The following is a 55,419-nucleotide window of genomic DNA, read 5'->3' as shown; positions in this document are numbered from 1 at the left end:
GCCCACTTGCGTAATGACATTATAAGCAGCATGGGCTCGTCTTGACACACATGGGACGCCGATAAGCAACAAAAAAAGGCCGTTCGCCGCGAATCCGCCAGGATCCGCTTTAAACCGCCTTGCTCTATCCAACCGTATGATTCCCCTCGTTACCCGATTCGGTAGCTGCACTTGCCTCCGCCCTTGGCCAGGCATTCCGTCCGTTCGACGGGCGCCTCGAGCAATGCCTTGAACAAGGACAGCTCGCATCTGCAAGCTTGCTGATACTCGCCCGCTACTTGCGCGATCGGGCAATTATATTCATGGAGCATGTAGCAGCCGCCCTGCTCTTCCGTCTCGACCATATAGCCGCCCGCGTTCTGGATGGCCGCGAGCTCCTCGACCCGCTGCCCCAGGCTTTTGTCGGCCATGCGCGGTCCGTACCGGTCAAGCAGCTTTTTCTTGCGGCCTTCGAATACCCGGTCGACCAGCGATGCCGTCTCGGGATCGCCCGCCAGCTCGCTCAGCAAATCGAGCGCAAGCAAATGATAATTTTTCGGAAACAGCTCATCCGCTTCGGCCGTCAGCTCGTAGGCGTGAAGCGGCCTGCCCATTGCCTGGCGTACGGCCACGGTCGTCACGCTTCCTTCGCTCTGCAGCGCGTACATATGCCGCCGAATCGCCATTTCCGTCAACCCGAGCTGTCTGGACAAATCGCCGGCGCTCATTCTGCCGTTCGTCTTCAGCAGCAGCAATATCCGCTCGCGCGTCGAGCCGTCTCCGCGCGAATCCGCCGCCGAACCCGCGGCGCGCATCATTCCGTTCCGCTTCAACCCTTCACCACCTCTGAGGCTTGATAGCGTCATTGTAACGTATTTTGACGGTTTCGTAAATCAAGCGCATTCCGCCGTTCTACAGCTCGCGCGCCAAGTAGTCTTCGGCCGCCCGCTTGAAAGCCGGCAGCGCCTCGATCAGCTTCGGCGTCATCGGATGCAGCTCGCCTCTCGGCCACGAATAATAGTCCTGCACGAGCGGCTTGCGAAGCTTCACCAGCTCCGTCAGCGTCTCCAGCAGATGCGCCGGAAACACGCCCTCCTCGCCCGTTATTTCGATAATATCCTCGTAGCTGCTGGCGTCCCTCATAATAAAGCCGTCAATGAAGAAGCTGCCCACGTCGGTAATCGTCTCGATCGCCAGATGCAGCGCCCTCTCCTGGGCCAATCCTTCCAGCACGCTTCCTTGCCAATTGTCGGCCAGCGACCGCAGCGCGGACGCGATGCCCGGCAGCGTCTCCAGCCTTACGGCAATTTGTTCGCGATTCACATAATACATCGTCCGTCGCCCGCCTTCAGCCTTGCTTCTTTTTTCTTGCCTTCCGCTTCAACCATGCCACCATGACGATGCTGCTGATGATGATCACCAGCAAATAAGTCATGATTTCGTACACGTCTCTCATTTCGCCCAACCGCCCTTAGCTTTCGAAATCGACGGCGACGGATGCTTCGCGGACCTGCGCCATATGCTCGATGACCTTCTTATGTACCGGATGTACCTGATAAGCCTCGAGCGCCTCGAGCGATTCGAATTTCGTAATGAGCGCGATGTCGTAGGAACGGTCCGAATGCAGCACGTCGGTGCCGACCTCGATCGACTTCAGCTCCCCGATCTTCCCTTCCATGTCCCTTAGCACCTGCGCGGTGCGCGCCACGCTCTTGGCGCTGCGGTCCTTCAGCTTGAAGCAAACGATATGGGTAATCATTCGTGGTTCCTCCCCTTAATTAAGCGAATCGGGTGAATCGCATGAGTTTCGTCCTTTTGTCACATAATAACCCAAGCAGTCGCATTACGGCAATCTTTAAACGTGAAGGAGAACGGTACGTCATGCGCTATCCCGTTACCATTGCAGCGACGATCATCGGAGCTGCTGTCTGCTTGTACAATTACACCGGCTACGACCCGCACAACCTCGTATTCTTCATGCTCAGCGTTCCCGCCTGGATCGTCGACATGTTCGTCGACGTGCACGAAGTCAGCGTCCTGCTCATGTACGTGCTTACGATCGCGACTTGGGCGCTGCTAGGCTATATCGCCGACTTGCTCATCGCGCGTGGGCGGGAGCGCGACCGTCGCCGCGAGCCGCTTTGATTTCAACAAAAAGGAGCCTTTCGGCTCCTTTCGCATGTTTACGGTCATTGCGGAAGCGGCTTACGCCGCTTCTATGACGAGCTTGGACTCCATCGTCGTATGTCCTTGACCGCACGGTATGGAACAATAAATGCGATATTCGCCCGGCTCCGTGAATTCCAGATCCGTCTCCGGATGGTCGTTGTCCAGCGCCACGTTCAGCTCATCGATGTGAATGCCGTGAATACCGCTTTTATTGGAAAGCTTCAGTCTCACTTTGTCGCCGACCTTAGCCGTGTATACCGGTTGGTCAAATACGAAATCGTTGGATGCAACGACCTTCATCAGCACCATGCCTTCAGGAAGCGAGGCGGACTCGTCGACCGGCTTGGCAGGAAGGGCGAATGTGAGCAAATAAACGCCCAGCAACGACGCCGCTGTAAACAAAATAAACATAATCCACTTGTGCATTGCTACGTGTCCCCTTTGCGATCATAATGTCTACCACTTATATTACATAAGATCGTCCGAAGTTCTCAACCTTAAACTGCGGAAAGGGGAAAAGTTTTTTCGTCTTTTTGACAAAACCATGAACAATTCGTCACTAACCGGACAAATATTGCTTCAGCACGCGCTCGGACTCGGCCTTCACGAACCCCCACAGCATGAAAAAACGGTGATGGTAGCCCCGGCATACGTATCCGGCGTGCAGGCCGTCCGATTCCCGCTTCTCCTCGTACACCTTGATGCCGCCCGCGCGGAATTCCCTCCGGATCGCGGCCAGATCGAGCAGAACCCGGTCCTGCATGCCGCGCAGCATCGATTCGTAGAACCTCGGCAGCTTGATCGCCGATGTTCCGATCACGCGGATGTCGTGGTCCAATATGCGCATCACGATGCCCAGCAGCACGAATCGCTTCACCAACTCGAGCTCATCCTCGGTCTGCACCGGCGGATGCGAAGCCGTCTTCGCCGCGCCGCGCACTTCTTCCTCTTTAGCGGCCATATGCCACCCCTCCAAACAAGAACGTATGTTCTTATTATAGCGAGATCCGGCGGTTTCATGCAAGCCTAATTCCGGCAGGCGCCCTTTCCTATCCTTTGTCCTTCAGCACCTCGATCATTTTTCGAAGCCGATCCGGCATCGGCAGCCCGATCCGCCCGTAATTTTCGGTAATGGAAATAAGCTCATTCGCAATATAAAAGTAAATAGCGGCACCCATCGTCACGTTGCTCGTCTCCAGCAAAATATCGATGCGGTGGGCCAGCAGGACGACGAGCAGCGACAATCCTTTGCGCGCCAATCCCCAAGCGCCGAACATGCTGCTCAGCCCTTTCTTTTCTTTAATAGAAGCGGCGACGCCCGTAATATAATCGATGCCCATGGCGACCAGCAGCAAAGTAAGTGATTCCATCCAACTTCCGAAAGCAAAGGTAATGACCGATCCGACCAGACCGCTGACTGAGCACAGCCAAACCAATGCCATTATTCGCCACCATCCCTTCGCTCAAGATAGGATAGTATATGCGCCGGCGGCGGTGGTTGTCCCTCGGGCTGTCCGACATACGGCCGTCCGTCTAGCCATTCGCCTACTCTTTGCTACTATTTTCCTATTGGAAAATGCTAGTATAGTCTGTAAGGTGTATATGAAAGCATTCCAATCGAGGTGACCGCGATGCCGCTATTTTTGAAGCTGACGTTCAAGCTTCTTCGGCTCAACCATTCTTTGATCGTGCTGCTCACGCTGCTGCTCGTGCTCGTAAGCTCGACGCTGGCCTTCCTGCTGGAGCCGGATACGTTCGGCAGCTGGTTTAACGCGCTGTGGTGGGTCATGACGACGGTCGCGACGGTCGGATACGGCGATTATTACCCCGCGACGGTGCCCGGCAAAGTGCTCGCCATGCTGCTGTACGTATTCGGGATCGGCCTGCTCAGCCTATTGATCGGCAAGATCATCGATTCCTTGGCGGAGCTGCAGCGGAGAAGGGAAGGTGGCAAATTGAAATTTCAGGGCGCAGGGCATGTCATCGTCATCAATTGGAGCAAAAAAGCGCAGCTGGCCGTCGAGGAGCTGCTCGCGTCGGAAGCGGCGCTGGCCGTCGTCGTTGTCGATGACGGCGCCAAGCATCCCTTCGACCACCCCAGGGTGCATTTCGTAAGCGGCGATCCGTCGTCCGCCGAAGCGCTGGAGCAGGCCGGCATCCATCATGCCCGATCGGCCATTATTTTCGCCGATCCGCGGATCGACGATTCCTCGCTCGTCGACGGCAAGTCGCTGCTGATCGCCTCCAGCATCGAGCGGGCGGCGCCGGCCGTCCATACGACGGTCGAAATCGTGCTCGAGAAGCATATTCTCAATTTCCGCCACGTACAAGTAAATGATTTTATTTTGTCGCATGACGCGGTATCCAGGCTGGCGGTGCGCTCCGCGCTGAAGGAGGGCAGCGCCGACTTGTTCACCCAGCTGCTGAGCCGGACGTACGGCGAGGACGTGTTCGAGGTACCCGCCGATCCGGCATGGGTCACCTACGGCGACGCCTTCCGGTCGCTGCTCGGCATGGGCGCCACGCTTATCGCGGATCGGACCGACATGGGCATCAACCGCAAGCTGGAATCGCCGATTCCTTCGGACGCCCGCTTATTCGTCATTACCGATGGCGAGACCATTACGAAGATACGATCAGAAAGGCGGTAGTTTACGGTGGATTTCCCGCTGGCTTATTACGAATGGTCCGAACCGGACCAGCGCGTCGTGCGGACGATCGTGGAGACCCGCGTCGCGCACGACGATGTTTTTGTCCGCAAGCTGGTGAACGCGACCGCGTTCCGCAACGGCTTATACGAGCATACGGCGAACGAGTGCGAGGACGGCTTGCGCCATTCCGTTTACGTCAAACCCTTCGGCGAATGCGACGATGCCGTATACGGGCGGGCCATATTGGCGGCCCTTCACGAATATTGCTCCGTCTCCCCCTATATGGAGGCGGAATTTTTGCTGTGGAACGGCTCCCGCTTCAACCCTTGCATGCTCGGACAGCGGCCTCCCGCGGGTCCGCTGGAATTCGCGCGGCTTCTCCTCGATCATTACATCGTCAGCGAGGAACGCTCTTATGAAACGATCTATACGATTTACGACCTGGACCGCAGCAAAATCGTCGTTTTCTTGAAAGGGGTGAATCCGTAAAATGCAGGACGAACACAACAAACGGCAGGCAAGGGAAAGCAAGGCGCAGCCTTCCGGGACCGCTGTCCCGAAATGGCGCAGGAACGGGCAGAAAGCGCTTGCCTTCGCGCTGATGCTGACCGTGCCGGCCGCGCTCGGCGGCTGCAACACGGGCGCGCTGGGCAACGAATGCGACGATTACGACAGCGACGGGTACTGCGACGACGACGGCTCCAGCACGTACGTTTCGGGCGGCAAAACGTACAAAAAGTCGTCGAGCTACAAATCCGGTTCCAGCTCCAAAGGCTTCGGCAGCTCCGGAATAATCGGCAGCGGGGGCTAAGCGGATGCAGCGCGTTATCCCGCTTCCGATCCCGCACGACGAGCTGTTCCAAGGCGAGCTTGCGCGCCGCATTCCTTATCACCGGATGTACGGCAAACAGTACTGCCTTCCTTCGGTCGCGCGGTACTCGGGAGCCGAATACGAGGAGCTCCGGTCCGCCTCGGAGCAGATCGACCGCATTTACCGGAAGGCGCTCCGGTTCGCCCAGCGGCATTTGCCCGATGCCTTCCTGACCGGCCAATTGGGCGTCCACCCTTCCCTGCTGCCGGCCGCGCGCGCCGAAATCCCGCATCACGGCATATCCCGGCAGGACTGGATCGTAACGGAGCGCGGGCTGAAGTGCATCGAGAACAATACCGACACCCCGACCGGCATACCCGAGACGGCATTCCTCGGCAACGAGGTCGTGGGCCGGCATACCGCTCTCCGCTCCGCGTCCGAAGGGATGCGGCCGGCGATGAAGCAGGCGTTCGGCGAGCTGATCGCCCATTACCGGAGCGCCGGCCTGACCGGAACGATCGGCTGCGCCTGCTACGATTGGCATTCGGAGGATCAATGCAACACCGAATACGTGCTGGACGTCATCCGGGAGCTCGGCTATCCGGCCGTCTTCGTCCCGCTCGACCGGCTCGAGATCGTGAAGGGCGTAGGGCTGTTCGGCGGGGGCGAGCGCATCGACATTCTGTACCGGCTTTATCCGCTCGAATATTTGATCCACGACGAAGACCCGGGGACGGGCTTCCCCGTCGGCGAAGCGCTGATGGAGCTCGCCCTGCTCGGCAAGGTGGGGCTCATCAATCCGGCGCAGAGCGTCATTACGCAAAGCAAAGGCTTCATGGCGCTGATCTGGGCGCTGTTCGAGCGCAACGACCTGTCCGCGGACGTGCTCGGCCATCCTCTCTTCAGCGACGACGAGCTGGCGGCCATTCGAACGTATCTGCTGCCCACCTATTACGAGAATACCGTATTCGCCGGAGAGGGCATTCCTTACGTCGCCAAGAGCTATTGGGGGCGGGAAGGCAAGGGCACGACGCTCTACGGAGCGGACGGCGAAGCGGAAGGCGAGGAATGGGGCCGGCCGGAGGACAAGGACGCGGACGAGATCAAGCGCTATTACGGCAGCCAGCCTAGAATCTACCAGCAGCGCATCGCGATGGAGGAAACGGACGTACATACGGAGGACGGTCCGTACCGCGGCTGCCTGTTGACGGGAGCCTACGTCATCGGCGGCCGCTTCGCCGGGCTTCTGCCCCGCGTCGGCGGCAAAATTACCGGCGATTTGGCCTACTTCTGCCCGGCAGCCGTAACCGAATAGATCTTATCCAATTAGGAGGAACACCGAATGAATGAATATGTTCAAAACGCGGTGAACGTGGCCGTCGGCCTCGTCATTCTGCTCGTCGTCCTGTGCGTGGGCGCGTTCGTATTCGGCAAGCTGACGCGTTACAACGACTCGGAGCAAATCAATAAAGGCAACCAGGCGGCCGGCATGTACATGGGCAGCAAGCTGCTCGGCCTATGCATCATCGTCGCCATGGTGTCCTACAGCTCGCAGGACTGGATTTCCATGCTCGTATGGTCCGCGATCGGCATCGTTATTTTGTGCCTCGTCTACCTGATCTTCGATTTCCTGACGCCGCGCTTTAAAGTATGTGAGCAAATCGAGCAGGGCAACATGGCGGTCGCCCAGCTGCTGCGCTCCGTCATCATCGGCGTATCGATCGTAATCGGCACGTTTTTGATGTAGCGGCCAAGCGCAGCTGCAGGCAGCGCGGTTCGCGCAAAAAAACCAGTCTGAACGCGGATTGACGCGCAGGACTGGTTTTTTTTGCTTTTTAAACGAACGGGATTTCCTTGCCCTCGACCAATGCCTTCAAATTGGCCAGCGACATTTCAAAGCCCTCCGTGTTCGCCGTAACGCCGACTCCGCCGCTCTCCTTGGCCAGGACGAAGGAAACGAGCATATCGGCCGACTCGACACGGAAGGCGAATTCCTTGTTCGGCACGGCTTTCACGATCGTAAGCGCCATCGGGAGCTTCTCGGTCAGATGATTATGGGCGCTTGGCATTAACGTAAACGTTGCTTTCTCCCCCTCCGCCAGCTTGGGGATTTCCCAAGGCGAGCCCGGCGCGTACCATTGCGCGAGCTTGTCCGGATCGGTCAACGCCTCCCATACCGCCTCCGGCTCGCCATTGATTAAGACGGTTAACCCCATCATTGCTCCTCCTTTCGTTACACTGCCTTCATTCGCTCGTCCAGCTGCTCGAGCGCGAGAAACCGCCCGTAGTGGAGGTGACGCTGCACTTCGATTTGTCATGTTCGTTCCGCTCCTCCCTTTAGGCAGCGGTGCCTGCTCCGCGGCCCGTATAAACGCAAAAGGAATCATCGCTCTCATAGGCGTGATTCCTTCGGTGCTTGTTATGCAGCTTCGTCTGCTTCTCCATCAGCGTCGGCGTCTTCTTCGTGACGGGATTGACGCCCTGCCAGCCGACCCTGAGCCGATCCGCCGCAAGCTTTCCTTGCCGCGCCAGCTTCCGTCTTGCCTTGCCCGATTTGCTCGTGGACATCTTCGTATTCCTCCCTTAACCACTCTTGTTCCACTCCGTTACTATAGCATAAATTCTTCTTTCCCGCATCGGCCGGACAAGCCTGCCAAAAAAAATGCCGCGAAGCCCGCCTAAGGCTGAAACATTCGGAAGCCGCGGCGCGTTATGAGGCTACAAACGCATTCATACCCATTAGAGGAGACCTCTGCCATTCCCAAAAAAACGAGGAGGAATTCATGATGAAAAGGCTGCTTATGCTGCTGCTGGCCGCGGCTTTGCTGCTTGCGTCGGCGCCTGTCGCAGCCGTCCGCGCCGACGGTCTCGACACCGAGGAGAAGTACGATTTTCTGGTGAAGCAAGGCATTTTTACCGGATTCGACGACGGAAGCGCCCGGCTCGGCAGCCCGATGACCCGCGAGCAGTTCGCGGCGGTGCTGTTCCGGCTTTGGGAGCTCAGGGAAGAAAACACGAGACCCTTCTACAACGACGTGCTCAAGACGAGATGGTCGTTCGGCGAAATCCAGGCCGTCACCCAGGCCGGGCTTTTGAAGGGGATGGGAAGCGGCAAGTTCGCCCCGGCCGCCGACGTCACGATCGAGCAGCTGGCCGTCGTGCTGGTAAGGGCGCACGGCGCTTCGGGCTCGTCCTCGGCGCCGGTATACGGCAGCGTATCCGCGTGGGCCAAGAAAGACGTCGGCATCGCGCTCGGCAAGGGATGGCTTCCCGAGCAGGCGAGCTATAAGGCGAATGCGATCCGGGCGCTGCTCGTGCAAGCCTCCTATTCGATCTTCGTCGACATGTATCCGGAGAAGGATCCGGAGCGGAAGAAGCTCGACGTCGCAGCCGTGCAAGCGATCTCGAATCATGTCGTGCAGGTCGATCTCCGCTCCGCGGTAAGCTCCGTCTCGGCCGATCAGTTCGCCTTGACGACGGATGGCGGCCGGGCGGTCGGCATCCAGCGCGTGTCGCTCAGCGCGGACGGCAGGCGAGTGCTCCTGACGACGGATTGGCAGTACGACGGCGACACCTACAGGCTGAAGGTGGAAGGCACCGCCTGGGTGTACCGGGTATCGCTGCGCGACACGACGAAGCCGTATATCGTTTCGAGCGCCATTACTTCGGATGCCCGAATCGAGCTGGTATTCAGCGAAGCGCTCAATCGAAGCACCGCGGAGAACGAGTCCAACTACAGCTTCAACAAGAACCTGGCCGTCAAGAGCGCCACGCTGGCCGCGGATAACCGGAAGGTAACGCTTACGACAGGCGCGCAAGCCGCAGCCACCGTCTACACGCTCACCGTCAAAAACGTGAAAGACCTGGCCGGCAATACGATGGCTACGCGAAACGATCTCCATTTCGGCTCGGTAGTCGACCGGACGGCGCCTGTCGTCTCCCGGATCACGCTCGCGGAGAATAAAATCGTGCTTGCGTTCAGCGAGGCGCTGGACGCCGGATCGGCTGAGCGGAAAGAAAACTACGCGCTGGACGGCGGGCTCGGCCATCCGTGGAGGGCCGATTACAACGAAGGCGACAGGACGGTCACGCTGTCGACGACCGATCAGACGAGCGGCAAGGTTTACACGCTGTCCTTGAGCGGAATCAAGGATAAAGCCGGCAACGCCGTCGCTGCGGGCGCGAAGCTGACCTTTGCGGGCGTCGGCAAAAACGCAATCCCGCAGCTGGCGTTCATCCGCGCCGAAGCGGTGAACGAAAATATGGTCGACGTCTATTTCAACCGTTCGCTCGCCGATCTGCCTCTCTCGCAGCTGAAGCTGGAGATCGTCTCGGACAACGGAGCCTCCGTCTCCATGTCCGGCTGGCAAACGAGCCATTCGCCGAAGCAGGGCGACGATCGGGCGCTGCGCTTCCAGCTCCGGACATCGGCTGACGCGAATCCGGACCTGTTCCGGGAAGGCCATGTCTACGTGGCGAGAATAACCGGCATTCCGGGCTTGAAGACGGCGGACAACGCGAATCTCGCCTATTTCGCCGGCATTGGAGAGCCGAACCGCCAGCCCGAAATCGCGAAGGCGGAAGCGGTCGACAAGACGTCGGTTACCGTTTACTTCAGCGAACCCGTCAAGAACGTCGCCGCCGCTTCCTTCCGGCTAGCGGACGAAGAAGGCGCGCCGCTTAAGATCGCGGGCGATCAGCTGAACGACAGGAACAAAGTCGTCACCCGGGTCACGCTCAATTTGGAATTCGCGCTGGAAGCCGGCAAGACGTACCGGCTGAGCGGCGGGGACGGCGTTACCGATGCCCCGGGCTGGAACGGACTTCTGACGGTCAAGGACGGGAAGCCGCATGCCGTTTCCTTCAAAGGCTCCTCGGAGGACAATGCCGCGCCGCGGATCCAATCGGTAACCGCGTCCGACAAGCACACGCTCGAAATCGAATTTACCGAGTCCGTTGCGGGCGCCGATCAGGACGTATACGCGCTGTACGACGAAACGGACCGGAAGGAAATCGGCCTGACCGGAGGGAAAGCCGGCTTCGCAGCCGCGGAGGACGGCCGGAAAGTAATCGTCCGCCTCTACGAGGGAGCGGCCGGGCCGCTGGACGCCGGCCACTCGTATAAGCTGACGTATCTTGACGCCAGCCGGCGCATTGCCGACCTGCAGGGCAAGCTGCTCGACGCCGCGGACGGCCGCGGCGAAGCGCGGTTCAGAGGATCGGACCGCGACAACGCCCGGCCGCAAATCACGGCCGTCGAGGCTCGAAGCGGCGTCGTCCTCGTCACGCTGAGCGAGCCGGTGACCGGCAATCCGCAGCAGGCTTTCGAGCTGACGGCAAGCGGAAGCAAGCTCGCGGCGACCGCGTCGCTCCACGGCCGCACGGTTCTGCTTCTCGCCCCGGCGCTGCAAGCCGAAGCCGCCGCTTACGTCCGGCTGACGCCGCAAGGGGAGGATGCGCTGCTCGATCCGAACCGGCGGAAGGCCGTCCAGCAGACGGTTCATTTTAAAGCGCAAGAGTAAGACCGCGACAGTGGGAACAAGCTCCTTCGGCACGAAAAAAAGCAGCCCCGGCCATCGACGGATGGACGGGGCTGCTCGGCGTTCGGCGAATTAAGCCGATTCGCCGTTCAAATAACGGAAAAACGGTTGATCCGCCCAAATGGCGTAAGGATGGATCGCGGCGTCGGGATCGATGGCCTTCAGCCCCTCAACGACTTTAGCGGAATCTTCGTTCAAGGAAAACGTATTTACGGTATAAGGACTGTTCGGATCGACAATGAAATTGTTCGTAATCTCTTCGTAGTCGGTCAAGGCCGTCGTCGTGAAATAGAGCGGCTGCCACCACGAACCGTAGATCAGACCGGCTTGGTTCTCTTCGTTCTTCTTCGCATAAGCGAGGACGATCCGGTCGAAGGCCGCCTTGTCCTTCGCGCTCGCGAATTCGAAGGAAATATCGTATTCCTTGTCATAATTAATGTAGTTGCCGTTCTCGATTTGCACGACGTTCGGGCCCGGCTCGCCCCACTCCGCCAGGAAAATAAACGCGGACGTCTTCGGCTCGAACTGTACCTTGGCGTCGATGCCTTCGCTGCGCAGCAGGCCGATCAGCTGGATCGCGTGCTTCAGGTCGGAATGCCCGTACGTGAGCGACAACGAATCGATGAACCGCGGATCGAAGCGCGAATCCTTCAAGCTGTAGCCCGTAACCAGCTCCTGCTTCAGCGCCGTATTCACGAGCTCCTGCAGCTTAGGCGCCTCGATGATGTCCGACGCTTCGTAGGCCGCGCTCAGCTTCGAATAGATGTCGGCGTCGCTGACATAGCCGAGATATTTCTTGTACAGGCCTTTCGTGACGAGCACCTTGCCGAGCAGCGTATGAATCAGCTCGTCGCCGGCCGCGCCGTTCGGCTTGAAGCCCGCGTACAGTTCGGCTGGAATGAGGCCCGCGTCCACGGCTGCCGCGACCTCCTGCGCGCCCTTCGCGCCTAGCGCCGCGCTCGATACCTTGAGCTTGGCAAGCGCTTTATCCACTTTGGACGCCGGGTACGTATAGGCGAGCTCCTTCAAATCCGCGGCCCGGACGGCGATCAGAACCGCTACCGACGCCGTCAGCACCTGATCGCCCGATACGGCGGGTCCGGACAAAATGCCCTTCTCGTACAAAGCCGCAGCAGCATTGTACAACGGGTCGTCCGATTGAAGATCCGTGAACGCGACCTCCTCGCCAGACGGCTCGTAGCCAAGCGCGTCCGCCACCGCTTCGATGAAATCGCCCTTCGTGACCGTCCCGGAAAGCTCGACGCTCAGCTCCTCTTTCAAATACTGCTTGTACTGCGCCGCTCCGTCCGCAGCGGCCGTCGCCGTCGCCGGCGATGCCGCGAACGCGGCCGATTGCGAGAAGAGAATGGATGACGATAGTAGTAATGCCGCTGCCCATTTGACTGGTGAAGCTTGAAACGTTCTCAACCTCGATCCCTCCAATAAATTAATTCCGATTAATTTAATCGGGTTATGTAATGTTCCATAGTATACCAATTTCATTTTGCAGGTGTCAATGCGTCGTTTTTACTTAAAAAACCGTCCGGGAGAGACGCGAAGTCTGCCAGGACGGTTCCAAAGCCCAAGCGATCGTCAGGACAAATTTTCCCAACTCGTCCACAGCTCCCGCGGGTTCAGCATATAGACGTCGTTTTCCCGGAACATGAGCTGGTGCATGATGAATTCCCTGCGGATCGTGGCGAAATCGTCGTGATATCGTTTGATGAACTCGTTGATTTCCTTTTCCGTATACGGCTTCCCCTTCGCAAGCTGTTCCGCGAGATGCTGGAGCACGATTAATTTTTTCTTCAGCTGCACCGGCACGTGCTTCAGCCGGCCGTCTGCCGTGAAGAAATTCCGGATGACCGATTCCTTCAGCCGCTTGTTGTTCTCCTCCATGTTATCCTCCTCTCCTTCCGCCGCGCGCTCGCGGTAAATCAGATCGGCGGCCGCGGCCGCGCCGTTCTTGATGAAATAATGGTTCAGCGTAAAATAAATCGTGTTCTTGTCCCTGCGCTCGTTAATCAAGCTCGCTTCGCGCAGCTTGGCCGCATGGTGCGTGACCGTCGCGGGCGTGACGCCGAGCTTATCCGCAAGCTCTCCGCCGCTCCGCTCCCCGCCGGCCAGCAGGATGAGCAGTTTGATTCTCGTCGCGTCCGCCAGCGCCTTATGGTAGGCGACGACTTTATCCAGCTGCATGGATCCGTACCCCTTTCCACCAACAAATTTAACAGTAATCTAATTAGATAGTCATTAAAATAGATGATAACGGAACGGCTGCCTTCTGTCAACGGCAAAGCAAAAAAATAGACGGCGCAAGCGCCGTCCCCTTTCGCGGTTCAATCGAAATTCGATTCGTCCGCAATGCTTTGTATGTCCTCCGAGCTGATGCCGATATATTCGTATCCTTCCGCCTGCTGCTTTTTGAGCGCCTTCTCCTTCATATATTTCGGACTTCCTTCGCCCGCGTCCTCGTCGTAGACGAGCAGGATGCCGTCCGTCTTCCGCAGCAGCAGCTCGTCCCTCGCCGCGAACTGCCAAGGCCCGCTGTAGGGCTGCTTGCTGACAGCCGCGTAATAATCGACGCCCTTCAGCACCTGCTCGTAGTAGGCCTTCTTGTCGTCCTTCCAGTTCTCCTCCGGATTGGCGAAGGCCGTCAGAATCGACAGCTTCAGGTGCGGATACGTTTCTTTCAGCGAGATGACGACCTCGCAGGCCCACAGGTCCACCCCGTACTGTCCGGGGGTAATGACCCACTCCAGCCCCTCCTCGACAAGCGGCACCAGCTTTCTCGCGATCGCTTCCTTAATATAAACGATGCCCTCGTGCTTCTGGCTGAATATGTTCAGCTCATGCGCGCGATAGCCGGTAACGAGCATATTTTTCATTGCGTTCCTCGCCTTTTTTTCGGATAAATGCGGTTTACATCTTCCCAGTGTATGCTATAGTAGAAAAAAAACAAAGCGAATAGCAAACCTACATTCACTAGGGGAGTCTGACGGCTGAGACGGAGCGCGCGCTCCGGACCCTTGGAACCTGATCTGGATCATTCCAGCGGAGGGAAGTGGAGCAGGCGCCGAACTTCAGGCATGCGCGGGTACGCGCGGCCGAACGTTCGCTCCCGCCCGTTTCCTTCCGGAGACGGGCGGTTTTACGTTCGCGAAAGGTTACTTCACGGAGGAGGCAAAGGCATGACAACGAAGGTATACAAAGCGTTATCGATCGCGGGCTCGGACAGCGGCGGCGGCGCGGGCATTCAAGCCGATCTGAAGACGTTCCAGGAGCTCGGCGCGTACGGCATGACCGTCATTACGGCCATAACCGCGCAGAACACGCTGGGTGTGCACGGCGTCTATCCCGTCGATATCGACGCCGTCGGCAGGCAGCTCGACGCAATCGGCGAGGATTTGCCGCCGGACGCGGTGAAGACGGGCATGCTGTTCAGCTCGGACGTCATCCGGCTCGTCGCGGCCAAGACCGGGCAATACGGCTGGAGGAACCTGGTCATCGACCCGGTGATGGTCGCCAAGGGCGGATCGGCGCTGCTCAGGCAGGATGCCATCCGGACGCTCGTGAAGGAGCTGATCCCGCTCGCGCTCGTCACGACACCTAATATTCCGGAAGCGGAGCTCCTGACGGGCATGGCGATCCGGAGCATGAGCGACCGGGAAGAAGCGGCGAAGCGGATCGTCGGGATGGGGTCCCGCTATGCCGTCATCAAAGGCGGGCACGACGCCGAGAACGGCGACCGCGTCATCGACCTCGTCTATGACGGAAGCCGGTTCGACTACATGGAGAGCGATCGGATCGACACGAGGCATACGCACGGTACCGGTTGCACCTATTCGGCTGCGCTTGCCGCGGAGCTCGCCGCCGGGAAGACGGCTCCCGAAGCGATCGCGACCGCCAAGCGGTTCATCCACGCCGCGATCGGGCATGCGCTCGGCATTGGCGGCGGCCACGGGCCGACGAACCATTTTGCCTATCGGCGCCAAAGGCTCGCCGGCGGAACGGAAGTCGCGTTCGCCCCTGCCGCCGAATAAGCCAAGCGTATACGGTTGACGCCGTCCTATAGCGGCATAAGCTCGTTTCGTAATGAAATAGATTTGCAGGAGAAGCCCACCGAACCCGACTCAAAAACCCGGCTTGCCGACCTCTCCCCAATAGATCTCGGTTTCGTATTCGACGGCCACCTTGCCGCCGCGCTCATTCCGGTCGAACACGCGGCGCAGCTCCTCCATCATCGGCGCATAGTCCGGATGCCCGCTTGCCGGCGCGTAGGAGGACGACTGCAGCCTTCCGGCAAGCTCCTCGAATCCGAAAACTTGGCGGTTGGCGAAGCGCGCTTCCTGCAAGCCGCCCCGTTTGAAGAAAGAAACCAAGGATGCTGTCGTGATGTTCTTATGGTTCACTTTATCGTAATCGGTGCCGTACGTGCGAAGCAGCCGGTCGTATTGTTCCAGGAACGGCGTTCCGTGCGTCAGACGCGAATTCCATACGAGCACGGCTTTGCCGCTTGCCTTCAATATGCGTCCGAACTCGGCTTGCGCCGCGCCGCGGTCGAACCAATGGAACGCCTGCGCGCAGACGATGTAATCGACCGACGCGCCCGGCAAGCCCGTATGCTCGGCAGACCCCCGCAAGGAACGGAAGCCGCGCATCCCGCCAAGCTGCCGCTCCGCCGCATCGCGCATCGCGTCATTCGGCTCCACCGCGATCACCCCGCTCCCCCTCTCCAGCAGCAGCTTCGAAAAAATGCCCGTTCCCGCGCCGATATCCGCTATCTCGGATTCCTTTCCCAAGCCGACCGTGCCGTACAAATAATCGATCGCTTCCTTCGGGTAGCTCGGCCGATACTTCACGTACGTTTCGACCCGGTTCGAAAATCGCTCCTTGCTGTCCATCTTTCTCCGCCTCCTTGTGCATGACCGCTCATGCGTCAACCAAGATTTAATAGTTTCATCATACGAAACATAGTTTCGTTTTCCAAATAGATTTTACACAAAAGCGACCGCAAAATCCAGTTGTTTCTTGCTTGCTCCTTGGCAAAAAAACGGGGCTGCCCCCAAGGTCGTGATCGACCTTTCGGAATAGCCCCTTTCCTTATTGCGGCAGCGTCAATTGCTTATTCGCCAGCCGATCCGACCACGGAAGATCCGGTCTTCGCAATCGTATACTTAACGGTTTTGCCGCTCCAGAAGTGGAACGTGAGGATGACCTCGCCGTCGTTCACTTCATTGAAGAAATTCGGCGTGAGCGCGATCTCGTTCGTCTCGTACGACGGCGAGAAGGCGTACCCGAATTCCTTGAACGGCGTCCAGTTCTGCGGACCCGCGTTGCCGCCCGCGGCGTAGACGGCTTCCATCGTGGCGAGCCTGTCGCCGTTGAAGGAGGCCGGAATCGCGAAGTCGTCCGTCGTTCCGGCAACGCTCTGCAGCACCGGCACGTCGTAGACGATGACGTCGAACGTCCAGTCCTGGCCTTTGTTGAAATCGGCGACGAGCTCCGCGTTCTCGCCGTAGTCGCCCGACGCCGTCAGCTTCGCGAGCAAGCCGGCCTTCACCGTCAGGACGTCGCCGGCGACCGTATAGTCGGCGCCTTTGCGCAGCTTCTTGCCGCCGTGCCGAAGCTCCGTCAGCTTATTGCCGTTCGGCTCGAGCCGGATCGAGACGTCCTGCGCGGCCGCGCCTTTGGCCAAATAAATCAAATCGGTTTCCGCGACCGCGGAGCGCCCCTTCCAGCTCGCCTTCATCATGCCGAACAGCTGCGGATCGTTCCACTTCAGCGCCCGGCGGTCGAGATGCTGGCCATTGTCCCATACCATATGGGTGATGCCTCTCTCCTGCACGTAATGAAGCAAATACTCAAAAAATTTCAGCTTCTCGCCCTGTTCGATCGTGCCCGTATTTTTGTCGAAGCCGAGCAAGCCGTATTCGCCGAGAATGACGGGGATCCCTTGGGCGACCAGCGATTCGTAAACCCGGTCGAACGTTTGGACGATATCGTTCTTCGTTTCCTCGTTGAAGCGGGTAAAGCCAGCGATGTTGACGCTGAACGGCCAAAACCCGTAATAGTGGACGGTGGCGATCAGGTTCGGATCGTCAAGCGCGCCGACCGTGTCGACCAGCGCGTCAAGCCGGTCTTGGCTCGCGTTCGTCTCCAGCGTCGGCAGCACGAGCGGGCGCTCGGCGTTGCGGCCGCCGGAGGAGCGCACGATCGCATGGAATGCCGCGTTCAGTTCATGGAGCATCGCGAAGTGGGCTTCGCCGCTCTCGCCCCAGCCGTCCGAGAAGCGCGGCTCGTTAATGCTTTCGAACGACAGCTTCTTCGAATGGTTTTTGAACCGGTCGGCGATCTGCGTCCATGCCGCTTCGTAACGGGCGAGCACGGCATCCTGCTCGGCGCCCATCCGGTTCACCCACAGCCAGGAGTCGTGATGCAGGTTGATCATGACGTACAAGCCGGCGTCAAGCGACCAGTCCACGACCTCTTCCACGCGGTCCAGAAACGGCGGATCGATCGCATAGCCCGGCGCCGCGCCTAACCGTTGATCCCATGTGATCGGGATGCGGATGCTGTTATAGCCTTGCGAGGCGATATGCTTAATGAGCTGCTTCGTCACGCGCGGGTTGCCCCAGGACGTCTCGTCCTCCCCGGTCGCGTCGAACGTGTTGCCGAGATTCCAGCCCGGCTGCATCGCCTCGACGTACGATTGCATGTTGCTCTTCGGTACGGGAAGCGCGGATTTCTTCGGCGAATCCGCGCCGGCGGAAGGAACGAACAGCGCGAGCATGAGCGATGCCGCAAGGATCAAGCCAATAAGCCTACGGGATGAATGCATAAAGTCGGAAACCTCCTTCGAAAATGGTTAAAGCTATTTTGCAAGGCTTTGCCAAGCGAGTACTTAACCGCGCCCTCCTTTCGTGAAAGCGTTATCATCAATCCGTAACAGGGATGATTGTAACATGGCCTTATTTTTGGAAACACCCTAATAATTAGAGTAATAATCAGACGAAAATTGGAAATCGGCAGCTCTGCCGCGGGAAGCTGCACGGAAAAAACAAAAATGGATTGCCAACCTACCTGTGCTGTGCTATATTGATAACGATTATCAATATCACTTACATAGGAGCGGAATGATTTTGAACAAATCGATTAGACCTTATGCATTGCTTGTGTTTCTATTGGCCATAACGCTGCTGCTCGGAGCGTGCGGCCAGGCGCCTGCGAACGGCGGGCAAACGTCCGACGAGCCGACGAACGCCGCTTCGCCTACCCCCGCCTCAAACTCGAACGACGAAGGAGCGGCCAGGGATGCGGAAACCGTCACGTTCAAGGCCGGCAACGGGGATGTCCGGGTGCCGAAAAATCCGAAGCGAATCGTCGATACGACCACCTTTTACACCGGCTATTTTCTGGCGCTGGGCGCGAAGCCGGTCGGTATCGGGGAAGGCGCCATGGCCAACCCGTATTTTGAAGGGTTGCTGGACGGCGTCGAAAGCCTCGGCAACACCGCATCGCCCGAACGGATTCTTGAGCTCGATCCCGACCTGATCATCGTATTTACCGGCACGGAAGGCATTGAAGAGCTGGAGCAGATTGCGCCGGTCGTCGCGATCGAGTACGGCAAGCTGAACTATAAAGACCAAATGCTCGAATTCGGCAAGCTGACCGGCAAAGAAGCCGAAGCGAAAGCATGGGTCGAGCAGTGGGATCAAAAAATCGGCGAGCTGAAGCCGCAGATCCAAGCGGCCGTCGGCGACAAAACGGTATCGATTTTGAATCCCTATTCGAAAGGATTGTACGTGTTCGGCCACAATTACGGCCGCGGCGGCGAAATCATTTACGGCGAATTCGGCTTGAAGGCGCCGGCAGGCGCGCAGAAAGAAGCGATCGACAGCGGAACGGGCTGGGCGTCCATCTCCCTCGAGATGCTCCCCGAATACGCCGGCGACATTATTTTCACGTGCCCGTGGTCCGGCGATACGAGCGATCCGAAAATCGTATACGACAACCCGCTGTGGAACGGACTCCCCGCGGTGAAGGCCGGCCATGTGTTCCAACTGAATCCGAAGGCCGATACGTACAACGACCCGATATCGCTGGAAGCGCAGCTGGACTTCATTACCGAAAGCCTGCTGTCGGTGAAATAAAACAAGGAAGAAGCTCCCGCCAGCCGCAGGCCGGCGGAGCTTCTTCTTTGTTTAATAACAATATTTCGGGCGCCTAAGAGCGGAAAAGCTTGCACATGACGTAACGTCATGTTTTATAGTATAGCTACCGGTTCGAGGAACAGGCTTTAGAACGAAGCCGACCTGTCGAGCTTGCGGTAACCTGCTATAACATACAGAGGAGGAACGGACATGACGGAAAACGATGCGGCAAATAACGAAAACAGCGCAACGGATAAATTTGAATTCGTATCGACGCGGGTGTTGAATGCATCCCCCGCTCTCGTTTACGAAGCCTGGACTAATCCCGAGCATTTGGCGCAGTGGTGGGGGCCGGACGGATTTACGAACACTTTCCGCGAATTTGATTTACGCCCGGGAGGGATATGGGAGTTCGTGATGCACGGACCGAACGGAGCCGATTATGCCAACAAAAGCGAATTTGTCGAAATCGGACCTGAACGGATCGTGCTGCGTCATCTTTCCGCGCCCCATTTTCAGCTCACGGCCATCTTCGAGGATGACGGCGGCAAAACCAGGCTGACTTGGCGCCAGCTTTTCGAAGAAGCTGCCGTATTCAACGCCATCAAGAAAATCGCGGCGCCGGCCAACGAGCAAAATCTTGACCGGCTTGAAGCGCAATTGCGGAAGATGGCCGTCTAAGAAAAAGCCGCCGCCGTCAGGTTCCGCAGAAGGTGCGGTAAGGGCGGCCGGACGGCTCGGACGGCTTGGCGTATTCGGCCTGCTCCGGCGAATGCGCGAACGGATCCGCAAGCGCGGCGAGAAGACGCTCCATGACGCCGAGGTCGCCGTTCTGCGCCGCCTCGAGCGCCTCCTCCACCCGGTGGTTGCGGGGGATGACCGCGGGGTTACTGGCTTGCATCATCGCGCGCGACGCCGTCTCCGTCTCCGGCTGACCGCCTCGTCTGCCCCGCCACCGCTCCAGCCAATCGGCGAACGACTTGTCGCAGGACAGGCCCGTATCCTCCGGCCTGTCGAAGGTCAAGGCAACGAACGTATTCGTATAGTCCGCCCGGTTCTCCCGCATCATGCGAAGCAGCTCCTTCACGAGGGCTTCGTCCTGCTCGTCTTCGTGAAAGAGGCCGAGCTTGGCCCGCATGCCCGCAAGCCAGTTCCGGTGGTAGAGTTCGGCGAACGCCGATAGCGCCTCCTCGGCGAGCTTGACGGCCTCGTCCTCGTCTTCATGCAGCAGCGGCAGCAGCGCTTCGGCGAATCGCGCGAGGTTCCATGCGCCGATCGGAGGCTGGTTGGCGTAAGCGTACCGGCCGTTCGCGTCGATGGAGCTGAATACCGTCGCCGGGTCGAAGGCGTCCATGAACGCGCATGGGCCGTAATCGATCGTTTCTCCGCTTATGGCCATGTTGTCGGTATTCATCACCCCGTGAACGAAGCCGACGAGCTGCCACTTCGCGATGAGCGAAGCCTGGCGCTTGACCACTTCCCGGAGAAGGGAGAGATAACGGCTCCCGTCCGCGGCGACGAATGGATAATGCCTTTCGATCGCGTAATCGGCCAGCGCCCGGAGATCCTCCTCGGAGCCCCGGCTCGCGGCGAATTGAAACGTGCCGACGCGGAGATGGCTGGCCGCCACGCGGGTCAGCACCGCGCCCGGCAGACCGGTCTCGCGCATGACGGTTTCGCCGGTCGATGCCACCGCCAGGCTGCGCGTCGTCGGAATGCCGAGCGCGTGCATCGCCTCGCTGATGATGTACTCGCGCAGCATCGGACCGAGCGCCGCCCTGCCGTCCCCTCCGCGGGAATACGGCGTCCGGCCCGAGCCTTTGAGCTGAATATCGAAGCGATCGCCGGCGGGCGTCATCTGCTCGCCGAGCAGCAGCGCGCGGCCGTCCCCGAGCATCGTAAAGTGGCCGAATTGATGGCCGGCATAAGCCTGGGCAAGCGGCAGCGCGCCTTCGGGAGCCCGGTTGCCGGCCAGCACGGCCGCGCCTTCCTCGCTCCCCAGCGCTTCGGCGCTGAGTCCGAGGGACGCCGCCAGCGGGCCGTTGACGACGATCAGCTTCGGCGAGCGCACCGGATTCAGGTCCTGCTTCGTGAATAACGTCTCCGGCAGCCGGGCGTAACTGTTGTCGAAGTTCCAGCCCGCTTCCGTTTTGACTTGATTGTCGCTCATTGGATCTCCTTCTCTCATGCGGCTATTCATGTATGGTCGTTCATTGGTAATCCGTAACGTGCAGATGCAACCATTTTAGTGTTTTTCTGCCTCAACGTTATTATACACTTTATAAGCGCGGATCGCGCGAATGTCGTTAGTGCCGCGAATGGCGCAGATGACGCGGATGCCACGAGTGGCGCGGTGTCGCGAATGGAGCGGATGTGTCAGATGTGTCGGATGTGTCGAATGGCACACGGATAGCGCGGCTTACACGCACGCCCTTCCCGATATTAGCGTGAAGCTAACGGACCGGGATGCGCTTATTTCGACGTGACGGACGGCCGCAGGAAAATAACGGACCGTAATGACGCTATTGGCACAAAAACTCGGAGGTCATGCCCCAATTCGCGCGAATAAGGCCGTTCATGTCCGTTACAGCCTCGAACCGCCCTATTTCGTTCGAATAACGGCCCCTGAGTCCGTTAACCGCGAAAATAAAAGAACACCTCGAAAGGTGTTCATAATTGCCGTACCAAATTTTTACCGGTTATCGACCTTCTCCGGATACATATCGTGATTCATGAGACGGTGCTCCGCCATCGCCTCGTATTTGGTGCCCGGCTTTCCGTAGTTGCAGTAGGGATCGATCGAAATGCCGCCGCGCGGCGTAAATTTGCCCCATACCTCGATATACTTCGGATCCATGAGCGCGATCAGGTCGTTCATGATGATGTTTACGCAGTCCTCGTGGAAATCGCCGTGATTGCGGAAGCTGAACAAATACAGCTTGAGCGACTTGCTCTCGACCATTTTGACGGCCGGAATGTAGGAAATATAGATCGTCGCAAAATCCGGCTGGCCCGTCATCGGGCACAGGCTCGTAAATTCCGGGCAATTGAACTTGACGAAGTAGTCCCGGTTCGGATGCTTGTTATCGAACGCCTCCAATATTTCCGGCGAATAGTTGAATAAATAATTCGTACCCTGATTGCCGAGCAGCGTAACGCCGTCCAGCTCCTCCTTGCTTCTTCCTCCCATGATCGAACCCCTTCTTTCCTTCTCAAATCGGATCAAACGCCTTTCTTGTTGCCCCAAACCCACGTATGGAGCTGCGGCAGCACGCGAACCCGCTTCAGCTCCTCGCTGCGCATCGCCTTATCGATCAGCCATTCGTAGCGTTCCAGCAAATACGGCAGCATGCGCGCCGGCTCCGTCTCCTGCAGCCGGCCGTTGCCCGCCTGCAAATAGAACGGCACGTCCGGGTAGCGCGAGTGGACGGAGGCCGCATATGCGAGATCGGCGTCGTCGAACACGACGACTTTGAGGCTGAAATCGGCTGCCCGCTCGCGGAGCCTGTCGATGATATCGCCGAGTACCGACCAGTCGGTCTTCATCCCGGAGCTCGGCGGCTTGGGCGAGAGCGTCAGCTCGTCCACCGCCGGGAACCAATCCTGCCAGCGGCTGCCCTGCGTCTCGAGCGCCACCTGCATGCCTTCTTCGTGCAGCAGCCCGATCAGCTCACCGAGCTGCGGCAGCAGCGCCGGATTGCCGCCCGACAGCGTCACGTGATCGAAGCCGGCCCCGCCGGTTTCTTTCAGTTGTTCCACGATTTCGGAAGCCGTCAGCATGCGGATGTCGTCCTTGCCGCTGCCGTCCCAGGTGAAGGCGGAGTCGCACCACGAGCAGCTGTAGTCGCAGCCCGCCGTGCGGACGAACATCGTTTTGCGGCCGATGACCATCCCTTCGCCCTGCACGGTCGGCCCGAATATTTCCATGACGGGAATGCGCTTTGAAGCGGCCATCAATATCCCGCCTTCCGCTTCGGCCTGTAGATGCAGTAGCTGGTCGGCGTCTCGCGCAGAAACACCTGCACGCAGCGCGGACGGTTCGACGTGCCGTCAAGATAGGCTTGCACGAGTTCATAAATCGTGCGGGCGACGACCTCCGTCGTCGGAAACCGATCGGGCTCCGTATCGCTGAAGAGCTCCCGATCGTCGTTCAGCAGCGTATGATCGAACCGGTCATGGATAAGCTGCTTGATGATCGCGAAATTCACGAGAAAGCCGGTCCGATCCAGCTCGTCGCCGGCGACCGTCACGTTCGCGTAATAGGTATGGCCGTGCATCCGCCGGCATTTGCCCGCTTCCTCCGAAGGCACATAGTGGGCGGCCGCGAATTGAAAATCTTTGTTCAGCTCGTATTCGTACGGATGGTCCGGTTGCGGGTAAATTTGCTGAAGCATCAGCCGTTCGCCTCCCGTCCGCGGACCGCCAAGTAATCGTCGAGTCCTTTTTGGCGGAGACGGCAAGCCGGGCACTCGCCGCAGCCGTCCGCCATAACGCCGTTATAGCAAGTGAGCGTCCTCTCCCTGACGAAATCGAAAGCGCCGAGCCGGTCGGCCAGCTCCCACGTTTCGGCTTTATTCAGCCACATCAGCGGCGTGTCGATCACGAACGGATAGTCCATCGACAGGTTAAGCGTTACATTAAGCGACTTGATGAAGACGTCCCGGCAATCCGGATACCCGCTGAAGTCCGTCTCGCAGACGCCGGTAACGATATGCTTCGCGCCGATCTGCTTTGCCAGCACGGCCGCGAAGGTCAGGAACAGCAGGTTTCTGCCGTCCACGAACGTGGAGGGCAGCTGCCCCTCCTTCTGCTCGATGGCGATATCGTCCCGGGTGAGCGCGTTCGGCGCCAATTGGTTCAGGAGCGACATATCGAGAATATGATGCTTCACGTTCAGCTCCCGCGCGATGTCCGCCGCGCAATCCAGCTCCAGCTTATGCCGCTGTCCGTAATTAAACGTAACGGCCTCCACCTCGGCGAACCGCTCCAGCGCCCAGAACAGGCAGGTCGTGCTATCTTGGCCGCCGCTGAACACGACGATTGCTTTTTGTTGTTTCATTGCCGCATCTCCCTCTCTTGTGAGAAGACAGAGATCGCCCGAATTCCTTCGTCCTTGCCAAAAAAACCAAAGAAACGGCGCGAAGCGGTGAACCCGCCTCGCGCCGAACGCAAAAACGACGATGCCGCCTGGACGGGGCCATCGTTATGCATAGTTTTTTATAGAGGGAGTTCGCGAACCTCTCCCGGCAACCCGCCCATCATGCACGCAGCTCCGGCGTTTCTTCTTCAGTTGTAGTTTCTCAAGTACTATAACACAGCTTCCGCCGATTGACTACCCCCGGCATCTTCCCGGCGGTCGTCCGCTATTCCGGCATCCGGGCCCATGCGGCAAACGTCCGGAGCTCCTTCAACGTTTGAAGCATATGCCGCGCCAGCTCCGGAATGTCCTCCATTTGCTCCTCGTTGATTTGCCGGTTAAAATCGAGCTCGATCCGATTCGTATGGACGATCGGCTCCTGCCCGTAAACGCGGCTGATCGTCTGCTTAGGCGTTAATTCGGGCTGCCAGATCCGCCGCAAAGCCTCCTCGATCAGCCCGCATTGCGCATCCGGCTCGCTCACTTGCAAATGGAAGCGCAGCTGCAGCGAGCAGCCCGGAGACGCGCCCTCCGTCTCGAGAATTTCTGCCGCAAGATCCGCGAGCGTCGCGCGGAGCCGCAGCTCCGCGGTAACGTCCGTCCGGCCGGCAAGGCGGAATTGCAGCGCGAATTCCCGCGCCATGACGGCCATGTCCAGCCGGTCGGTCCGATTCGCGATATCGATGGCCCTGTCCAAATTATCCAGGTCGTAAAGCTCGTTTTCAAAGGCTACCTTCAAGTTTTCAAAGACGGTCGGGTCAAACAAACCGCACCCCTCGCTTGCCGATTAAAGTAATTGTCCTATTGACAGCTTACATGCTTAAAGCGGATTATGGCAAGCCGCGCGGCAGCAAGGGCCTAAGCTTACAGCCCCTTCAAATACAAATGAAGCGGCGATAACGCCAGCTCCCGCACGCCCTCCGCCACCAGGCGCGCGATCTGGATGGCGCCGAGCTCCTGGAAGTGGGTATCGTCCTGCGCGCCCTCCGGAAAATGGATGAACTCCCCCGGATACGCCCACATGAACAACGCCTTCGACGGCTCGTCCCCCAGCCGCTCGTACATCGCCTTGCTCTTCGCCGCCAAATCGATCAGCGGCACGTCAAGCTCCGCCGCCAGCTGCTTCATGCCAAGCAAGTAATCGCCGTGCGTGTCGACGATCCGGCCTTCCGCGTCGAACTTGCGCCGGTGCACCGGCGTAATGAGCACCGGAATCGCGCCTCTTGCGCGGGCTTCCTCCACGTAGACGGCCAGCATTTCCTTGTAGCTCCCGAACGGCTCCGTCGCTCTCTCCGCGTCTGGCTTCTGATCGTTGTGCCCGAATTGGATCCACAAATAGTCGTTCGGCTTGATTTGCTCCAATATCGCCGCCAGCCGGCCTTCGTTCATGAAGCTGCGCGAGCTTCTGCCCGACTTCGCGCGGTTGTCGACCGCCGCGTCCGCCTTCAAGTACAGCGGCAGCATTTGGCCCCATCCCGCGTAAGGGAACGTCTCCTGATCGGTCACGGTCGAATCGCCAGCCAAATAAATCGTCGTCGCCTGCTTCGCTTCCGCGATCTCCAAAGCGTTGATTCACGGCGCGACGCCGGAGAACGCCAGCCGCAGCCGGCCGTCGGTTACTTTGACCGTGAAGCTGTGAACCGCGTATTGGCCCGCCGATGTTGCGGCTTTGTGCGCGACGACGCGTCCCGGACCGTATTTGATCGATGTCGAAGTCGGCGCGATCGCGTCGCCGATCGTCGCCGTTACGGTGTAGCAGCCGTCCGGCAGGTCTACAATGAACGCGGCTTCGAGCGGAATGCAGAACGCGCCCCTCAGCCTGTCCGCCTCCTCGCGGTTCCGCGAACCGATCCGCCCGTTCGGCTCGAAGCCGTAGCCTGAACCCTCGTCGTACAACGTATCCGGCAGCACTTGAATATAGGGGGATTCCGGCGCCGGCCCGATGCCGAAATCAAATTTGAACGATACCGTCATGCGAACACCATCCCATTCGTATAAGTTCTATCGTTAGCATAACAAAAAAAGGCGGGATGGGAAGGCGTTTTGCCGATTAAAACGTATAAAATTCCGACCTGTCCGGCAGCGCCGCCAAAGTTTGCGTTACCCGCGGAATTCCGTATACTTATAGATAGGAATAATAGAGGATCTACTTACTAATCGAGGTGACACAATTGGACGAATTGAAACAGGCTTATGAGACGATGGGCCTGCCGGAGTTGGCGGCGAAGGAAGAAGTGGAGAAGCGGTATACGACGCTCATGCGCCAAGCCCGCTCCCGCTCGAAGCAGAATCCGGAGGCGGCGGAGGACGAGGATGCTTTTGCCAAAGTAACGCAGGCCTACCGGCTCATCCTGGCGTACGAGGACCGCAAGGAGACCGACGCCTTCAACGAACAGGAATACGGGAAGTACAAGAAAATGGCGGGTCAAGCGCAGAAAGTCGACCACTTCTGGCGCTACTACAAGTTTCATACGATCGGCGCCATTGCCGCGGTCGTACTCATTATTTACGGAATTATGAGCTATATGGACCACCGGGCCGAGAAAGAGCGGCTCGCGAACCTGCCGCCGGCCGACCTGAACATATCGTTCATGGGCAACTACATGCTGACGGAGGACGCGCCCAAGGAGGAGCCGATCGAGAACGCTTTATTGGCGGCGTTTCCCGAATGGCAGCGCTTCACCTCGATGGTGACGTACGTTCCGGCCGACGAGGCGAATCAATACGCGTACATGCAGAAGGCCGTGCTGATTTTGGCGACGGAGCATCCGGACGTCTATATTATGGACAAGAACATTTTCGAATGGGTCGGCAGGCAAGGCATCCTCATGAATCTCGACGGCGACGTCGAAGGCGGCTTCAAGCCGCTCATGAAGGACGGCGTCGCCATGAAGCTGAAGACGGACGAAGACACCGAGGAGCATGTGTACGGCATCGACCTGACGAATACCGATCTTCCCGGCGACGTGCCGCTCTATAAGGAGAACATGATCATCGGCATCCGCGTCGACAGCCAGAACCCGGACAAGGCGAAGGCCTTCATTAGTAAATATTTGGCTACGCTCCAATAGAAAGAAGCCCCGATATCGGCAGGTCCGCGACCGCCGCTGCCGGGGCTTCTTTGCTGTATGGTTACCGGCTGCCTTCCCCCAAATGCTTCGTCACGATCGCCCCGATATGGCGCAAATGCCGCTTCATCCGTTCGGCCGCAAGCGCCGCGTCCCGAAGCGAGATCGCCTCGCAAATCGCGGAGTGGTCGTTATACAGCCGCTCCGCTACCTCCTCATTCGCGTAAAGCTCCACCCTCCGTATATCGTGGATGGCCGTTTCGATATGGCTCATGATCGATTCGAACAACCGCACCATGATCGAATTGCGGGTAGCCTTGGCGAGAGCGAGATGAAACGCCAGGTCCAGCCGCTCCCCTTCCGCTTCGTCGCCGGCGGAACGCCGCATTTCGGCCACGATGCCGCGCAGCGCGGACAGATCGTCGTCCGTCCGCTTCGCCGCCGCGATCGCCGCGTTCGATACTTCCAGCGACTCCCGCGCCTCGAGCAGCTCGAGCACCGTCTCCCGGTTCAGGCGGAGCGAGCGCAGCTCCGGCAGCTCCACCTCAGCGGGAGAGCTGCTAATGACGCGGCAGCCGCCTCCTTGGCGGATTTCGATCAAGCCCATCGCCTTGAGCGCGCTAAGCGCTTCGCGCGTCGTCGAGCGGCCGACGCCGAACTGCTCCGACATTTGCTTCGTGGAGGGCAGCTTGTCTCCGACCTTCAGCCTGCCTTCCACGATCAGCCGCTTGACCTGCTCGGTAATTTCCTCGTAATGATTGCGCTTCGACAGCTTCTCCACCTCTAGCGGCGGCATGCCGTTTCACCTCCCGTACGCATATTTTCTTCTAACCGACTAGCAGGGCGTAGACGATTCCCGGCCCGTGAACGCCGATCGTCAGGTCGTTCTCGATATCCGAGGAGCGGCTCGGCCCCGAAATAAAATGAATGCCCGCCGGAAGCTTGTCGCGGCCCGCTTCGTCGAACGTCGCGAGCACCTCGCCGAGCCTCGTTTGCAACCGCTCGATCGGGATGACGATCATGAGCACGGTCGGCAGAAGGCTGACGGAACGGCCCTTGTTCTCCGCGGACAGGACGGTAACCGATCCGGTGTACGCGACGGCATGGTCCGCGATGACGACGCCGAAATCCGCCTCCGCCGCGCGGGCGCGCCAATGCTGCTCCGGATCGGTATTCCAGACCGATACCCGCGAAGCCGGCATCGCGCCCTCGAGATCAAGCGCGTCCAGCTCGGGCTCGTTTTGCCGGATCACGTATTTCGCGCCCATTTCCTCCGCCTTCTCCGCGATGAACCGCTTCGCCTCGTCCATCGTCTCAAGCCGCGCGACATGGCCGCCTACCGACAGGAAGTTGCTCGTGAACTGCCCGATGCGCTCTTCCAACGGCCATTCGAACGCCTTCCAGAAGTCCGGCGCTCCGCGGAACGGATGCTGCGGCTTCGCCGTCATTCTCGGATGCCCGAGTCTGGCGGAAATATTGTTCATGAATTGCTCCTGCTTCGCGCGGGACTCCGACTCCAGCTTCTCCAGCCACTCTTTGTGCGCGTCAGCCATGCCCGTGTCCTCCTCTTCCTTCCTTCTGCTCCCGCTCGCGCTGCTTGACGAGCTCCTCCATCCGCTGCCGCATCGCCGGGTCCATCGGTCTTAGCCCCTGCTTCAACTCCTGGTCAAGCGTCTGCCAGCGGTCCCGGAACGATTCCTTCGGCAGGCTGGGCGTTACTCGATAAGTGTTCCAGCCCTTAAGCGGCCCGAGCTTCGTCTTGATGACGCCGCTGCGTACGACCAGCTTCTGGCCAAGCTTCCCGAGCCGGAGCACGCCCCCGAGACGAGAGGAATTGCCCATGACGGTCGCGAAGCCCTGCATGCCGAGCGATTCGAGCTTGTTGCCGTTGCCGCTCTCGACCTTCCGCCTGCGCAGGTAGACGAGCATGTCGTGCAGCGGGATTTTGACCGGGCACGCCTCGTAGCAGGCGCCGCACAGGCTCGACGCACCTGCGATATCGTCCCATTCCGCGATGTTTTTGTTCAGCGACGGGGTAAGCACCGCGCCGATCGGCCCGCTGTACGTGCTGCCGTAAGCATGGCCGCCGATGTGGCGGTAGACCGGGCAGGCGTTCAGACAGGCGCCGCAGCGGATGCAGTTCAGCAGCTCTTGAAACTCCGGGTCTCCGAGCTGCAGCGAGCGTCCGTTGTCAACGATGATGATATGCATCTCGTCCGGACCGTCTCCGTCCTTCTCGCGGCGGGGACCGGTGATGCCCGACATGTACATCGTCAGCTTCTGGCCGGTCGCGGAGCGCGGCAGCAGCGTCGCCATCACCTCGAGATCTTCCCAGGACGGAATAATCCGCTCCATCCCCATAAGCGTAATTTGCGTTTTCGGAACGGTCGTGACCATCCGGGCATTGCCTTCGTTCTCGAACAGCACCATGGAGCCCGTCTCCGCGATCGCGAAATTGCAGCCGGTCATGCCGATCTCGGCGTCCAGAAATTTCTCCCGCAGCTTCTTGCGGACGAAGCCGGCAAGCGCCGTCGTATCCGGCGGCAGCGTATAGCCCGCTTCCTTCGACAGCAGCTCCGCGATCTGGTAACGGTTTTTATGGATGGCGGGAATGACGATATGGGACGGCATCTCGCCGGCGAGCTGAATGATGTATTCGCCGAGGTCGGTCTCGACCGCTTCCACGCCGATCGATTCCAGCGCATGGTTCAAATGCAGCTCTTCCGACACCATCGACTTCGACTTGACGACCGATTTCGCCGACGCGTGCCGCGCGATATCGAGCGACAACTGGACCGCTTCCTCGCCCGTATTTGCGAAATGGACGTGAACTCCGTTCGCGCGGGCGTTGTTCACGAACAGATTCAAATAATAATCGAGATGCGCGATCGTATGCAGGCGGATTTGCCGCCCGCGCTCCCGCCATTCCTCCCAGTTGCCGTGCTCCTCGGACGCTTTTTTCTTGCCGTTCCTCAGCCTCTCCGTCGTGAAGCGAACCGCCTTGCGCAAAAATTCGTCGTTCAGCGCGAGCTCGGCTCTCGCTTTGACCGTCTTCTCCGTCTTCGTTCCGGATGCCACGCTACTTCACCCCCTCGTATAATAGCTCGGCCAGATGCATAACGCGGACCGGCTCGTTCCGGTACCGCAGGTTGCCGGCGATGTTCAGCAGGCAGGCCATATCGAGGCCGACGAGCACTTCCGCTTCCGTCTCCAGCACATGATCGGCCTTCTCCGTCACCATCGCGCCGGAAATATCGGCCATCTTCACCGCGAACGTGCCGCCGAAGCCGCAGCAGTCCTCCGCGAACGGCAGCGGCACGAGCTCGAGCCCCTTCACGTTTTTCATGAGCGCCAGCGGCTCGTCCTTTACCCCCAGTATGCGGCTGCCGTGACAGGAGGGATGGTAGGTAACCTTGTGCGGAAATGCCGCGCCGACGTCCGTTACGCCCAGCACCTGCACGAGAAACTGCGTAAACTCGTACGCCTTGCTCTGCAGGCGGTTCGCCCGCTCCAGCATGACGGGATCGTCCTCGAACAGCTTCGGATAATGATGAATCATGCCCGTGCAGGAACCGGACGGCGAAATGACGAAGTCGCTGTCTTCGAAAGCGTCCAATATCGTCTTCGCGGAATCCCGCGCTTCCTTCCAGTAGCCGCTGTTGAAGGCGGGCTGCCCGCAGCAGGTTTGCACCTCCGGGAATTGCAGCGACACGCCGTATCTCGCCAATACGCGCACCATCGCTTCGCCGACGCGCGGATACAGCGCATCGCTCAAGCAGGTTATAAATAAGGAGACCTTCATTTCCGCACCCCTCTGCATTCGATTAGTTCCATTATATCAGGTTGTCAGACAAGTTGAGGAGAAAATAAAGCAGCAGCCGCTGCTTTATTGGCGCGATTCGGCGCCTTAATCTTGCAACGGTCGGCGGCCGGCGCAGCCAAGCGCGTCTGCGCAAGCTTCCGTGCTTATGCCGGCGCCCGCTATACCGTCGTGACGTCGATTTGCATCTCCCGCAGCTGCGCAAGCAGCTCGCCGGGCAAGCGCCCGTCCGTGACGATCGCGTCGACGTCGCTCAGGTCGGCGACATGCGTAAACGCCTGAACGCCGAATTTGCTCGAATCGGCCAGCAAGATCACCTGATCGGCCATGCCGACCATTTTGTGCTTGATGCGTGCCTGCAGCTCGTTCGACTCGCTGATGCCGCGCTCGAGATGGACGCCCTTGCACGAGAAGAACGCTTTGTCGACGTGGTAGGCGTCAAGGGAACGTTCGGCCAGCGGACCGACATACGACAACGAGCGCGAGGCGAGGATGCCGCCGGTCGAAATGACCTCGATCTTCTCCTTGCCGCTAAGCTCCATCGCCACCTTGATCGAATTGGTAAGCACCGTGAGCGGGATATCCGGCATACTGGCCGCCATATACCAAGCCGTCGAACTGGCGTCGAGCAGAATCCGGTCCTTCGGCCGAATCAGCTTGACCGCCTCCTCGGCGATCCGCTTCTTCTCTTCCGCCCGCGTCACCTCCCGCTCGAAGTAAGGGATTTCCGGCTGCTGATCCTTGACGCTGACCGCACCGCCATGGGATCGGCGTAATCGTCCGGCCTGCTCCAAGCGGTCCAGGTCGCGCCGGATCGTTTCCTCGGTCACCTGGCACAGCTCGCTTAGCTCCGTAACCCTGATGCTGCCTCTCTCATTGACTAGCTGTACAATTTTGTCATATCGTTCCGCAACCAGCATGGCGTCCCTCTTCCTTACCTTTATTTAGGTTTTATTCCCGTCTCTAATCTTCGGCAAGATTGGTCGTGCTCCGAAAAATCCGGTAAGCCTCCGCCCACTCCTCATGCCCCTCAGGCTCGTAAGTCTCGACCGGGAACGACTCGCGAATCGCTTTGCGCGCCTCCCAGATGTCCGCCAGCTCGCCGCTCGCGATCCACTGCACGGCCATGTTGCCGATGGCGCTTCCCTCGACGGGCCCCGCCCATACCGGCTTGCCGATCGCGTTCGCGGTCCATTGGCACAGCAGTATGTTTTGAATGCCGCCGCCGACCATGTGCAGCCCGCTGAACGTCTGTCCGGACAACCGCTCCGTCAGCTCGAGCACGTACCGGTATTTGAGCGCCAGGCTTTCCAAAACGCAGCGGACGACCGCTCCCGCCCCGGCCGGCGCTTCCTGTCCGGTACGTTCGCAGTATTCCGTGATTCGGGCCGGCATATCGCCGGGATGCAGGAAGACCGGGTCGTCGGGATCGATGAATGCCGCGAATGGCTTCGCTTCGCCGGCAAGCTTTACTAATTCGGGGAAGTCGTACGAATTTCCTGCCCGTTCCCACGAACGCCTGCACTCCTGCAGGATCCACAAGCCCATTATATTTTTGAGCAGTCGATACGTTCCGTAAACGCCGCCCTCGTTCGTAAAATTCAGCTCCTGCGCCAGCTCGTTAATGACCGGCTCGCCGACTTCCGTCCCCATCAGCGACCACGTGCCGCAGCTAAGGTAAGCGAACGAGCGCTCCAGCGCCGGCACGGCCGCTACGGCCGAGCCCGTATCGTGCTCCGCGGCGGCGTACACGTCGACCGGCTCGATGCCCAGCTCCTCGCACAGCGACGGCCGCAGCTTCCCGACGCGGGCGCCGGGCTGCACGATTTCGCCGAACAACTCCCGCGGAACGCCGATCGCGCGAAGGAGTTCCTCGTCCCAATCCCCTTCGACCGGGTTGAACAGCTGCGTCGTCGTCGCATTGGAGAATTCGTTGTACATGTCGCCGGTAAGGAAGTATCGGAGCAGGTCCGGTATCATTAGAAAATGCTTCGCCTCCCGCAGCAGCGGCGAATCCGCGCGCTTCAGCGCGGCAAGCTGATAAATCGTGTTGAACGGCAAAAACTGAATGCCCGACCTCGCGAATATTTCGGTTGCGGACAGCTCCTCGATCAGCTGCTCCATCACGCCGTCCGTATGGCGGTCGCGGTAATGATAAGGATTGCCGAGCAATTCGCCGTTTGCGCCGATGAAGCCGAAGTCGACCGCCCAGGAATCGATGGCGATGCTGCTCGGCTTAATGCCGCGGTGCTTCGCCTTCAGCAGCGCCTGCTTCAGCTCGTGCAGCAGCCGCAATATATCCCAGTGAAGACGATCGCCGGCCTGAACCGGATCGTTCGGGAACCGGTGCAGCTCCTCGACTTCGATTTTGCCGCCGTTCAGTCGGCCGAGCAGCGCCCTGCCGCTGCTCGCCCCCAGATCGTAAGCGAGAATGGTCACCAGCTGGCACCGCCCTTGCCTCTCGCCAGAATGTCCTTGCCGTAGCTGCTGTTCAAATATGCCTTCATCGGTTCGATCGGCAGTCCCTGCTCTTCGCGAACCGCGTGCAGAAGCGGAGTCACGTCGAACTCGAACGCGCGCCGCACGGCGTCTTCCGCGCCCAGCACGTCGCCCGTCTCCGCCGCCGCGCTTACTTCCGCGTGGTTGATGAGCAGCGCTTTGGCGAACTGCGTCTGGACGTTGAGCACGGAACGGAGCATGGCCGGAATTTTTTGCTCGATGTTATGCGATTGGTCGATCATGTACGCGATGTTCGCGACGTTCCGGCGAACGGCCGGATCCGCGTCGCCCGCGGCGTTCAAAATTTGATAAAAAATAAGGAACAGCTCGTACGGGTTGATCGATCCGACGATCAGATCGTCGTCCGCGTATTTGCGGCTGTTGAAATGGAAGCCGCCGAGGCGCTTCTCGTCCAGCAAGTACGCCACGATATGCTCGATGTTCGCGCCCGGCAGGTGATGGCCCGTATCGACGAGCACCTCCGCCTGAGGTCCGAGCTTCAACGCCATATTGTACGCCATGCCCCAGTCGGCCAGATCGGTATGGTAGAACGCCGGCTCGAAGCATTTGTATTCGATCAGCATCCGCATGTCCGGCGTCATCGCCTTGTACATTTCGGTCAACGCTTCGAACATCCAGCCCTTGCGCCTCCGGATATCGCCTTGGCCGGGATAGTTCGTGCCGTCGGCGAACCATAGGCTAAGATCGCGGGAACCCGTCTCCTTCGCGATGTCGACGCATTCCAACAGGTGATCCGTCGCCTTGCGGCGGATCGCGGCGCTTGCGTTCGTCACGCTGCCGAGCATGTAATCCTCGTCCTGGAACAGGTTCGGGTTCACCGCGCCGATGGAGAGGCCGAGGCTTTCCGCATGGCTTCTCAGCTTGCCGTAATCGTCCACTTTGTCCCACGGGATATGGATCGCGACGGACGGGGCAAGGCCGGTCAAGCCGTGCACCTGCGCGGCGTCCTCGAATTTCTCGAACGGGTCGCGCGGCACGCCTTCCTTCTGGAACACTTTGAACCGTGTGCCGGAATCGCCGTAGCCCCACGACGGCGTTTCGATTTTTAGCGCTTTCAAACTTGCTTTCACTTCGTCCAAATGAATGCCTCTGGCCTTCTGTTGTTCTTCGAATAACGCGTAAGCGCGATCGGACATATCGAACACCCTTTCAGATGCTGTATTTTTATTTTAACGGATAAGCCATCGTCGACATGAGCGTGTTCTCCGCCTGCGTCGAATCCAGCCTGCTGTACTGCACGATGATCGGAATGTCGCTGAACAGCTCGATGGCGTAAGGAACGCCGACCGGGATCGGCGCTCCGTCCTTCATCAAAGAGCTGGTGCGAATATGCTTCGTGCGGCGGCCCTGAACGACGACGAGAATGTCCTCCATCGGCTCGCGGTCCTCGAAAAATATCGTAAAACGGATAAGGGCTTCCTCCGTCGAGCAGTTCAGCACGCACACCGACTCGTGGCTGGTGAGCGCGCCCGTGCTGTCCGGCGGGATATAACCGTCGGGTATAAACCAATGTTTCTCGCCTCGCGCTTGGTACATCCGTCAGCTCTCCTTTTCTATTAACGCGTGAACGCGGCCGGCACGCCGCCGTCGATCGTCAGCATGCAGCCCGTCGTTTTGTCCGATTTGGACGAAGCGAAGAATGCGATGCCTTCGGCGATGTCGCGCGGATAAATGTTAACGAGCAGCGTCGTGCGCTTGCGGTAGTATTCTTCCAATTGATCCGGCTCGATGCCGTAAGCGGCCGCGCGCTCGTTGCGCCAGCTGCCGTTCCAAATCGTCGAGCCCTGCAAAATCGCGTCCGGCAAAATCGTGTTGACGCGGATGCCGAACTCGCCGCCCTCGGCCGCGATGCAGCGCGCCAGATGCGCTTCGAGCGCTTTGGCCGCGCTGTAGGCCGTTGCGTTTTTGCCGGCGTAGACGGAGTTTTTGGAGCCGATGAACACCATGTTGCCGCCGATGTTCTGCTGCTTCATCAATTTGAACGCTTCGCGGGCGACGAGGAAATAGCCCGTGCCGAGCACGTTCATGTTCAGGTTCCATTCCTTCAGCGACGTTTCGTCGAACGGGCTGGAGGTCGCAAGGCCCGCGTTGTTGACGATGATGTCCACGCCGCCGTAGGCAAGCGAAGTTTCCTCGTAAGCCGCAATGACCTGCTCTTCGGAGGTAACGTCCATTTTTACCGCGGCCGCGCGGTTCTCGCCGTATTTTTCGTTAATTTCGGCCGCTACCTTCTGCGCGCCTTCCAGGTTGAGGTCAGCCAGCACGACGTGGGCGCCTTCCGATACGAGACGGCGGGCCGTTTCGCTGCCGATGCCGCCGGCGCCGCCGGTAATGAACGCCACCTTGCGCGAAAATTCGGCTTCGGCCGGAGCGAGCGACAGCTTATAGAGCTCGAGCGGCCAGTATTCCACATTGTACGACTCGTTCTCGCTCAGCGATACGAAATCGCCCAGCGCCGTCGCGCCGCGCATGACCGCGATCGCCCGGTGGTAAAGCGCTCCGCTTACCTGCGACATCGCCCAGCTTTTGCCCGTGTTGATCATGCCGATGCCCGGAATGAGAATGACGCGCGGAGCGGCCTCGAACATGACGTCGCCTTCGTTTTTGTTCCGTTCGAAATAGGCTTTGTATTGTTCTTTATACGAGGCGATTCCTTCCGCCAGCTTCGCCTTCAGACCTTCGGCGTCCCCGGCGTTCGGCGTCCAGTCGATGAACAGCGGCACGACCTTCGTATGGACGAGATGGTCCGGGCAGGCCGCGCCGACCTGGGACAGCTTGGCCGAATCGTGTCCGCCGACGAACGCGAGCACGTCGTCCTGATCGTCGAAGGAGAGAATCATTTTCTTCTCGTCGCTCACCGCGCCGCGAATCGTCGGCATCACCTGCGCGGCCAAGCTTCTGCGGACTTCGGCCGGGAGCACCTCGTGCTTCGCGCCGCCGAACAGCTTCGCCTCGTTCACGCGCGCTTCGATGAACGCTTCGGCTTCGTTGATGATTTTGATCGTCTGTGCGTAGCTGGCCTCGGCCGTGTCGCCCCAGGTGACGAGACCGTGCTTCTCCATGATGACGAGCTCCGCGTTCGGATTCGCGAGCACGCCTTCGGCGATCATTTTGGAAAGCGTGAAGCCGGGACGCACGTAAGGCACCCATACGAACCGGTTGCCGAAAATCTCCTCCGCCAGGTGGCGTCCGTTATCCGCGCAAGCGAGGCTGATGATCGCGTCCGGATGCGTATGGTCGACATGCTTGAACGGCAGGAACGCGTGCAGCAGCGTCTCGATGGAAGCGCGCGGATGCTTGGCGTCGATCATGCAGTTCGCGAGGTAGGCGACCATGTCCTCGTCGGACATTTCGGAGCGCTCGAACAACGGACGAATGTCGTCCATGCGAAGGCCGGTGAAATTGCCCGCCTTCATCGTCGCGAGGTCGGAACCGCTTCCTTTCACGTACATCACTTCGACGTCGCGGCCGCGGAAGTCCTTCACGATCGTCTTGCTCGACGTGTTGCCGCCGCCGTAGTTGCAGACGCGGCGGTCGGCGCCGATGATGTTGGAACGGTATACGAGCTCGGCCAAGCCGCCTTCCAGCTCTGCCGCTTTCGCCTTATCCCATAGACTTTGTACCATGAATATACCTCCGATTGGTTGTTTTGTTTTTGTTTGAATCGATCATATCATATTTGTTTATTTTTGAATATATAAATTTCAAACAGAAACAGAAATCGCGAATGTCCGTGCTTACGCCCGACTTTTGCGTCTACTTTGCGGCGTTTGGGCCGCTCGTTCGCCGCCGAGACGGTCCCTGCGCCAGATTCGACGGCTTTGGGCGGCTCGGCGCGGCTGGTCCCTCTCTCACGCTCCGGCGACGAACGAACGATTCAGCACGAATGAGGGAACTTCACTAAATATTGAGCCTAAGCTCACTAATACCGGAGGTTATGAGTTACTTTTACGAATTAGTGAGGCTGCCTTCATTATTGATGAAGACAGCCTCATGGCAAGCGAGGTTTCCCTCACTATTCCTGTATAGCGCTATATACGTCACACAAATAATGTGGCCAGCTTCATTATTTAGTGAGTTTCCCTCACTGCTGCACGCTAAGCGCACACTACTACCTTCTCCTCCCCCCCAGTCCCGAAACCAAACAAAAAGCAGCCAACCGGAAATTTCCGGTTGGCTGCCAATAAGCTATTCGCACCGAAGCGTCACTTCGATGTCCTGGTTGTAGTTGCCGAAGCCTTTGCCGAACAGCGTGACGCCGCCGCAGTTTTTGGCCGCCGGGCTGCAGGAAATGCGGAACAAAATTTCTTTGTCGTAAGCCAGCTTGAGCCGGTCGATCGTAATGCCGGACACTTGAATGCCGTCGATGAACGAGCCCTGGCCGTTGATGCGGATCGTTTTGATCAAGCCGTGCTGGATGTTTTTGTGCCACCAATCCGGCGTGTAGATCCCGCGCGTGCTGCCGAAGTCGCCCGGATAGGTCCATGTCCCGATGCCGACGCCGTTCAGCGCGAACGCGATGTCCGAAGGCAGATGATTGACGGCGCACGGCGTCTCCGAGCAAATTTCGAGCGAGATTTCCAGCGATACGGGCGTTTCGTTGTTCACCATATAGTTCGGAATGCGGTACTCGACGTAACCGGACCCGAACCACAGCACCCGCGCCTTCACGTGCTCCGGATCGGCAAAATAACGCGGATCGTCGCACATGCCGATCATCTGCGCTTCGGACGCCAGTCCGCAAGTAGGCTTGATCTCGCAGGACGAATAATGGCCTACCGGCAGCGAGACCGTATACTTCTTCGCCATGTCGGCCGCCGGCGTCCCTCCGAACAGCAGCATCGCATGCGTCAGCTGCAAATGGCATACCTTCTGCATGCCGCGTTTGCCGGCCAAGCTCTCGCAGCGGACGATCCCCGCTTCCTCCAGCATATGGATATGCCGCGTGACAATGGGAGACTTTATATCTAGCGCTTCGGACAAGCTTTTTATATTCATCGGCCGAGCGTTCAGCAATTCGATTATTCTGACCCTAGTTTGGGACGAAAAGCACTCCAGAAACTTCATGTTCCGGCTGCTTACTTCGATTTCCATGTCGGCTGCCCCTTTTTTTCCATTCTGTCTCCCATTAAGATACGACTTCCATTATATAACCAAAAAGTTAACGTATCAATCGATAAATTTGACTATAAATTTGTCTACCTTGACATCATTAACCGTATTCACTAAAATAAACGGCGTGTACATAACCATAACCGAAATGCTATTTAGTTACCTCGCAAGTTATCTTAATTGAAACGCAGGAGGCACAAGATGAACGCATTTCAATTCGTAAATCCGACCCGCATCGTCTTCGGAGAAGGAGAGGCCGACAAGATCGGCCAATTCATCGCGGAATACGGCGGCCGGACGATCCTTCTCGTCTACGGCTCGGGCAGCATCAAAAAAACGGGGCTGTACGACAGGACGTTGAAGCATTTGCAAGACGCGGGCGTCACCGTTCACGAGCTTCCGAACATCGAGCCTAACCCCCGCCTGACGACGGTGAAGAAAGGCATCGAGACTTGCCGTGCGAACGGCGTCGATTTTATTTTGGCCGTAGGCGGGGGCAGCGTCATCGACGGCGCCAAAGCGATCGCCGCGGGCGTGCCTTACGAGGGCGACGTCTGGGATTTCTTCACGAACAAGGCGACGATCAAGGAAGCTTTGCCGATCGGCACGATTTTGACGCTTGCCGCAACCGGCTCGGAGATGAACGGCTCCTCCGTCGTGACGAATTGGGAGGAGAACCTGAAGCGCGCTTTCGGCAGCTCCTATACGTATCCGAAATTTTCGATCCTCGATCCGACGCTGACCTATACCGTTCCGCGCAACCATACGGTCTACGGCTCCGTCGACATCATGTCGCATGTGTTCGAGCAATATTTCAGCCTGACGAAGAACACGCCGCTGCAGGAGCGGCTTTGCGAATCGATCCTGCAGACGGTCATCGAGAACGTCGGGATCGCGCTCGAGAACCCGAGCGACGCGGCCGCGCGCGCCAACCTGATGTGGTGCGGCACGATGGCGCTGAACGGCGGATTGATCAGCGTCGGGATGCAGAACGACTGGGCTTCGCACGGCATCGAGCACGAGGTCAGCGCGATCTACGATATTCCGCACGGCGCGGGGCTGGCCGTCATTTTCCCGAATTGGATGAAATACGTCCACGAGGAGAGGATCGACCGCTTCGTGCAGTATGCCGTTCGGGTATGGGGCGTTGATCCCGAGGGCAAATCGGATAAGGAAGTGGCGCTTGCCGGCATTCAGGCAACGAGAGACTTCTTCTCGCGGATCGGCGCGGAATCCCGATTGGCCGATTTCGGCATCGGCGGCGAGAAGCTTGACCGGATGGCCGAGGAAGCGGTCCGTTACGGCGCCATCGGTTCCTTCAAGCGTCTGGAGAAGCAGGACGTCTACGCTATTTTGGAAATGTCATTATAATTGGGAGGTTGAATCGCAATGGTGAATTCGCTAAAAGATACGACGACGTTAAGCAACGGAGTCAAAATGCCCTGGCTCGGTCTCGGCGTGTGGAAGCTGAAGGATGACGGCGAGACGGAAAGAACCGTCCTCTCCGCGATCGAAGCGGGCTACCGGAGTATCGATACGGCAGCCGTGTACGCCAACGAAGAAGGGGTAGGCGCCGCCATCCGCAACAGCGGCATCGCGCGCGACGATCTGTTCATCACGACGAAGGTTTGGAACTCCGAGCAGGGCTACGAATCTTCCCTTGCCGCTTTCGAGACAAGCCGGAAGAAGCTCGGCATCGACGTGGTCGACCTGCTTCTCATCCATTGGCCGGTGAAGGGCAAATATACCGAAACGTGGCGCGCGCTCGAGAAGCTTTACCGGGACGGCTACGTTCGGGCGATCGGCGTGAGCAATTTCCATATCCATCATCTGAACGACGTATTCGTGTCGGGCGAAATCAAGCCGATGGTCAACCAAGTGGAATACCACCCGCTTCTGTCCCAGCAGGAGCTTCGCCAGTTCTGCCAGACGAACGGCATTCAGCTTGAAGCTTGGAGCCCGCTTATGCAGGGCAACCTGGACCAGCCTTCTCTCGCCGAAATCGGCGCCAAATACGGCAAATCGCCGGCTCAAGTCGTCCTTCGCTGGGATCTTCAGAACGGCGTCGTCACGATTCCGAAATCGACCAAGCCCGGCCGCTTGAAGGAAAACGCCGATATCTTCGACTTTGCCTTGACGCAGGAAGACATGGAGCAAATTAACGCGCTCAACCGCAATCAGCGCTTCGGCGCGGATCCGGACAACTTTAACTTCTGACTCGAACGTACGAAAAAAGAGGCGCGAATGCGCCTCTTTTTTCTGCGTGCCGGAAGGATCGTTTCCGCAAGTCCGCACTGCTCGCTCCGTTAATTATGGTGCAAAAAAGCACCATAACCCACATTCGCCGCCTTATCTTCCGAGCTGCTTCGTATTATACGCACGAAGCAGCGTATAACGGTTCGGCCTCACGCGATGCGCCTCGCGCAGGCTGCGCGCGAGCAGCTCCGCGTCAACGCCGAGCTCCTCCGTCGTCGACGGACCGCCGACGGCGCGAAGCCAGCAGCGGATCGTCCGCTCGTCCGGCAGCGCCGCGATCGCCTCGCGGACTTTGGCCGGGTCCGCGGTGAAGGAGAGCCCCGCTTCCTCGGCGGCAAGCCGGTGATACAGCTTCGAAATTTCCGCGCAGGCGACGCCGACCTTGGCGCCGTGCAGCAGCTGCCTCCTGCCGAGACGGATATACTCCATCTCCCAGTAGTGGGACAGATGATGCTCGGAACCCGACGCCGAATGCGACTGACCGAACAGGAGCATCGCCAGACCGGATTCGATCAGCGCCTCGATCAGAATCCGCACCCCTTCCTGATCGCGGCGGGCGATCGCGTCCGCGTGATCCACGCATTTGGCCAGCGCCAGTCTCGTAATCTCGGCAACCGGCTCGGCGTACGACTCGCCGCCTTCGGCGGCGCCGAAGCGCCAATCGAACAGCGACGTATATTTGCCGAGCATGTCGCCGAAGCCCGCCGCGACCATCGCCGCCGGAGCGGCGGCGAGAATGGCCAAATCCGCGAAAATCGCGTCCGGCCCGATCGCCGCGATCGTCTTCTTCTCTCCCCGGATGATGATCGGCGCGCCTTTGGAATTGAAGCCGTCTACGGACGGAGCCGTCGGAACGGACACGAACGGGATGCCCGCCGTGTAGGCGGCGTATCTGGAAATATCGTGTATCGTACCCGAACCGGCCGCCACGACGACCTGCGCTTCATGGTGCTGGATATCGAGCAGCAGCTGAATGATCGAAGCTTCGTCCGCGATGACGTCGCCCTGCTTATCCGGCTTGATAATCGTAATCGCGACCGAAATGCCGAGCGCCGCCGCTTCCTCTTCGATCGTTCGGCCGGCGATTTCGCAGGTCACGCCATCGGCCGCCACGACGACGCGGGCATACCCCTGCTCCTTCAAATACGGCGCGACTCCGCGAATGGCTCCCGCTTCAATGACCAGCGGCTCGATCTCGATCGACTTGAGCGTCCGTTCGTCGAAGCCGGCGGCCAGCTTTTGAACCGATTGTACCAATGATGACATAAGCTTCGCCTACTTTCTCCTATGTATATGCTTCATTGTGCTCTTGTTGGCCGAAGCTTGTCAACCGCGCCGGGGAAGCACGATCGGTGACAGTCCCGGCTAATCCTAAAGAGCAAGGCGAGGACAATCGTCATTCCTAGGCAAAAGAAAGCGACGGCCATTCAAGGCCGCCGCGTCATTCAATTGCCTGAAGCTTCCCGTATAAAATCGGCGATCATGACCTTGCGCCCCGTCTTGGCGCTCTCGAGCGCGGCAAGCACCATCGCCATGCTGTAAAGGTTGTCGCCGCAATCCGTTTCCGGCTTGCGCCCTTCCGCCAGCGAAGCGAACATGTCATCGAGGCAGCCTCGATGGAACGTGTTGCGCATCTCGACGAGCTCGCCGTCGATTCGCCTGTATTCTCGGATGAACTTGCCGGTCTGATCGACGCCCGCCACGACTTCCGCAAACGGCGCGCCATGCCCGTCCCAAATCGCGGTGCCGTGCTCGCCGGTTACGCGCCACGAAGCTTCCCAGGACGTCGGCGCCCCTTCCGCGCACCAGGAACCGCGGTAATTAAAGACGGAGCCGTCCGACATTTCGTAAATGCATATCGCCATCGCATTCCCTTCGTACCAGGAGCCCGGCGGGTTGAATTCGTGACAGTATACGGATACCGGGTCGACGCCCGCGATGAACCTCGCCTGGTCGAACGTATGGATCGCCATGTCGAGCAGCAGCGGGCTCTCCATCGCGTCGCGAAAGCCGCCGAAATGCGCCCCGATAAAGAAATCGGCGCCGATAAAGCCGGGCTTGCCGATCGTGCCGCCGGCAACGAGATTGCGGAAAGCCCGGATGCGCGGATCGAAGCGGCGGTTTTGCATCACCGCGTGCGTCTTGCCCGTGCTTTCGGACAAGCGCACGATGCCGGCGCATTCGCCCATCGTTTCCGCCAGAGGCTTCTCGCCGAATACGTGGCAGCCAAGCTCCATCGCCGTCGTGCCGATCGTATAGTGGCTCGCCGGGATCGTCACGTCGAACACGAGATTGGCTCCGGTCGCCCTGATCGCCTCCGCGATATCGGTAAACGTCGGACAAGCGAGCGCCTTCCGCTCGGCCATCGCCTTCGCGAACTCCTCCTTAATGTCGACCAGGCCGACGATTTCCGTATCCTCCCTGTCTTTCGCGTAATCGACCCATGTATTCGCCATGCCGCCGCAGCCCGCGACGACGACCCGATGCTTGATCGTCATTTGGTTCATGCCTCCCTATCGCTTTCCCTAGATTGGATTCGGTACGAAATCGCCGCCGCGGCAGCGCTTCAAATAATTCAGCGCGTGCACCTGGCCGGTCATTTCCAGCTCGCCCTTGTAGACCGGATCGTGCCACCCTTCGATATCGATCGTTCCTTTGTAATCGTTCTGGCGCAAAATCGTAATGATGTCGCTCCAATTGCTGTCGCCGAACCCCGGCGTGCGGTGCCACACGAACGGCTTCGGCCCGTGTATGCCGTATTCCTTCACGACGTCCCACGCGATCGTCGCGTCCTTGCCGTGCACGTGGAACACCTTGCCCGCCCACTTGCGCAGCTGCGGGATCGGATCGATCAGGCTGACCATCTGGTGGCACGGCTCCCACTCGAGGCCGATGTTGTCATCCGGCACGGCGTCGAACATCATTTCCCAAGCGGTCGGATTATGCGCGATATTCCAGTCTCCGGTCGCCCATGTTCCGCCCATGTCGCAGTTCTCGAAAGCGATCCGGACGCCCCGGTCGGCCGCGCGCCTGGCCAGCTCGCCGAACACTTCCTTGAATTTCGGGATCGACTCGTCGATCGGCCGGCCGGTCAGCCTTCCCGTGAAACCGGATACAATATCGGCCCCAAAAAGATGCGCGCTGTCGATCAGGCGCTCCCAGCTCGCCAGCGTATCCGCGTTGTCCCCGGCACCGGTAAGCGGATTGCCGAATACGCTGACGGCCGGCACGATGAAACCGTGCTCATCCGCGAGCGCCCGAACCCGCCTCGCCGTTTCTGCCAAGTCCGTATTGCCGGTCGTTTGCCAGAACGTTAAATTAAACGATTCGAACCCATGCCCCACGATTTGCGGAATGACTTTATCCGCGCTGCCTCCGCTTACAAGCGTTCCGATGCGCAATTGGTTATCCATCCTTGTTACCACTCCAATTTTGGCATATAGTTAACGTAACACCTTCATTATAGCGGGGCCATTTTCAGATTACTCTAAACAATCTTGCGTATTACTAGTCTAATCTTGTGGTGGTGAAATCGACATGACGTACCCGAAGGAGCTATGGGAGAATACCCGGCTCGAGCATAAAACGTATCCGGTCAGGCTGTTCCGAAATGCCCGGCCCGATGCGAAGCCGAACGACTGCGTCCTCTATCTGCATTGGCATGAGCATTTTGAAATCATCATCATGCGCGAAGGAAGCGCCGTGTTCCATATCGACAGCCGTCCGTACGTCGCGGACACGGGAGACGTCATCCTCATTCCCGGCGGCGGACTTCATGTCGGCTATGCGCTGAAGGAAGAGAACGTCCGTTACGACTGCATCGTCCTGAACGCCTCGTTGTTCAACGACTGGGTGCATGATCCCGTGCACGCCCAATTCGTAGCTCCTTACCTGGAGGGACGCCTCCGATTTCCCGTCAAGCCGGCCGAGCAGGACAATGCGGTGCTGCGCTACTATTCGCTGCTCGAGGAGGCGGTTGCCGAGCTGACCGAGAAGCCGCCCGCGTACCAGCTGGTCGTAAAGTCGAAGCTGCACGCGCTGTTCACCTTGCTGTCCCGCACGTTCCTGGAACGGCAGTCCGGCGGCAAGACTAGCGAGCCTTATTTCGCGAACCGGGAGCGCTTCAAGCAGCTGATCGGATGGATCGAAACCTGTTTCGCCGAGAAAATGTCCGTTGAGCAAGCCGCGAAGCAGGTCAGCTTGAATCCGTACCACTTCTGCAAGCTGTTCAAAAAGCTGACCGGGCGGACGTTCGTCGAATACGTCAACGTATGCCGAATGAACGAGGCGGAGCGGCTGCTCCACGAGAGCAGCGATTCGATAGCCGAGATCGCTTCCAGGGTCGGCTGCGAGAACGCGAATTATTTCACGAAGCTGTACAAGCAGTATAAAGGGATGACCCCGTCGCAGGCACGGATTAGGTAAGTGCAATAGAAGAAGGCCGACCGGCCCGGTCCAAGCCCGGCAAGTCAGCCCCTCTCGAAAGGTTACGATCTTTTCATTCGATTAACCGTCGCGCGCTCGCCGATGAGCGGGAATTCGCCGACGCGCAGCCTCGCGCTGCCGTACGGCACAAGCTCGAGCTCGGTCTCCGGCTGCCCTTCGACGTTCGGCCGGAGCGGCGGCGCATCGGCGCTGTTGCCCGCCATCCTCCAATCGCGCACGAGCTTGCCGCGGGTCTTCAGCCGGATCGGCGCGACGGACGCGTCGAACGGCTGATACGGAATCGGGTCCGCGCTTACCTCCACGTCGAATCCGGCATCGGCCAGCAGGCCGTATTTCCACGGCGAAGCCGGATAGATTTCCCAGTCGTGGAACAGCTCGCGCTGCTTCACGAGCTGCCAGTTCTCTTCGATCGGCAGCACGTAGACGAGCGGCCCGCGCTCCACGTTGACGGCGAACAGATTGCGCGATACGGCGCGCGCCTCCATCGGCAGCTTGAGCAGCAGCTTATCGCCGGGTTGCCATTCCCTCTCGACGCGGGCATAGCCGTTCACGGCATCAAACTGGACGGGCTCCCCGTTCACGGTCAGGCTCGCGCCGGCGCACCAGGCCGGAATCCGCAGCGAAATCCCGAACGAGGCGCCGCGTTCGAGCGACAGCTCCATCGTCACTTCGTCGCGGAACGGATAGTCGCCGCTCACGCGAACCTGGGCCTTCACGCCGCCCGCGACCGATGCGTTCACGGCGCAAGGCGCGTAGGACACGGCCGCCAGGCCGCCTTGGCCGTCGCTCATCCACAGATGCGAGGCCAGCTTCGGCCAGCCTTGATGCATATTCGCCGTGCAGCAGCCGAAATTCGGCTCCAAGCCGAAAATATTCGCGTCCGCGCCGTTGCTCCAAGCTCTCGGCGCGACGTTGCAGATGATCTGGTTCACTTGCTGATCGTACTGATGCGACGTCCAGTCCTTGCTGATCGTCGCCGGCAGCGCGTTGAACGCCACCTTCTCCAAAATATCGCCGAAGCGCCCTTCGCCGAATATCCGGGTCAGCTGCTCCATCGAATACATGTACTCCACAACCGCGCAAAGCTCGACGCCTTGGCTCGGATGCGTGCCGGACAGCCACTCGTCGCCGGAGAACATGCCGTGCGCCTGTCCGTGATGCGTCATCAAGCTGTCGATCCCGCGATGGACCGCGTCCCGCTGGACGGCGTCCCCCGTCAGCTCGTACAGGATGCCCGGCGTCTTGATGCCCATCGCGACGTTGACGACATGCGTCCGGTAATCCCAATGCTCCACCTTGCGCCAGAACGGGAAGTCGTGGAAAATATCCGTCCAGTCGAACGTTTGCCCGGCCACGATTTCCGCCAGCTTCAGCAGCTCGCGGTCCTCAGTCTTCTTGTACAGCCACAACAGGCACAGAAGCATCTCCGAGCCGCGCGATTCCGCCCAGCCTTTGAGCGGCTGCTCCTCGATCGTGCGCCGGACGTACCCGAAAAATTTGGTCAAAAACGGAACGATGCGCTCGTCCCCCGTCGCTTCCTCATATTGCATCATGACCTTCAGCATGATCATGAAATGCCACCAGTCCTGATTCTTGTCGACTTCGCTGTTGATCGTCTGTATACGCGCCGGACCGAACGAGCCGTCCTCCTTCTGGCTGGCGAGCGACCATTCCACCCAACGGTTCGCCTTGGCGATCAGACGCTCGTCCCCGAGCAAATAAGCGAGCGGCAGCAGGCCGTCCAAATAATACGGTCCCCGCTCCCAGCTCTCTCCGCCCCCCCCGATCCAGCCGTTAGCCGGACCGACGTCGCCCCAATGCTCTTCCAAATGCCCCGAAAATCCGTCCGCCTGGATGCGGAGCTGGTTATACAGCCATCCTTCGGGCTTAATGCTGCCGAGCGGCAGCGCTCCAAACGCTTCATGCAGCTTGCTCATATCGGTTACGTTCACTCCATTCGCTCGATTTAGGTTCAACCCGAATATACCACGCGGGCCGATGGAGGCTGAATAGCCGATACCAACCTGTTTTTATCCGATCGCAACATCGCATAGGCAGCGGTCCCGTTGCCAATTGCTTAGATTTGGCCTATGATAAAGCGAATACTAGCAGCAAAGGAGCGCCGACCGAATGTTCCAATTCATTTGTCCCCCCATGCCCCACTATATTATCGGAAGCGAGGATACGTACCCGGCTGGCGGCAAGCACGCGGCCCGTTCGAACATCGGCGTGTTCGACCTGATCGTCGTCACGCGCGGCTGCTTGTACATGGAGGAAGACGGCGAGCGGATCGACATCGCGGCGGGCCATTACGCCATTCTTCGCCCGGATCGGCCGCATCGCACCGCGCAGCCCTGCCTGGAAGAAACCCACTTTCATTGGCTCCATTTCCAGACGGTCGGCGATTGGAGCGTGATGGACGAGAGGCAGCCTTTCGCCGTCGCCGAGCAGAGCCATCCGTTCGCGCAGATCGAATATTTTCCGTTTTATTTGCCCCGTCACCGGAGACTGCAAGCGCCGCAGGACATTGCGGAGAAGCTGCGCGAGCTGCAGCTGCTGCACGAGCAGCCGTCCGCGCATTTCCGGTTCGTCCGGCAGCAGCTGTTCCAAGCTCTTCTTCTTAAGCTGCAGGAGGAAAGCGGCGGCGCAGCGGACAGCCCGTATTGGCATATTGCCGAGGAGGCTGCCTTGTACCTGCGCAAGCATTATAAGGACCCGCTCCGCTATAAGCAGATGGCGGAGGAGCTTCATTTTCACCCGAACTACATTGCCATCTGCATGAAAAAAGCGTTCGGCTGCACGCCGCTCGAATATTTGACCCGCCACCGGATCGAACAGGCGAAGCGGCTGCTTATCCATACGAACGAGCCGATCGGCAAAATCGCCGAGGATACCGGATTCGGCTCCTTCCCCTACTTCGTCCGTTGCTTCGGCAAGCACGCGGGCCGGAAGCCGAAGAAATTCCGCATGCAATACCGCTCCGCACAAAAGGATTGAATCTTCCAAAATTTCCATTATACTAAATAGAAATTTCATCGTTATTGGAGGTGGGCGGCATGACGGTTATTCATACGGAAAGGTTGACCCTGCGCTTGCTGGAACAAGGCGACGCGGACGTATTGGAGCGGTTGATCGACGATTGCGACGTCGCGCGGACGACCTTGAACATTCCGCATCCTTATCCTAGAGGGTCGGCGGCGGCTTTCATCGAGCGGCGCGCGGAGGTTGCGGGCAAGGGAGACGGCTACTCGTTCGCCGTCCTTGACCAAGAAGCCGGCACCTTCATGGGCTCGATCGGCATGAACATCGACAACAACCATAACCGCGCCGAACTCGGCTATTGGCTCGGTACCCGCTTCTGGAACAACGGCTACATGACGGAGGCCGCGGGGAGAATCGTCCGATTCGGCTTCGACGAGCTAGGCCTGAACAAAATCGTCGCGGCCGCGATGACCAAAAATCCCGGTTCCTCCGGCGTCATGAAAAAAATCGGCATGCAATATGAAGGCACCTTCCGTCAGCATTTGCTGAAATGGGGGCATTACGAGGACATTTGTTATTACGGACTGCTTCGCGAGGATTATAGTAGAGCGCGATTGGAAACCAGACAGCGTTAGGAGGAGACGACGATGTATAGTATAAGAACTTTGCGGGAAGCGGACGCCGCCTTGTACAAGGAACTGAGATTGAACGCATTGATCGTCGACCCCGAGGCATTCGGAGCGACGTACGAGAGAGATGCGGCGCTAACGCTTGAAACCTTCGCGGAACGGTTGAAGCCGTCCAAAGACAAATTCGTTTTGGGCGCCGTAACGGAAGACGACCGATTAGTCGGAATCGTGACGTTTATCCGCGATACCGGCATGAAAACCGCCCATAAAGGGAATGTATACGGCATGTACGTGGCGCCGGAAGCGCGGGGAAGCGGGCTTGGCAAAGCCCTTCTTCTCGAGCTCGTAAGCAGGGCAAGAACTTGCGACGGGCTGGAGCAAATCCATCTGACGGTCGTATCCGGCAACGATTCCGCGAAGAAGCTGTACGAAGCATTGGGCTTCGAGATTTACGGCGTGGAACCGAACGCCTTGAAATGGCAAGGCCGTTATTGGGACGAGGACCTGATGGTGCTGCGGCTCTAATCTTATGCGATTGAATTTCAACGATCGCGGCAGTCAGACCCGTTCGAGTGGGCGATACGGTTTCGCCGGCAGGCTCACGCGAATGGAATCCGAAATCCGGACTTCTCCCCCGGTTAACACGATGCCCATTACTCCGGCCTTTCGGACGAGGCTGCCACGCTCATCGCGGTCCAAAACCGCGTTCAATAGCCCGGTCTGAAAGTTTTCGATTTGCGCGCAAGGATTGCGGAGTCCCGTAATTTCAATAAGGGCCGTCTCGCCAATAGAAAGCTTGGTTCCCGTCGGCAATCCGAGCAAATTGACCCCGCGGGTCGTTATGTTCTCGCCCAATTGCCCGGGTTGGACTTGAAAACCGGCATCCCGCAGTTCGTCGAATAACTCCGAGTGAATGAGGTGAACTTGGCGAAGATTCGGTTGATCCGGATTTTGCGCCACGCGCGAACGATGCTTTACGGTTTTTCCCATATGCGCATCGCCCTCCACGCCTAATCCGGCGAGGAGCCTGATCGACTCGAAAGTCTGTTTGCTAAAGGCATGCGTTGCGCTGCGGCTAACGGACAGAACTTCACCGATATGGGATTCAAGGTCAATGTTACTCATTATTCAACCTCCCTGATTTAGAAAAGATCTGACGGAAAGCAATCGGACATGCAGCTGCCGACATGCTCTTCTTATTCGACACAGTATTCTCAAGTTCCTTGCTAAGCGTTGGCTATGAGCCGCCCGGACCCGTTACAAAGCGCAAAAAAAGCGGAGCGCAAGACCAAGGTCGAACGCTCCGCCGTCTATGTTCGCGGACTACTCCGCAATGACGCCCTTCTTCAAAATCAAATTCGCGTACAACGCCGACTCGCCCGTGGCGATGACCGCATACGCGCGCTTCGCCCGCTCGTAGAAGGCGAACCGCTCGATTTCCTCGACGGCTTCCTCCAGTCCCGCGCGCTCCTTAATAACGGCGCGGTATTCGTCCCAGATCGGGGTTTGCACTTGATCGCCCGGCGTAACCTGCATCAGAACCGCCGGCTTCGATACGTATTGATCCAGCGGGAACAGTCTCAGAATCGCGTCAAGCAGCTCGGCGGCGCCGTGGCCGTCCGCGCGGATGAGCCGCTGCGCGTGGCTGGCCGCCGGAAAATTGCCGTCCGCGAGTACGATTTCGTCGCTGTGCCCCATCTCGCTAAGCACCTTCAGCAGCTCGGGCGAAATCAATTTGGAAATGCCGATCAGCATCTAGACCTCCTCCTCTCTTCTCGTGAAATCCGGCCCTATCGGGCCGCCAATTGTTTAAAAGCTTCGTACGCGCGATCCCATTCCGCCGCCCCGGACGGTTCATACGCCTCCACGGGGAACGAGGCTGCCACAAGCCGGCGAGCCACCTGCAAATTCGAGCATTGGCCGAGCGCCACGAGCTGCATGAGCATGTTGCCGATCGCGCTCGCTTCGACGGGTCCGGTCCATACCCGGCGGCCGATCGCGTCCGCGGTAAGCCGGCAGAGCAGCTTGTTCTGAATGCCGCCTCCGACCATATGGAGCCCTTCGTACGCATGTCCGGTCAGCTCCTCCATCTGCTCGAGCGCCTGACGGTACCGCAGCGCCAAGCTTTCCAGCACGCATCTTGCCGTCTCGCCCATCGATTCGGGCACGGGCTGCGCCGTTTCCCTGCAATAAGCCCGTATACGATCAACCATGCCGGCTGGCGCGTAGAACGTCGGGTCGTCCGGATTGATCAAGCTGCGGAACGGCTCCGCCCGCTCGGCGAGCGCGACGAGCTCCGCGTAAGAAACGTCGCGTCCCTGCTCCTCCCATTCGCGCTTGCATTCCTGCAAAATCCACAGCCCCATTATGTTCTTGAGCAGCTGATAGGTTCCGCCTACGCCGCCCTCGTTCGAGAAGTCGAGCGCCATCGCCTCGGGCGTAACGAGCGGCTGCGCGAGCTCCGTCCCGAGCAGCGACCAGGTGCCGCAGACGAGGTAGGCGAACGGCTCGCCTTCCTTGGCGGGAACGGCGGCGACCGCCGACTCCGTGTCATGCGTCCCGACGGCAACGGCTTCGATCGCGGGCACGTCAAGCTCCTCGCATACCTCGGGAGTCAGAGGGCCGATCGTCCTACCGGGATGAATCGGCTCCAGGAACAAGCGCGAAGGAATGCCCAGCTTCTCCATCAGTTCCGTATTCCAGGCCTGCTCCTTCGGCCGGTACAGCTGCGTCGTCGTCGCCATCGTGAATTCGCAAACCTTCTTGCCGGTCAGGAAGTAGGCAAGCAGGTCCGGCGTCAGCAGCAGCGTGTCGGCCGCCGCAAGCTTCGGCGACGCCGCCTTGCTCATCGCGAACAGCTGGTTGATCGTGTTGAAGGGCATGAACTGCAGGCCGCCCTGCTCGTACAAGCTTTCCTTCCCGAACCGCGCGATCAGCTCCTCGGCGACGCCTTCCGTCTGCGGGTCCCGGTAATGATACGGGTTGCCGAGCAGCTCGCCGCCGGCGTCGAGCAGCCCGAAGTCGACGCCCCACGTATCGATGCCGAACGTCTGCGGACGATAGCCTTCCTGGAACGCTTTGCGGATCGCGGCTTTCAGCTCGTGAAGCAGGCGCAAAATATCCCAGTGCAAATGCCCGTTCACGGCGATGGCGTGATTCGGAAACCGGTGAATCTCGGTTACCGCAAGCTTCGGGGCGCCGTCCGGCCCTTCGGGCAGCAGCTCGCCGATCAGCGCTCTTCCGCTGCCGGCCCCGAGGTCAAAGGCAAGCACGGTCGCTAGCTTCTCCATCCTGTTAGCCTCCCTACAGATTCTGACTTCTACCCGCGCAAATCACTTCATTTTTTGCAGCAATTCGATCCGGTAAGCCTCGCTCTCGAGCGAGGCGATCTCCTCGAATTCTTCCTTCGTGAGCGCCTTCGGCTCGCGGATCGCTGTAGCGATCAAATAAATTTTCGCGCTTTCCTCGACGACCTCGGTCCGGTAGTAAGCCTCGCGCAAATTGCGTCCGGACGTGACGAGACCGTGGTTGCCGAGCAAGACGGAGCTCGCTTCGTTTACCTTCGCTACGTAAGCGTCGGCGAGCTTATCCGTCGTCGGCAGCACGTACGGCACGTATACCGTCTTGCCGACCAGCGCCGCCTGGTCCGGGAACATGATCGGCAGCTCCCGCTCCACCAGCGTGAACGCGATGCAGTAAGGCGGATGCGTATGCACGATCGCGCCGATGTCCGGATTCGCCCGGTACGCGTACAGATGCATCAGCACCTCGGACGACGGCCGGAGGCCGATATCGGTAATGGCGCCGGTCTCGATATCGACCTCGACCCATTGATGCGGTTCGACCTCGTCTAGGGCGAAGCCGCTCGGCGATAAGTACATTTTGCCGTCGAACCGGGCGCTGATGTTGCCCCCCGGTCCGACGACCAGCTTATTCGCGACAGTCTTGCGGGCGTATTTGCAAAGCTCGTTTCGAATTTCCGTGCTGCTCATGGTTGAACCTCCGTTTTATTTATAGACCGGTCCGAAGTTTTGGCAAGCCCGGAAGTCCGCGCTTTCCAGCTCCGCCGTGCCGAACAGGCCCCAGGCGCGCGGACGGAAAATACGCTCCTCCGCCACGTTGTGCATGCTGACCGGAATGCGAAGCATCGAGGCGAGCGTAATGAGATCGCCGCCGATATGGCCGTAGCTGATCGAACCGTGGTTCGCTCCCCAGTTGTTCATGACTTCGTAGACGGAACGGAATGCCCCCTGGCCGGTAATGACCGGAGCGAACCAAGTGGTCGGCCAGGTCGGGTCCGTCCTTTGATCCAGCGCGTCGTGTACGTTCGCCGGCAGGTCGACCGTATACCCTTCCGCGATTTGCAGGACGGGACCGATGCCCTTCACGAGGTTGAGCCGGGACATCGTCATCGGCATGCCGCCGCGCGTCATGAAGTCCGAAGAGTAGCCGCCGCCGCGGAAATATTCGGTGTTGGCCGGGCGCCACGAGGTGGCGTCGAGACATTGCTGCGCTTCTTCTTCGCTAATTTCCCAGAACGGCTTCATCGCCGGCTTGCCGTCCTTCGACTGCTCGCCCGTGCCGTCCAGCGTCGCCGAGCCGGAGTTGATCAGATGAAGCACGCCGTCGGCTGCGGCGCCTTCGAGCTTGTAGCCGGTTACGCGTTCGACCGATTCCGGGCTCCAGTACGTGCGGACGTCGGCGAAGATCTGAGCCGTATTCGTCAGCAGATAACCGAACAGCATGACCGCGCCGTTCAGGCTGTCGTTCTCCGTCGCGACGATGTAAGGCGCGCGGATGCCGTTCCAGTCGAAGGAGGAGTTCAGGATCGACTCCAGGAAATCCCCGTTCGGGAAATGGTCCGTCCATTGCCGCTGCCCCTGGAAGCCGGATACGATCGCGTTATGCCCGAGCGCTTCCTCGCCGAAGCCGAGCTCCGCCAGCTTCGGATTGCCGATCATCAAATCGCGGGCGATTTGCGTCATTTTGACGACGGTCTCCCAGTCCTTGTCCTTCTTATCCCTCGACTGCTGTAGCTCATCCCGGTTGTTGTCCGGTCCTTCAATGCAGTTCTCCTTCACCCAAGCAAGCGCTTTCTCATACTCCGCGGGATCGTAAATATGCTCATCCATGCGGCGCACGAATTCGCTCATGTCGATATACTCGTTGCGCATGCCGAGATATTCCTGGAAAAACTGGTCGTTCACGATCGAGCCGGCGATGCCCATCGATACCGAGCCCATCGACAAGTACGATTTGCCTTTCATGTACGCCACCGCAAGGGCGGCTCTGGCGAAGCCGATCAGCTTGCCCTGCACGTCCTCCGGAACCGTCGTGTCGCCCGCGTCCTGCACGTGCTCGCCGTATATGCCGAAGGCCGGAAGCCCCTTCTGCGCATAGCCGGACAGCACCGCCGCCAAGTACACGGCGCCCGGACGCTCCGTGCCGTTAAAGCCCCATACCGCCTTCGGGATATGCGGATCCATGTCCATCGTCTCCGTGCCGTAGCACCAGCAAGGCGTGACGGTTATCGATACCCCGACGCCCGACTTCGCGAATTTGTCGGCGCAGGCGGCCGCTTCGGCCACGCCGCCGATGCAGCTGTCGGCAATGACGCACTCGACGGGCTCGCCGTTCGGATAACGCAGATGCTCCGACAGCAGCTTGGCCGTCGCTTTGGCCATGTTCATCGTCTGCTCCTCTAACGATTCGCGAACGCCCTTGCGGCGGCCGTCGATCGTCGGCCGGATGCCGATCTTCGGAAAGCCGGATTGGAAACGAAAGTTATTGTCCGTCATGATAACTACCTCCATTAATCGAAATAATGTTACCGATAACCTTAAAATAGCAAGGATAACCCTTGCTGTCAACGCTTACTTTTTTGTATGATAGTTATTACGATTTAGCGATAAGGAGACAGACAGATGGTAACGATTTATGACATAGCGGCCAAAGCAAACGTATCCGCGATGACCGTCTCCAGAGTTATCAATAACACTGGCAAAATCAGCGAAAAGACGAGAGCGAAAGTAAGGCGCGTCATGGAGGAGCTGAACTACGTGCCGAACCAGACGGCGCGCAGCCTCGTGCTTCAGCAGACGAAGCTGCTCTTCCTGCTCATCACCGATATTATGAATCCGTTCTAT

The 55,419-nt window shown here is 59.1% G+C and carries 56 protein-coding genes, 1 pseudogene and 2 riboswitches (1 of these 59 only partly in view); of the genes and pseudogenes, 18 read left to right on the top strand and 39 right to left on the bottom strand.

The features are described 5' to 3' along the window. Positions 1-149: 149 nt before the first annotated feature. From IDH41_RS02965 to IDH41_RS02955, 3 genes are all read right to left on the bottom strand, one after another. Positions 150-794, bottom strand: a complete 645-nt coding sequence (locus IDH41_RS02965) for a helix-turn-helix transcriptional regulator (protein WP_190858213.1) — start codon at positions 792-794, stop codon at positions 150-152. Between the two features lie 97 nt (positions 795-891). Further along, complete coding sequence (locus IDH41_RS02960) at positions 892-1,311, bottom strand: DUF86 domain-containing protein (RefSeq protein WP_190858121.1); 420 nt, start codon at positions 1,309-1,311, stop codon at positions 892-894. A 139-nt stretch (positions 1,312-1,450) separates the two neighbouring features. Further along, the gene (locus IDH41_RS02955) at positions 1,451-1,738 is read right to left on the bottom strand and encodes a Dabb family protein (protein WP_190858118.1); all 288 of its coding nucleotides are present in this window, start codon (positions 1,736-1,738) and stop codon (positions 1,451-1,453) included. A 122-nt stretch (positions 1,739-1,860) separates the two neighbouring features. Between IDH41_RS02955 and IDH41_RS02950 the strand changes: the two genes are divergently transcribed. Further along, positions 1,861-2,124, top strand: a complete 264-nt coding sequence (locus IDH41_RS02950) for a hypothetical protein (RefSeq protein ID WP_190858116.1) — start codon at positions 1,861-1,863, stop codon at positions 2,122-2,124. A 60-nt stretch (positions 2,125-2,184) separates the two neighbouring features. Here IDH41_RS02950 and IDH41_RS02945 read toward each other — a convergent pair whose 3' ends face one another. From IDH41_RS02945 to IDH41_RS02935, 3 genes are all read right to left on the bottom strand, one after another. Beyond that, positions 2,185-2,574 carry a cupredoxin domain-containing protein gene (locus IDH41_RS02945; RefSeq protein ID WP_190858114.1) on the bottom strand — a complete coding sequence of 130 codons (390 nt, stop codon included), beginning with the start codon at positions 2,572-2,574 and terminating at the stop codon, positions 2,185-2,187. A 133-nt stretch (positions 2,575-2,707) separates the two neighbouring features. After that, on the bottom strand, positions 2,708-3,109 hold the full coding sequence (locus tag IDH41_RS02940; RefSeq protein WP_190858112.1) for a hypothetical protein: 402 nt from the start codon (positions 3,107-3,109) through the stop codon (positions 2,708-2,710). 88 nt (positions 3,110-3,197) lie between these two features. Beyond that, the gene (locus tag IDH41_RS02935; RefSeq protein WP_190858111.1) at positions 3,198-3,590 is read right to left on the bottom strand and encodes a phage holin family protein; all 393 of its coding nucleotides are present in this window, start codon (positions 3,588-3,590) and stop codon (positions 3,198-3,200) included. Between the two features lie 189 nt (positions 3,591-3,779). On the opposite strand from IDH41_RS02935, the gene IDH41_RS02930 reads away from it, so the two are divergent. Genes IDH41_RS02930 through IDH41_RS02910 form a run of 5 tightly spaced genes read left to right on the top strand, consistent with a single transcriptional unit; the run spans position 3,780 to position 7,357 of the window. Further along, a complete protein-coding gene (locus IDH41_RS02930; RefSeq protein WP_190858109.1) occupies positions 3,780-4,799 on the top strand; it encodes a potassium channel protein in 1,020 nt (339 codons plus the stop codon). Positions 4,800-4,805: 6 nt separating this feature from the next. After that, positions 4,806-5,288, top strand: coding sequence for a hypothetical protein (locus IDH41_RS02925; protein WP_190858108.1), 483 nt, complete (start codon positions 4,806-4,808; stop codon positions 5,286-5,288). Position 5,289: 1 nt separating this feature from the next. Continuing rightward, complete coding sequence (locus IDH41_RS02920; RefSeq protein ID WP_317890673.1) at positions 5,290-5,610, top strand: hypothetical protein; 321 nt, start codon at positions 5,290-5,292, stop codon at positions 5,608-5,610. Between the two features lie 4 nt (positions 5,611-5,614). Beyond that, a complete protein-coding gene (locus IDH41_RS02915) occupies positions 5,615-6,925 on the top strand; it encodes a glutathionylspermidine synthase family protein (RefSeq protein WP_190858106.1) in 1,311 nt (436 codons plus the stop codon). A gap of 27 nt (positions 6,926-6,952) precedes the next feature. Beyond that, positions 6,953-7,357: a DUF350 domain-containing protein gene (locus IDH41_RS02910; protein WP_190858104.1), complete on the top strand. Its 405-nt coding sequence runs from the start codon at positions 6,953-6,955 to the stop codon at positions 7,355-7,357. An 88-nt stretch (positions 7,358-7,445) separates the two neighbouring features. Here the strand turns inward: IDH41_RS02910 and IDH41_RS02905 are convergent, their stop codons facing one another. Together IDH41_RS02905 and IDH41_RS02900 are read right to left on the bottom strand one after the other, a co-directional pair. Beyond that, positions 7,446-7,826, bottom strand: coding sequence for an SRPBCC family protein (locus IDH41_RS02905; RefSeq protein ID WP_190858102.1), 381 nt, complete (start codon positions 7,824-7,826; stop codon positions 7,446-7,448). Between the two features lie 121 nt (positions 7,827-7,947). Then, positions 7,948-8,178: a hypothetical protein gene (locus IDH41_RS02900; RefSeq protein ID WP_190858100.1), complete on the bottom strand. Its 231-nt coding sequence runs from the start codon at positions 8,176-8,178 to the stop codon at positions 7,948-7,950. Positions 8,179-8,396: 218 nt separating this feature from the next. Between IDH41_RS02900 and IDH41_RS02895 the strand changes: the two genes are divergently transcribed. Continuing rightward, positions 8,397-11,132 carry an Ig-like domain-containing protein gene (locus tag IDH41_RS02895; protein ID WP_190858098.1) on the top strand — a complete coding sequence of 912 codons (2,736 nt, stop codon included), beginning with the start codon at positions 8,397-8,399 and terminating at the stop codon, positions 11,130-11,132. A 90-nt stretch (positions 11,133-11,222) separates the two neighbouring features. Here IDH41_RS02895 and IDH41_RS02890 read toward each other — a convergent pair whose 3' ends face one another. The 3 genes from IDH41_RS02890 to IDH41_RS02880 all read right to left on the bottom strand — a co-directional run bounded on the left by IDH41_RS02890 (position 11,223) and on the right by IDH41_RS02880 (position 14,038). Beyond that, entirely contained in the window at positions 11,223-12,578 is a 1,356-nt protein-coding gene (locus IDH41_RS02890) for an S-layer homology domain-containing protein (RefSeq protein ID WP_223829386.1), read from the bottom strand. Between the two features lie 165 nt (positions 12,579-12,743). Continuing rightward, a complete protein-coding gene (locus IDH41_RS02885) occupies positions 12,744-13,349 on the bottom strand; it encodes a DUF2087 domain-containing protein (protein ID WP_190858094.1) in 606 nt (201 codons plus the stop codon). Between the two features lie 140 nt (positions 13,350-13,489). Then, positions 13,490-14,038, bottom strand: a complete 549-nt coding sequence (locus tag IDH41_RS02880) for a DUF1273 domain-containing protein (protein WP_190858092.1) — start codon at positions 14,036-14,038, stop codon at positions 13,490-13,492. Positions 14,039-14,127: 89 nt separating this feature from the next. After that, a riboswitch (TPP riboswitch) is annotated at positions 14,128-14,230 on the top strand. Between the two features lie 111 nt (positions 14,231-14,341). On the opposite strand from IDH41_RS02880, the gene thiD reads away from it, so the two are divergent. Further along, on the top strand, positions 14,342-15,193 hold the full coding sequence (gene thiD, locus IDH41_RS02875; protein ID WP_190858089.1) for a bifunctional hydroxymethylpyrimidine kinase/phosphomethylpyrimidine kinase: 852 nt from the start codon (positions 14,342-14,344) through the stop codon (positions 15,191-15,193). A 90-nt stretch (positions 15,194-15,283) separates the two neighbouring features. Here thiD and IDH41_RS02870 read toward each other — a convergent pair whose 3' ends face one another. Continuing rightward, positions 15,284-16,054 (bottom strand): class I SAM-dependent methyltransferase, encoded by a 771-nt coding sequence (locus IDH41_RS02870; protein ID WP_190858087.1) that lies wholly within the window; start codon positions 16,052-16,054, stop codon positions 15,284-15,286. Positions 16,055-16,275: 221 nt separating this feature from the next. After that, entirely contained in the window at positions 16,276-17,991 is a 1,716-nt protein-coding gene (locus IDH41_RS02865; protein WP_190858086.1) for a cellulase family glycosylhydrolase, read from the bottom strand. Between the two features lie 301 nt (positions 17,992-18,292). Here IDH41_RS02865 and IDH41_RS02860 point away from each other — a divergent pair, with 301 nt between their 5' ends. Both IDH41_RS02860 and IDH41_RS02855 read left to right on the top strand, forming a co-directional pair. Then, entirely contained in the window at positions 18,293-19,303 is a 1,011-nt protein-coding gene (locus IDH41_RS02860; RefSeq protein ID WP_397327354.1) for an ABC transporter substrate-binding protein, read from the top strand. Between the two features lie 210 nt (positions 19,304-19,513). Next, positions 19,514-19,984 carry an SRPBCC family protein gene (locus tag IDH41_RS02855; RefSeq protein ID WP_190858083.1) on the top strand — a complete coding sequence of 157 codons (471 nt, stop codon included), beginning with the start codon at positions 19,514-19,516 and terminating at the stop codon, positions 19,982-19,984. 16 nt (positions 19,985-20,000) lie between these two features. On the opposite strand, the gene IDH41_RS02850 is transcribed toward IDH41_RS02855, so the two are convergent. The 7 genes and pseudogenes from IDH41_RS02850 to IDH41_RS32090 all read right to left on the bottom strand — a co-directional run bounded on the left by IDH41_RS02850 (position 20,001) and on the right by IDH41_RS32090 (position 26,414). Beyond that, positions 20,001-21,473, bottom strand: coding sequence for a protein adenylyltransferase SelO (locus IDH41_RS02850; protein ID WP_190858082.1), 1,473 nt, complete (start codon positions 21,471-21,473; stop codon positions 20,001-20,003). 522 nt (positions 21,474-21,995) lie between these two features. Next, the gene (gene queF, locus IDH41_RS02845) at positions 21,996-22,493 is read right to left on the bottom strand and encodes a preQ(1) synthase (RefSeq protein ID WP_190858081.1); all 498 of its coding nucleotides are present in this window, start codon (positions 22,491-22,493) and stop codon (positions 21,996-21,998) included. 32 nt (positions 22,494-22,525) lie between these two features. Then, complete coding sequence (gene queE / locus IDH41_RS02840) at positions 22,526-23,257, bottom strand: 7-carboxy-7-deazaguanine synthase QueE (protein WP_190858080.1); 732 nt, start codon at positions 23,255-23,257, stop codon at positions 22,526-22,528. Next, entirely contained in the window at positions 23,257-23,697 is a 441-nt protein-coding gene (gene queD / locus IDH41_RS02835) for a 6-carboxytetrahydropterin synthase QueD (protein WP_190858079.1), read from the bottom strand. Before queD ends, queE begins: the two co-directional genes overlap by 1 nt. After that, positions 23,697-24,362, bottom strand: a complete 666-nt coding sequence (gene queC, locus IDH41_RS02830) for a 7-cyano-7-deazaguanine synthase QueC (RefSeq protein ID WP_190858078.1) — start codon at positions 24,360-24,362, stop codon at positions 23,697-23,699. The genes queD and queC overlap by 1 nt, the downstream gene beginning before the upstream one ends. A gap of 144 nt (positions 24,363-24,506) precedes the next feature. After that, a riboswitch (PreQ1 riboswitch) is annotated at positions 24,507-24,550 on the bottom strand. 116 nt (positions 24,551-24,666) lie between these two features. Next, positions 24,667-25,206 (bottom strand): hypothetical protein, encoded by a 540-nt coding sequence (locus tag IDH41_RS02825; RefSeq protein ID WP_190858076.1) that lies wholly within the window; start codon positions 25,204-25,206, stop codon positions 24,667-24,669. Positions 25,207-25,304: 98 nt separating this feature from the next. Beyond that, a pseudogene (locus IDH41_RS32090) lies at positions 25,305-26,414 on the bottom strand (rhamnogalacturonan acetylesterase). A 197-nt stretch (positions 26,415-26,611) separates the two neighbouring features. On the opposite strand from IDH41_RS32090, the gene IDH41_RS02815 reads away from it, so the two are divergent. Continuing rightward, positions 26,612-27,511: a J domain-containing protein gene (locus tag IDH41_RS02815; RefSeq protein WP_190858074.1), complete on the top strand. Its 900-nt coding sequence runs from the start codon at positions 26,612-26,614 to the stop codon at positions 27,509-27,511. A 61-nt stretch (positions 27,512-27,572) separates the two neighbouring features. Here the strand turns inward: IDH41_RS02815 and IDH41_RS02810 are convergent, their stop codons facing one another. From IDH41_RS02810 to IDH41_RS02765, 10 genes are all read right to left on the bottom strand, one after another. Continuing rightward, positions 27,573-28,304 carry a FadR/GntR family transcriptional regulator gene (locus IDH41_RS02810; RefSeq protein ID WP_190858072.1) on the bottom strand — a complete coding sequence of 244 codons (732 nt, stop codon included), beginning with the start codon at positions 28,302-28,304 and terminating at the stop codon, positions 27,573-27,575. Between the two features lie 31 nt (positions 28,305-28,335). Next, the gene (locus tag IDH41_RS02805) at positions 28,336-29,061 is read right to left on the bottom strand and encodes a LutC/YkgG family protein (RefSeq protein ID WP_190858071.1); all 726 of its coding nucleotides are present in this window, start codon (positions 29,059-29,061) and stop codon (positions 28,336-28,338) included. After that, positions 29,054-30,586, bottom strand: a complete 1,533-nt coding sequence (locus IDH41_RS02800) for a LutB/LldF family L-lactate oxidation iron-sulfur protein (protein WP_190858069.1) — start codon at positions 30,584-30,586, stop codon at positions 29,054-29,056. The genes IDH41_RS02805 and IDH41_RS02800 overlap by 8 nt, the downstream gene beginning before the upstream one ends. A 1-nt stretch (position 30,587) precedes the next feature. Continuing rightward, entirely contained in the window at positions 30,588-31,310 is a 723-nt protein-coding gene (locus tag IDH41_RS02795; RefSeq protein WP_190858068.1) for a (Fe-S)-binding protein, read from the bottom strand. Between the two features lie 179 nt (positions 31,311-31,489). Beyond that, complete coding sequence (locus IDH41_RS02790; protein WP_190858066.1) at positions 31,490-32,248, bottom strand: DeoR/GlpR family DNA-binding transcription regulator; 759 nt, start codon at positions 32,246-32,248, stop codon at positions 31,490-31,492. Between the two features lie 43 nt (positions 32,249-32,291). Next, on the bottom strand, positions 32,292-33,767 hold the full coding sequence (locus IDH41_RS02785; protein WP_190858064.1) for a rhamnulokinase: 1,476 nt from the start codon (positions 33,765-33,767) through the stop codon (positions 32,292-32,294). Further along, positions 33,764-34,984, bottom strand: coding sequence for an L-rhamnose isomerase (gene rhaI / locus IDH41_RS02780; RefSeq protein ID WP_190858062.1), 1,221 nt, complete (start codon positions 34,982-34,984; stop codon positions 33,764-33,766). Before rhaI ends, IDH41_RS02785 begins: the two co-directional genes overlap by 4 nt. A gap of 28 nt (positions 34,985-35,012) precedes the next feature. Continuing rightward, positions 35,013-35,384: a sensory rhodopsin transducer gene (locus tag IDH41_RS02775; RefSeq protein WP_190858060.1), complete on the bottom strand. Its 372-nt coding sequence runs from the start codon at positions 35,382-35,384 to the stop codon at positions 35,013-35,015. A 20-nt stretch (positions 35,385-35,404) separates the two neighbouring features. After that, entirely contained in the window at positions 35,405-37,474 is a 2,070-nt protein-coding gene (locus IDH41_RS02770; protein WP_190858059.1) for a bifunctional aldolase/short-chain dehydrogenase, read from the bottom strand. Positions 37,475-38,036: 562 nt separating this feature from the next. Then, positions 38,037-38,942: an ArsR/SmtB family transcription factor gene (locus tag IDH41_RS02765; protein WP_190858057.1), complete on the bottom strand. Its 906-nt coding sequence runs from the start codon at positions 38,940-38,942 to the stop codon at positions 38,037-38,039. Between the two features lie 219 nt (positions 38,943-39,161). Here IDH41_RS02765 and IDH41_RS02760 point away from each other — a divergent pair, with 219 nt between their 5' ends. Both IDH41_RS02760 and IDH41_RS02755 read left to right on the top strand, forming a co-directional pair. After that, a complete protein-coding gene (locus IDH41_RS02760) occupies positions 39,162-40,331 on the top strand; it encodes an iron-containing alcohol dehydrogenase (RefSeq protein WP_190858055.1) in 1,170 nt (389 codons plus the stop codon). Positions 40,332-40,349: 18 nt separating this feature from the next. Beyond that, a complete protein-coding gene (locus tag IDH41_RS02755) occupies positions 40,350-41,177 on the top strand; it encodes an aldo/keto reductase (protein ID WP_190858053.1) in 828 nt (275 codons plus the stop codon). 132 nt (positions 41,178-41,309) lie between these two features. On the opposite strand, the gene IDH41_RS02750 is transcribed toward IDH41_RS02755, so the two are convergent. The 3 genes from IDH41_RS02750 to IDH41_RS02740 all read right to left on the bottom strand — a co-directional run bounded on the left by IDH41_RS02750 (position 41,310) and on the right by IDH41_RS02740 (position 44,629). After that, entirely contained in the window at positions 41,310-42,482 is a 1,173-nt protein-coding gene (locus tag IDH41_RS02750) for a sn-glycerol-1-phosphate dehydrogenase (RefSeq protein WP_190858051.1), read from the bottom strand. A 179-nt stretch (positions 42,483-42,661) separates the two neighbouring features. After that, positions 42,662-43,714, bottom strand: coding sequence for a Gfo/Idh/MocA family protein (locus tag IDH41_RS02745; protein ID WP_190858049.1), 1,053 nt, complete (start codon positions 43,712-43,714; stop codon positions 42,662-42,664). A 27-nt stretch (positions 43,715-43,741) separates the two neighbouring features. Beyond that, the gene (locus IDH41_RS02740) at positions 43,742-44,629 is read right to left on the bottom strand and encodes a sugar phosphate isomerase/epimerase family protein (protein ID WP_190858048.1); all 888 of its coding nucleotides are present in this window, start codon (positions 44,627-44,629) and stop codon (positions 43,742-43,744) included. 124 nt (positions 44,630-44,753) lie between these two features. Here IDH41_RS02740 and IDH41_RS02735 point away from each other — a divergent pair, with 124 nt between their 5' ends. Further along, positions 44,754-45,641 (top strand): helix-turn-helix transcriptional regulator, encoded by an 888-nt coding sequence (locus IDH41_RS02735; protein ID WP_190858047.1) that lies wholly within the window; start codon positions 44,754-44,756, stop codon positions 45,639-45,641. A 62-nt stretch (positions 45,642-45,703) separates the two neighbouring features. Here IDH41_RS02735 and IDH41_RS02730 read toward each other — a convergent pair whose 3' ends face one another. Then, the gene (locus IDH41_RS02730) at positions 45,704-47,614 is read right to left on the bottom strand and encodes a beta-L-arabinofuranosidase domain-containing protein (protein ID WP_317890672.1); all 1,911 of its coding nucleotides are present in this window, start codon (positions 47,612-47,614) and stop codon (positions 45,704-45,706) included. A 178-nt stretch (positions 47,615-47,792) separates the two neighbouring features. On the opposite strand from IDH41_RS02730, the gene IDH41_RS02725 reads away from it, so the two are divergent. From IDH41_RS02725 to IDH41_RS02715, 3 genes are read left to right on the top strand one after another with little or no spacing between them, the layout of a single operon-like run. After that, positions 47,793-48,659 carry a helix-turn-helix transcriptional regulator gene (locus IDH41_RS02725; protein ID WP_190858046.1) on the top strand — a complete coding sequence of 289 codons (867 nt, stop codon included), beginning with the start codon at positions 47,793-47,795 and terminating at the stop codon, positions 48,657-48,659. A 59-nt stretch (positions 48,660-48,718) separates the two neighbouring features. Next, complete coding sequence (locus IDH41_RS02720) at positions 48,719-49,279, top strand: GNAT family N-acetyltransferase (RefSeq protein ID WP_190858045.1); 561 nt, start codon at positions 48,719-48,721, stop codon at positions 49,277-49,279. A gap of 12 nt (positions 49,280-49,291) precedes the next feature. Beyond that, a complete protein-coding gene (locus tag IDH41_RS02715; RefSeq protein ID WP_190858044.1) occupies positions 49,292-49,798 on the top strand; it encodes a GNAT family N-acetyltransferase in 507 nt (168 codons plus the stop codon). 33 nt (positions 49,799-49,831) lie between these two features. Here IDH41_RS02715 and IDH41_RS02710 read toward each other — a convergent pair whose 3' ends face one another. The 5 genes from IDH41_RS02710 to IDH41_RS02690 all read right to left on the bottom strand — a co-directional run bounded on the left by IDH41_RS02710 (position 49,832) and on the right by IDH41_RS02690 (position 55,071). Further along, a complete protein-coding gene (locus IDH41_RS02710; RefSeq protein ID WP_223829383.1) occupies positions 49,832-50,398 on the bottom strand; it encodes an MOSC domain-containing protein in 567 nt (188 codons plus the stop codon). Between the two features lie 198 nt (positions 50,399-50,596). After that, positions 50,597-51,028: an L-fucose mutarotase gene (fucU, locus tag IDH41_RS02705; protein ID WP_190858043.1), complete on the bottom strand. Its 432-nt coding sequence runs from the start codon at positions 51,026-51,028 to the stop codon at positions 50,597-50,599. A 35-nt stretch (positions 51,029-51,063) separates the two neighbouring features. Then, positions 51,064-52,563: a rhamnulokinase gene (locus IDH41_RS02700; protein WP_190858042.1), complete on the bottom strand. Its 1,500-nt coding sequence runs from the start codon at positions 52,561-52,563 to the stop codon at positions 51,064-51,066. 42 nt (positions 52,564-52,605) lie between these two features. Continuing rightward, positions 52,606-53,265, bottom strand: a complete 660-nt coding sequence (locus tag IDH41_RS02695; RefSeq protein WP_190858040.1) for a class II aldolase/adducin family protein — start codon at positions 53,263-53,265, stop codon at positions 52,606-52,608. Positions 53,266-53,280: 15 nt separating this feature from the next. After that, positions 53,281-55,071, bottom strand: a complete 1,791-nt coding sequence (locus tag IDH41_RS02690; RefSeq protein WP_190858038.1) for an L-fucose isomerase — start codon at positions 55,069-55,071, stop codon at positions 53,281-53,283. Positions 55,072-55,197: 126 nt separating this feature from the next. On the opposite strand from IDH41_RS02690, the gene IDH41_RS02685 reads away from it, so the two are divergent. Then, positions 55,198-55,419, top strand: the 5' end (the start) of a protein-coding gene (locus tag IDH41_RS02685; RefSeq protein WP_190858036.1) for a LacI family DNA-binding transcriptional regulator. Its footprint extends 801 nt past the window's final position; the window shows 222 of its 1,023 coding nt (coding positions 1-222); its start codon is at positions 55,198-55,200; the stop codon falls past the right edge of the window.

The organism is Paenibacillus arenilitoris, from assembly GCF_014705655.1.
Lineage (GTDB): Bacteria > Bacillota > Bacilli > Paenibacillales > Paenibacillaceae > Pristimantibacillus > Pristimantibacillus arenilitoris.
The sequence above is the reverse complement of the archived record's forward strand: the minus strand, read 5'-3'. Positions and strand labels throughout refer to the sequence as shown.

What these genes read in the sequence shown, in the direction of transcription:
- IDH41_RS02870 (WP_190858087.1), bottom strand. Translation starts at nt 16,054, where the DNA reads ATGGACAGCAAGGAGCGATTTTCGAACCGGGTCGAAACGTACGTGAAG.
- IDH41_RS02700 (WP_190858042.1), bottom strand. Translation starts at nt 52,563, where the DNA reads ATGGAGAAGCTAGCGACCGTGCTTGCCTTTGACCTCGGGGCCGGCAGC.
- IDH41_RS02960 (WP_190858121.1), bottom strand. Translation starts at nt 1,311, where the DNA reads ATGTATTATGTGAATCGCGAACAAATTGCCGTAAGGCTGGAGACGCTG.
- IDH41_RS02695 (WP_190858040.1), bottom strand. Translation starts at nt 53,265, where the DNA reads ATGAGCAGCACGGAAATTCGAAACGAGCTTTGCAAATACGCCCGCAAG.
- IDH41_RS02720 (WP_190858045.1), top strand. Translation starts at nt 48,719, where the DNA reads ATGACGGTTATTCATACGGAAAGGTTGACCCTGCGCTTGCTGGAACAA.
- IDH41_RS02750 (WP_190858051.1), bottom strand. Translation starts at nt 42,482, where the DNA reads ATGTCATCATTGGTACAATCGGTTCAAAAGCTGGCCGCCGGCTTCGAC.
- rhaI (WP_190858062.1), bottom strand. Translation starts at nt 34,984, where the DNA reads ATGTCCGATCGCGCTTACGCGTTATTCGAAGAACAACAGAAGGCCAGA.
- queC (WP_190858078.1), bottom strand. Translation starts at nt 24,362, where the DNA reads ATGAAACAACAAAAAGCAATCGTCGTGTTCAGCGGCGGCCAAGATAGC.
- thiD (WP_190858089.1), top strand. Translation starts at nt 14,342, where the DNA reads ATGACAACGAAGGTATACAAAGCGTTATCGATCGCGGGCTCGGACAGC.
- IDH41_RS02765 (WP_190858057.1), bottom strand. Translation starts at nt 38,942, where the DNA reads ATGGAAATCGAAGTAAGCAGCCGGAACATGAAGTTTCTGGAGTGCTTT.
- queD (WP_190858079.1), bottom strand. Translation starts at nt 23,697, where the DNA reads ATGCTTCAGCAAATTTACCCGCAACCGGACCATCCGTACGAATACGAG.
- IDH41_RS02690 (WP_190858038.1), bottom strand. Translation starts at nt 55,071, where the DNA reads ATGACGGACAATAACTTTCGTTTCCAATCCGGCTTTCCGAAGATCGGC.
- IDH41_RS02865 (WP_190858086.1), bottom strand. Translation starts at nt 17,991, where the DNA reads ATGCATTCATCCCGTAGGCTTATTGGCTTGATCCTTGCGGCATCGCTC.
- IDH41_RS02740 (WP_190858048.1), bottom strand. Translation starts at nt 44,629, where the DNA reads ATGGATAACCAATTGCGCATCGGAACGCTTGTAAGCGGAGGCAGCGCG.
- IDH41_RS02910 (WP_190858104.1), top strand. Translation starts at nt 6,953, where the DNA reads ATGAATGAATATGTTCAAAACGCGGTGAACGTGGCCGTCGGCCTCGTC.
- IDH41_RS02775 (WP_190858060.1), bottom strand. Translation starts at nt 35,384, where the DNA reads ATGTACCAAGCGCGAGGCGAGAAACATTGGTTTATACCCGACGGTTAT.
- IDH41_RS02760 (WP_190858055.1), top strand. Translation starts at nt 39,162, where the DNA reads ATGAACGCATTTCAATTCGTAAATCCGACCCGCATCGTCTTCGGAGAA.
- IDH41_RS02850 (WP_190858082.1), bottom strand. Translation starts at nt 21,473, where the DNA reads ATGAGCGACAATCAAGTCAAAACGGAAGCGGGCTGGAACTTCGACAAC.
- IDH41_RS02915 (WP_190858106.1), top strand. Translation starts at nt 5,615, where the DNA reads ATGCAGCGCGTTATCCCGCTTCCGATCCCGCACGACGAGCTGTTCCAA.
- IDH41_RS02905 (WP_190858102.1), bottom strand. Translation starts at nt 7,826, where the DNA reads ATGGGGTTAACCGTCTTAATCAATGGCGAGCCGGAGGCGGTATGGGAG.
- IDH41_RS02965 (WP_190858213.1), bottom strand. Translation starts at nt 794, where the DNA reads ATGCGCGCCGCGGGTTCGGCGGCGGATTCGCGCGGAGACGGCTCGACG.
- IDH41_RS02805 (WP_190858071.1), bottom strand. Translation starts at nt 29,061, where the DNA reads ATGGCTGACGCGCACAAAGAGTGGCTGGAGAAGCTGGAGTCGGAGTCC.
- IDH41_RS02855 (WP_190858083.1), top strand. Translation starts at nt 19,514, where the DNA reads ATGACGGAAAACGATGCGGCAAATAACGAAAACAGCGCAACGGATAAA.
- IDH41_RS02790 (WP_190858066.1), bottom strand. Translation starts at nt 32,248, where the DNA reads ATGCTGGTTGCGGAACGATATGACAAAATTGTACAGCTAGTCAATGAG.
- IDH41_RS02885 (WP_190858094.1), bottom strand. Translation starts at nt 13,349, where the DNA reads ATGCAGCTGGATAAAGTCGTCGCCTACCATAAGGCGCTGGCGGACGCG.
- IDH41_RS02900 (WP_190858100.1), bottom strand. Translation starts at nt 8,178, where the DNA reads ATGTCCACGAGCAAATCGGGCAAGGCAAGACGGAAGCTGGCGCGGCAA.
- IDH41_RS02945 (WP_190858114.1), bottom strand. Translation starts at nt 2,574, where the DNA reads ATGCACAAGTGGATTATGTTTATTTTGTTTACAGCGGCGTCGTTGCTG.
- IDH41_RS02810 (WP_190858072.1), bottom strand. Translation starts at nt 28,304, where the DNA reads ATGCCGCCGCTAGAGGTGGAGAAGCTGTCGAAGCGCAATCATTACGAG.
- fucU (WP_190858043.1), bottom strand. Translation starts at nt 51,028, where the DNA reads ATGCTGATCGGCATTTCCAAATTGATTTCGCCCGAGCTGCTGAAGGTG.
- IDH41_RS02935 (WP_190858111.1), bottom strand. Translation starts at nt 3,590, where the DNA reads ATGGCATTGGTTTGGCTGTGCTCAGTCAGCGGTCTGGTCGGATCGGTC.
- IDH41_RS02795 (WP_190858068.1), bottom strand. Translation starts at nt 31,310, where the DNA reads ATGAAGGTCTCCTTATTTATAACCTGCTTGAGCGATGCGCTGTATCCG.
- IDH41_RS02770 (WP_190858059.1), bottom strand. Translation starts at nt 37,474, where the DNA reads ATGGTACAAAGTCTATGGGATAAGGCGAAAGCGGCAGAGCTGGAAGGC.
- IDH41_RS02710 (WP_223829383.1), bottom strand. Translation starts at nt 50,398, where the DNA reads ATGAGTAACATTGACCTTGAATCCCATATCGGTGAAGTTCTGTCCGTT.
- IDH41_RS02920 (WP_317890673.1), top strand. Translation starts at nt 5,290, where the DNA reads ATGCAGGACGAACACAACAAACGGCAGGCAAGGGAAAGCAAGGCGCAG.
- IDH41_RS02950 (WP_190858116.1), top strand. Translation starts at nt 1,861, where the DNA reads ATGCGCTATCCCGTTACCATTGCAGCGACGATCATCGGAGCTGCTGTC.
- IDH41_RS02955 (WP_190858118.1), bottom strand. Translation starts at nt 1,738, where the DNA reads ATGATTACCCATATCGTTTGCTTCAAGCTGAAGGACCGCAGCGCCAAG.
- IDH41_RS02895 (WP_190858098.1), top strand. Translation starts at nt 8,397, where the DNA reads ATGAAAAGGCTGCTTATGCTGCTGCTGGCCGCGGCTTTGCTGCTTGCG.
- IDH41_RS02940 (WP_190858112.1), bottom strand. Translation starts at nt 3,109, where the DNA reads ATGGCCGCTAAAGAGGAAGAAGTGCGCGGCGCGGCGAAGACGGCTTCG.
- IDH41_RS02745 (WP_190858049.1), bottom strand. Translation starts at nt 43,714, where the DNA reads ATGACGATCAAGCATCGGGTCGTCGTCGCGGGCTGCGGCGGCATGGCG.
- IDH41_RS02880 (WP_190858092.1), bottom strand. Translation starts at nt 14,038, where the DNA reads ATGAAAAATATGCTCGTTACCGGCTATCGCGCGCATGAGCTGAACATA.
- IDH41_RS02930 (WP_190858109.1), top strand. Translation starts at nt 3,780, where the DNA reads ATGCCGCTATTTTTGAAGCTGACGTTCAAGCTTCTTCGGCTCAACCAT.
- queE (WP_190858080.1), bottom strand. Translation starts at nt 23,257, where the DNA reads ATGGCCGCTTCAAAGCGCATTCCCGTCATGGAAATATTCGGGCCGACC.
- IDH41_RS02735 (WP_190858047.1), top strand. Translation starts at nt 44,754, where the DNA reads ATGACGTACCCGAAGGAGCTATGGGAGAATACCCGGCTCGAGCATAAA.
- IDH41_RS02725 (WP_190858046.1), top strand. Translation starts at nt 47,793, where the DNA reads ATGTTCCAATTCATTTGTCCCCCCATGCCCCACTATATTATCGGAAGC.
- IDH41_RS02715 (WP_190858044.1), top strand. Translation starts at nt 49,292, where the DNA reads ATGTATAGTATAAGAACTTTGCGGGAAGCGGACGCCGCCTTGTACAAG.
- queF (WP_190858081.1), bottom strand. Translation starts at nt 22,493, where the DNA reads ATGGGAGGAAGAAGCAAGGAGGAGCTGGACGGCGTTACGCTGCTCGGC.
- IDH41_RS02755 (WP_190858053.1), top strand. Translation starts at nt 40,350, where the DNA reads ATGGTGAATTCGCTAAAAGATACGACGACGTTAAGCAACGGAGTCAAA.